Source organism: Leuconostoc sp. UCMA20149 (assembly GCF_030400235.1).
Taxonomy (GTDB): Bacteria; Bacillota; Bacilli; order Lactobacillales; family Lactobacillaceae; genus Leuconostoc; species Leuconostoc pseudomesenteroides.
Genome location: NZ_VJYC01000007.1, coordinates 57,672 through 110,754, shown reverse-complemented (window position 1 = coordinate 110,754; position 53,083 = coordinate 57,672). Strand labels below are relative to the sequence as shown.

The following is a 53,083-nucleotide window of genomic DNA, read 5'->3' as shown; positions in this document are numbered from 1 at the left end:
TATAAGCCTAACATTTTGCAAAACCAATGTGAAGACATCGGCTTATTTCAGTAGTACTTTATTATCAATTGCATCATAAGAAAAAGAAGCTAAATGCATTGAAACACTTGACTTCTGGTAGAAAAAAACCTAAATCATTTAATGCCTCCTCTTTAATTCCCTCACGATAATCTTCCAATTCATAGGCTTCAATAAAGTTGACGCTCTCAGCCTCTAACAAATTGTTATTAACATAATCTTCGATTTTATCTGATAAAAACCGATAGAAAATTAAACTCAAAATATAGTTACGAAATTCATTGGCGTCCATATTGCCACGTAAGTCATTGGCAATTTTCCAAAGGCGCTTTTGCAATTCAGCTTGTTGCGATTGCTGCGTTTGATTAGTATTTGACATGTCTGTTCTCTCTAATTCATCACAAACTTTTTAGCAGTTTCAATGATGAAGTTTTTAATGGTTTGTTTGGCAGAAATTTTTTCTTTAAATGGCATACCCGCTGTCAGTTCGCCAAGGGCTTTGGAATTTTCATGTTGGCTTACTTCGTATTCAGCCACTTGCTCTGCTAACTGGGACGGCTCTAACCGATGTTCTTCTGCAAAATGATAAATTTCAGCTTGACGCTTATCCGCCAAGAAATGATTGAGTGCTCCTGTAATATCCGCACCGTTGTTCAGTTCTGGAATGACCGAATCCAAGAACTGCTCCAACAACTCACGTTTGGAAAACAGTGTTGGCTCTGAGTTATTTTTTAGCGCTTTTTTGACTTTTTCTATACCCTCAGTCCGTGCATCGGGCGACGATAAGTCGATTTGTGAAATAAGGCGATTGATATAATCAACATCAATTGCATCAACCATCAAGAGCTCGGGGTAAAAATCAATATCATCAATGACAGATGCTTTTTCTTTTTGCCGTGCTTTGTGCCGTTCATAGAATGTTGCGTACTTGCCTTTGAAATCATCAAATAGCTGTTGTGTCCAGTCAAGCTCTGTTTCAATTTGCGCCCAATCAAATTCTTCATAAACGCTGATACAACTTTGCAGTGACATGACATCTCTAAATAGTTTGATAAATTCAAGTTCAGCTGTTTCACCCTCATCTAATAACCGATTGGTGTCTTCGGGCGTCGCTACCTTGTCCCTCAAAGCGCGTATTGCTTTTTGAAAGTCTAATTTTAAATCGTCATAATTCGGTGCGAAAAACGCTGCTTTGTCCCCTTGCGAGAAAAGCTGGACCGCTTCATCAGTTTTACTTTTGATGTTACGGTATGCCACAATATTTCCGTAATCTTTTGGCGCTTTTTGAACACGATTGGTTCGGGAAAAAGCTTGAATGAGTCCGTGATATTGCAAGTTTTTATCAACATATAAAGTATTTAGTGTCGGCGCATCAAAACCCGTCAAGAACATATTGACAACTATCAAAACATCAATATTATTCTCAGGTGATTTGGCGTCATGATTCTTCATACGCTTAGACACGTCGTTGAAGAAATCGGAAAATGTATCTGTACTGAAGTTTTGGTGATATTTGTCGTTATAATCATCAATGACGTTTTCTAAGCCATGACGAGAAGTTAATGTGTCGTCCTTTTGATGCTCATCATTATCGTCTTCATTAGCAGCCCAAGTGAATATTGTTGTCACATTGAGATCACTATTTATTTTCTTAAAAATATCATAATATTTTAAAGCCGTTCGTGTATCTGAAACAGCAAAAATAGCGTTATACTGGCGATTGTACGTTTTGCTACTATGGTTCAAGATAATATGTTGTACAATTTGCTCTAAGCGTTTTTCATTCTCATACACTTCTTGAACATTGAGCGCTTCAACTTCTCCGTTTAAGTTTTCAATATTTTCTTTGCTATGAATTATATTGATGTATGTGACATTAAACGGTAATACATTATGGTCACGTACAGCGTCTCTGATCAAATAAGTATGCAAACGGGTATCATAAATATCGTCAGTTGTGCGTTCATCTGCCCCTATGTTTTCTTTAAATATAGGCGTTCCAGTGAAACCAAAATGTTGCGCATTCTTAAACCAGCTGTTGACCTGTTTACGCATTTCACCGAATTGTGTGCGATGTGCCTCATCTTCAATAAAAATCACGCGTTGTTGTTTGTAAGGTTCTAACACTGACCGATAACGCGAATTTTTCACAGCATTAGCAAGTTTTTGAATCGTTGTCACGATTAACGTGTCTGTCGAATTTTTAAGTTGTTCAACTAACACAGATGTGTTGTCTGTACGGTCAATTGATGATTGTCCGTCCGCACGTTTTGGTAGATAGGCATTAAAATTGTTAATTGTCTGCGAATCCAAATCACGTCTGTCCACAAGAAAAATAATTTTTTTGGCGTCTGTATGAAGCGCCAATTGAGACGCTGATTTAAAAGCCGTGATTGTCTTCCCAGATCCGGTTGTATGCCAAACATACCCATTCGTATCAGGATGTGTTTGAGCCTGATTCATAATGGCTTTTTGGGCATACACTTGATAAGGCCGCATGATTTTCATTACCTTTTGGTCGGCATCAAAAATCGTATATTTGGAAATCATTTCATGAATGTTTAGCGGTGATAGAAAACTTGCTGTGAAAGGTTCGATTTCATCAATCCACCTGTTATTGTCATCAGACCAATTGAAGATAAAATTTTTATTCAACTCGCCATCATTATTAGAAAAATAGCGTGTCGACATGCCATTGCTAATCACAAATATCTGTAAATAACGAAATAAACTACCACCAACATTAAATGACTCACGACGATACCGTAATATTTGTTGAAACGCTTGCGACATTTCAACGCTGTGACGCTTCAACTCAATTTGGACAAGTGGTAAGCCATTAATTAACAACGTAACATCATATCGGTTTTCATATTTGTCATTCACAACAATTTGATGAGCAACTTCATAAACATTATTTTCCGCATCACGAGGATCAAAAAACGTCAACGTTATATCCGACCCATCATCGCGCTGTATTTGTGCTCTACCGCCTTGAAATTGATCGTCACCACGTAGGTAACGTCCCAACTGATAAATTGATTTAGAACCCACAATTTCATTTAGAAAACGTTGAAATTCTTGATCGGTCAATGGTGTGCCATCTAGTTTATCAGCATTCCGTTGATTTAAAAGCATACGAAAATGATTAACAATCAAACTATAACGATTTAATTCTGGTCGAAACGCCCAACCAGATTTACCGAGTTGAGTAATCAACTGATTCTCAAGATTTGCTTCTGTCTGTACCATTACTTTCTCCACACTGTTATGAATGACACTACCCTTTCATTATACCTTACGCTCAGGTTAAGCGTAAGGTATAATATTCACCATTTTGATATTATCAGAACTATCATATTCCTTTTATTCATTATTAATGAGAGCACAAAAAAAGCACCTCAACCTGAAGTGCTCTGAAAATCAAACTTATTTATACTGCTTTAGCAGAGTCAGTCACTTTCTTAATGACTTCGCGCATAGCAATGTCATGCTTCAACAATGAATCTGACAAAGTTGTACGTACTTGCGCAGCGTCCATGTTGTATTGTGAAGCCAAGTTGTTGATTTCTTCAGTAACTTGTTCTTCTGATGGTTCAATACCTTCTGCTTTAACAATTGCTTCAAGTACAAGGTTAGTTTTAACGCGAGTTGCTGCGCCGTCTTCGAATTGCTTGTGCAAATCATCTTCAGTTTGACCTGAAATTTGGAAGAACATTTCACGAGAAATGCCTTGTTGTTGCAATTGTCCCAAATATTGATCGATTTGACGATGAACATCTTCATCAATCATAGCGTCTGGAATCTTATCACCGTCGATTGAAGCATTGTCAACTGCCTTAGTGATGACTGCGTCTTCAAATGCTTCTTTAGCACTTTCAGCTTTCGTTTCAGCTAACTTCTTAGCAGTCTTTTCTTTCAATTCTGCCAATGTTTCAACTTCTTCATCGACATCCTTGGCAAATTCATCGTCCAATTCAGGCAATTCCTTGCGCTTCAATTCATGAATCTTAACTTCAAACAAGGCTTCTTTGCCAGCCAAGTCAGCAGCTTGATAGTCTTCAGGGAACGTAACATTAACGTTCACATCTTCACCAGCTGTGTGACCTACCAATTGTTCTTCAAAGCCAGGAATGAATTGACCTGAGCCCAATGCCAATGAAAAGTCGTTGGCTTGACCGCCATCAAAATGTTCACCATCAACAGAACCGTCAAAGTCAATAACAACAGTATCGCCGTTTTCTGCCTTAACTGATTCTTCTTGCAAAACAAGTTCTGCTTGTCCTTCTTGCAAACGCTTGATTTCGGCATCAACGTCAGCGTCAGTCACTTCTTCATCTTGAGCAGCAACTTCAAGGTTCAAGTAGTCACCCAACTTCACTTCAGGTGCAGTTGTAATTTCAGCTTTCAAAGTCCAAGCTTCACCCTTGTTCATTGAGACTGGTTCGATATTTGGACGACCAACTGGTGTCACACCAGCTTCGTCAACAGCTGCTTCATAAGCGGCTGGTAAAACAATATCCATTGCTTCTTGATACAAAGCTTCTTCACCAAACTTTTGGAAAAAGAGTTGCTTTGTCACTTTTCCTTTACGGAATCCAGGGATTGAAACCTGATTTTTATTACGTTGGAAAGCTTTATCCAAACCTTCTTCAACTGTTGCGCGTGAGATTTCAAATTCTAATGTGCCTTGGTTTTTTTCATCCGCGGCTGGTGTCCACTTAGACATGTTATTTCCTCCGAGTTTTCAATACTATCTAATTTTAGACTAAATTTACGAATATCACAACTATTTTGTCGTGAATAAGCATCTAAATTTTACCATTTAAGGTTACATTGCTTTTTTTAACGATAATACAGCATACAATCCAGCGGCAAATAGCATGGTTAGCCAAGTTGAACCAACTGTATCCGTGACCAGTGTTACTTGTTGCAAACCAAAATATACCGCAATACTAATCGCCCAAGTGATATAAGCTCTCACATTGAAACCAGCTTGATACCAGTATTTCCCATCTATTTTACTAAATTGATCGGTGTCATAATTTTTACCACGGACAAAAAAGAAATCAACCAGTAGAATAGCAATTTCAGGTCCTAAAATCATCCCCACCATATCCAAAAACCAAATAAACGTGTTGATAAACCCTCCAAAAATGAATGGAATAAAGCTCATCAACGTGGCAATGATAGTAACAATCCAGAGCGATGGTGTTAGCTTAATTTTTGGCAAAATATTATTAAACGCTGAACCCGCTGCCATTAAATTAACCGCATTTGCTGTGGTTGACGTCAGCATAATCACAATCAATGCTAAGACACCCAGTCCCAACTTTGACGCAACAGTTGAGGGATCGGAACTATCTGGATTAAAAGCATTTGTACTGACAGCAGCGGCAATCGTAGTTAGTGAGCCGACAATAGCAAACCAATACAGACCTAACGTTGCACCAATAAATGGCGCCTTGGTTGCAGATGATTTATTTTTTGAAAAACGCGTAAAGTCAGCTGCCGCCGTCACCCATGCCAAATTAAAAGCCGCAAAAACGTCAATAGCAGTTCCAAATGATAGATGTGCTGCAGTTGGTGCATGCCAAGCTAAAATTTGTTGTAATGATACTTCTCGCAAGACCACGATAGTCTCCCAGATGACCAAGGCAATCACCAAAATGATACCAATTCGTTCAATTAACCGAATGGATTTTTGACCGAGAGAAATTGAAATCAAATGTAAAATGCCCATAATCGCAACACCAACGACCATACCTTTGATCCCACCGGGATTAAAATTGGTCGAACCAAAAATATCAGCCAATAAGTAACTAACAGATATTGCCGCAATATAGGTATTAACCGCTGCCCAACCCATAAATTGCACCACATTAATCAACGATGGTCCGATTGAACCGCGAACCCCAAATGCTGGTCGCATCAAGTTCATTGTTGAGGCACGCATCTTGTAGCCCATGTAGCCAACTAGCGCCAGAAATACATAAGCGAGTGGCCCACTAATTAAAATGACACCCAAAGCACCACTCAAACCAAGCGCTGCAATGACACCGCCAATATACCACGTACCATTGTTTGCATTCGCACCAATCCATGTTGCCAATTGGTCCCAGAAACCCATCTGCGCGATATGCCGGTCATTATCGACTTTTATCCCCTGACTCTCCATATTTGCCTCCGTTTTAATGATAATACAATTAGAGTTATCATAACAAAAAACGCCCGCCAAGGCAAACGTTCGTTCGGGTATTTTAGTCTAATATTTGTAACATAATCCATTCAATTATTGCGTTAACTGTACTTGCTCTACGCTCTACGGTTGAAATGCTTAATCCTAGATCTTCGATCAACATTTCGTGAATAATATCCTTCTTATTCAAACGGCCATGGATAATTCTTCTTTGAATCAGATGATTGAACAGCGAATATGAAATAATCTCACGCGCAAGCAAAATATTTCGCTGCCCAACTGCTTGTTGCGCAATATGTTTACCGCGTACGGTTAACTTAAATCGAGAATCAATTTGTTCTGCCAATCCAAAATACATTAAAATATTTTTAACATAATAATCAGATTGACGTGGATCGAAATTGAAATTTTCAGCAATCTCTGTTTTAGTCAGCGGTCGCCTTTTTAATATCATCATCAACTCCAAAACTTTTGACATGTCATTAGCTTGTGGAAATAATTTTCCTACCGTGTCATGAGTTATGACACTTTGTGCGTATTGTAATAAAGAGGCTGCTGTTTCAGTTTCATTGCGGTCAATCAATTGGAATTCGAACCGTCTAATTTCTCGAATACTATTGTAATGTGTATCATCATCAAATGAAAAAACTCTTACTCTGGCATACTGACTTGCTGCATTAATTTCAAAGAAAACTGGAATAATTGGTTTGTTATCAATTTTTAGATCTGACAAAAGCTTACGATAGGGAAAATATAGTTGTCGTATCAAAAAATTGTCTTCTTTTACCTGCTTTGCTTCGATAATATAAACTGCTTTAGGCGATTCTAAAACTGTATCGATTTCAATTTGTGGGTTTTCTAACTGTAATGTAAAATGATGATTGTCTTGAAAATCAGAAATATTAAATTGCCAATTGCCACCACCCATTCTTCCATTGATTGTACGAATAAAATCAGAATCTTCAAATGCTTGGTCAAAAACATTTGCCGCTAATCCCGCACTTATCCAGCTATTTTCATTCCACGTCGCTGAGTTTCCTAGTAAGGAAGCTAAGTTAGGCACTTGATATTTTTCTACACTGGTCGCCTCAGCACTAGAAAGGTTAGCATACTCATCGAAATGTCCCACAAGGTATTTTTTACGTGAGATTGGCAGTATATTCAGCTCATTTTCCACAAATACATCTGGTAAGTCTTCACGTTTATCAAATTTTGACAAATTTCGAAAATCTGGTCCAGATTTTTTTTTTGAAATACGGTTCACTTCTTGCGAAGTAATTTCAAAAAATCCCTGATGGTTAAGTGATTGTATAGCATCGCTACGATTTGACAAGACTTCTTCCCAGACTCTATTTTTGGCACCGTTAACCATGAACAATTACCTCACCAACAGTTGTCCTAGAAGTAGCCCTTGCCCCAACTGAACGTTTAACACTAACGTGTTCAATTTGGACACCTTTAATATCACCATATAATTCCTCAATAAGGGGAACATCTGAGTTTGATAGCATCACATGAACACCATTTTCATGCAAACGCTTAAATACATCTCGCAATCTAACCTGCTGTTCGTATCCAAATTCAGCACTATATCCGGTAAAATTACTAGTCGCAGATAATGGTATATATGGCGGATCAAAGTATACAAAATCACCTGTTTTAGCTTTGCTAACTGCTTTTTCAAAATCGCCGTTCATAAATGTGACTTGCGCGGAATTTAAGTAATTCGCAACAGCAAAAATCGTATTAGCGTCAGAAATTTTTGGGTTTTTGTAGCTACCAAAAGGGACATTGTTTTGACCTTTACGGTTCACGCGCCATAACCCGTTATACCCAGTTTTGTTCATATAAATAAAGCGCGCTGAGCGTTCAATTGAGGACATATTTTCAAGCCTACCATCACGATCAGCAGCACGTAAATCTAAATAAAATTCTTTACTGTGGTTTCTTTGATATTCTTGTAGCAATTGTGTTAATTGTTCAGGATTATCACAAACAGTTTGCCATGTCACCACTAATTCAGGATTGAAATCATTCAAAATTGCTTTTTCTGGTTGCAGCATTAATAAAAAGGCACCACCACCTAAAAAAGGCTCAAAATATGTTCCAAATTTCTTTGGAACATACCTCGCCAATTCTGGTAGTAACTGCCTTTTTCCACCAACCCATTTAATAAATGGTTTTAAATTTGCTAATTGTTGCTTGTTGCTTGTTGCTTGTTGCTTGTTGCTTGTTGCTTGTTGCTTGTTGCTTGTTGCTTGTTGCTTGTTGCTTGTTGCTTGTTGCTTGTTGCTTGTTGCTTGTTGCTTGTTGCTTGTTGCTAAGCATGGGCGTGATCCTCTACTTTGTCAAGAGTTAGGATCTTAATTGTTGATCAAAATTGAAAAAAAAGCAATCACCTTCATCTAATGGACAAATCATTTGCCATCGAATCAAATACATCTTTTTCACGTTTCAAAATCAGGTCACGAATAGTACCGAATTTTTTATTTTTTATAGCTTGTTTAACTTTTTCAAAGTCTTCTTGGGGAGGATATACCATATTTTTCAATACTTCTGGGTCGGGCGTTCCTGAAACATCATACAAATTTTTTCCATGTTTTGAACGATTCATGTCAGTTTTTAATATCATTACATTACCCACGGACGCTCCCGGAATATTATTTTCAGAATAATATTCAGATAACGACTTTTTTGAATAAATGTGTTCAAAATCTGTAGATGTAACATTATTATTTGCGTAATAATGACTGTACTTTAAATTAGCATGCATTGTAACTATGGTCTTTACTACACTTTTAATTTGTATGCTAGCATTGTCTTTATCAGATTCTATCCAACTTTCCACAGCCGACTTATATCTTGACTGACTGACTGGTAAAGAATAACTTTTCATTGGAGTTCCATCACTAGGAGTCACATAATAAGACGACAGTCGCTTATCCCCCGTACTTTTCCACAAGTTTTGTAAATCATCAACCAAATAATATGAGGGAAGAAATGTGAGGATTTTTTGTTGTTCAACCTTATTGTCTCTTTTAACCCATAGGGCTGCAATGTACGACAATATTTTAAAATTTTTTGATAACCCGTTTTCATATTCTTTTTGTTTGTTGGAGATCATACCAGGTTTTTCTAGTAGTCTTTCAAAAGTTTTATTTAGACTTTGTAAAATATTATCAAGAATCTGCAACTCATCCGACAAATTGCTTTCAATTTCTCTTTCTTTAAATTTTTTTGCAATTCCACTCAATTTTGTATTTGGTATACCAACAATAATTCCGAGAGTAGCAAAACCATATTCATCACGTAGATCATCATCGTCAAATTTAGCTGTAATTAAGGATTTCAATCTGTTTATCACTAAATCCCCGATACCAAAGGCAAGTTCAGAAAGATTTAGTTCCCTACCCTTTCTAATATCTTGCTCGTTATAGTCTGAAATTTCAATATTATCACGTGCTTTTGTCATTCTATCGTAACGATTTATAACAGATTCAATAAGGCCCTTCTCAATTTGTGTGTCATTGAGTGTAATCAAATGATTAGCCCAAGAAGCAGCAAAAACTTGGTATTTAGATAATTTTTTGCCGGTCCTGTTTAGATTTTCAAAAACACTAGGTAAATTTTCTTCTGGTCCTGTAAACTCAATAATAGGAATAACAATATTGTCAACGTCAACATACTTTTCTAGATCTTGTCGCGCTTTTTTTATATATTCCGAAATTCGAGATAGATTATCTAACAGATCATTAGTACTTTTTCCAAAAATATCGCTAAAACCTTTTACTCCCTTTGCCAATTTATTGACGTCAAATTCGTTACTATTTTTAATAATTGCCTGACTAAAAAAATCTTTTAAAATTGGTTGCTCTTTATCAGTTATTGAAACTAATGTATTACTCAAGCTTTGAAATTCTTTATACTTCTCAATTTCATCTAAGTGAGACCAATATTTTTCAGGATTTTTTTTAAAATCATTAATGGTAGTTAACCGTTGTTGTCCATCAATAACAGTATACATGCCTTTATCCCCTTTACGGATCAATATTGATCCAAATGGAAAACCATTTGCTAGCGTATCCACGAACTCTTGTTTATCTTTATCAGACCAAACTAAGCCTCTTTGATACTTTGGCACAGTCAACTTATCCGCTAATTCAGAATAATTTTTGGCGGTGGCTTCATACTGCTTCTTTACCATTAAATTTTTCTCCAATCAAGTATTTACCTAATTAGATCATTTTTTTGACATAAATGCTATTACAAACTGATCACAAAAAAAACAGCTCATCGGCTGTTTTTTTGTTTCACCGGTTGCGTCACACGCAACACCTTAGTGAACGAGAATCCAATAATTACAATACCAGCTACAATTACTAATGCCATAATGTTTCTCCTTTGATTTGTTTGATTATTGCTATCATACAGACCAAAGATTAAACCAATATTTAATCCAAATTAGTAATTTCAGCGATTGCTTGTGCATAGATTGAGATTGATCGATACAAGTCATCTAACAAAGCAAATTCATTAACTTGGTGCATAGTGTCTGGTGAATCTGGGAATAGCGCCCCAAAGGCGACACCACGCTTCATCAAACGACCATAAGTGCCACCACCAATAACTTGATCATGTGCTGGCAAACCAGTTTGTTCGTGATAAACACGCAACAATGTCTCCACAATAGGATCGCTTGGTGCAACGTAATGTGGCACTTGCGCGTGTCCGCCAATGGTTGGCTTGACATCCCAACCATTCAATTGTGAGGCTAAACCAGCTTCAATTTCTTCCGGTGTAATACCTTTTGGATAACGGAAGTTGAAGTTAATAAAGGCTTTGCCGCCGTCAACAAACTTTTGAATACCAACGTTCATTGACAAAGGCCCCATGACTTGGTCAGTATAATTAACACCAAACTTCTTACCAATAGTATCATCATGTGCTGGTGTGCCAAGATAAGTCAAGAATGACTTAGCAGTACCACCAAAATCAAAGTCTTGCAAGAAGTTAGCTAGGTACGTACCAGCGTTCTCGCCAGTTTCAGGCATTGCGCCGTGAACCTGTTTACCATTCAAAACAAAGTTGACAACTTCACCATCTGTTTCTGTTGAACCAGAAATCTGCGGATTATCCACCAAATATTCTTGGAATTCAGTGACAATTTTTTCTGCTTGTGCTGACTTCACAGTAGCACGGGCAATTCCAGGCACCATATTAGTCCGTAATCCAGATTCAAACGATACCAACTTAGCAGACCCACCGTTAGTAGCTTCGCCGTCAATCAAAATTTGGACATTACCCTTTTCACCATTGATAATTGGATATTCAGCATCAGGTGAGAAACCAAATGCTGGTTCAGGTTCCACTTCAAAATAACGTGTCATGCCTGTCCAGTCGTTTTCTTCATCGGTACCAAAAATCAATCGTACACGACGCTTCAAAGGTACTTTCAAATCAGACAAAATTTTGAAGGCGTAATAAGCAGCCATCCCCGGTCCCTTATCATCAGACGCCCCGCGGGCAATGATTTTGTCTTCAGTCACAACAGGTTCAAATGGTGCTGTTTCCCAACCTTCGCCTGCTGGCATGACATCAACGTGGGCCAAGATAGCGACGTATTCCTCAGCGTCCTTTGGACCAATTTCAATATAACCAGCCAAGTTATCAAGATTTTTAGTGGTAAAACCGTCTCGTTCTGCAATCGACAGTACTTTAACTAATGCATCTTTGGGCCCAGGACCAAGTGGTGCATCTGCTGTGGCTTTTGAGTCATCACGTACAGATTCAACTGCTAGCATTGACTTCAAATCCTCAATAAACGCCTCTTTGCGCGTTTCTGTTTCTTGTTTCCAATCAATTGTCATGTTTTTTAACCTTTCTTGTATCTAATACTTTGATTATACGCTTTTGCTGATTTTTTTCCTAATGACTTATCTTGCTCAATATCGTGATTGCTTTGGTACACTAGCTAACAATTTTTGACGCAAAACTGGATCAGCCACTGCGATAAACAAACCATGACGTCCCCTTTTTAGTAGGATGTTCAAAGCATTTAGCATGATTGATTGCTTATCTTCTAATGATAAATTTTTGCCACCCACGCTTCTAAATGCTGCCTTATCCTCATAATGACTTGGATCGATGATTAACTGATCTTTTTGATTATCATAACGAATACCAGGCCCAATAATCACGCCTGCATAATTCAAGTCAAAGCCCTGAATCGTATAAACAGACCCCACTTCATCGATCGTTTCAGGGCGCAGAGCCCAAGGTGTGACACCTGTATCAAGCTGATCCCAGGGTAATTTGAAATCGTCCAATGTGACATACCATTTGCCACGATTCACCGTGTAGGGGTAATCGGTAGTTGCCAAGATTCTCGACATGCCGACACGCTGATTTTCTTGACAAATCGCCGTATATAACCGGTTAGCATCATTATAAATACGCAAATCAAATGATGGCGTTGTTGCCACATCAATTATTTTTTTGTGCTGGGTTAGCTGATCAATCCACTCAACGACTGACTGGCTTTGACCAACCATTCGATATTGCTCGCTTAATTGAACTGTCTCGGGTCTAAACGGTGCTAAAATCGTCTGCAACTGATCGCCATGCCACATACTTTTTAATTTCAAAACCTGATGAGCATCAAAGACTAGAATAACCACACGCGCATGTTTCAGTATCTCAACCAGTTGATTTTCTTGCTGAAATTTATTGTACCGGTCTGGTGCTGTTAGTAAAAGATGGGCTTCATCAATTAAAACAACATCAGCAGTTTGATTGTGACGAGTCATTTGATTAATGAATGTCGTTGGTTTAAGAAATTGATTCTTTTTGAGGCCAGGCTGATAACTGGCTAATTCACGGTAACTTTTCCACATCTCAGCGTGATTAACAAGTAAAAAATTACGCCATTGTGACTTCGCGGCTTGTAGTTGTTTGAAAATTTCAAATAGCACAACGCTCTTACCAGCACCAGCGCCACCTTCTATCACAAAAGCACGCGTTTGCGACTGGGTTAAATTGTGATTGGCGAACGCTACTGATTGATGAATCACATCGTTTTGTTCCTCTGAAAATTGTTCACCGTCAGCCAATACGAAACTATTTTTAATCATAGCCATATTGTAACATTATGCCTCCTCAAAAAAGATAAAAATATAAATGACATAATATAAATACACCGTCATAAACGCCGATAACACAAGGATTTGGCGTGCAATATTTGTCCTTATCAGTTAGAATAAGTGTGAGGAAGTAAACATGAAAAAGTTGACAGAAGATATCCTTTACCAAGTCATTAAAAAAAGACCCGAACAATCTCATAAAGCCAGTTATGGTCGCGTTTTAATTATTGGTGGTACACAGCAATTTGGTGGTGCTGTAATCATGAACGCACTAGCTGCTGTCAATGCTGGGGCCGGTTTAGTCTCTGTTGCAACAGACCCTAGTAACTTCACTGCATTGCACGCCCACCTACCCGAAGCAATGGTGATTGATTTTAATGACGATTTAACTGATGATATTCAACATGCTGATGTCGTGTTAATTGGTTCTGGACTGGGAAATCGTCTTGATATCGTTGAAGCCACTTTTGACGCCATCATGGCACGTCAAATTTTGATTGTCGATGGTTCAGCGCTAACTTTAGTTGCGGAAAATAAACTTTCTTGGCCACAATCGCAACTTATTATTACACCACATCAAATGGAATGGCAACGATTAAGCGGTGTCACAATCAATGAACAGGCATTTGAGGCTTTCAATATGTTAGCCCAGCAACGTATGAATGTTCAGCCAATCCTTGTTTTGAAACAACACCATACTCAAATTTATACGCTTAACCAAGTTTTTGAAATACCAAATGGTGGTCCTTATCAAGCGACAGGTGGTATGGGTGACACGCTGGCTGGTATGATAGCTGGTTTCACGGCACAATTCATGCTAAGCTTTCCCGAGTCTATTATGGCGGCAGTTTATGCCCACTCTGCCATTGCCGATGAACTATCAAAAAATCATTACGTCACACTACCAACTAAAATCAGCGCGGCATTACCAGAATTTATGTCGCGTTACGCCAAATGACAAAAGCCTGATATATTAATTAGGTAGACCCCAAAAATTTGAATGCCATAGCATAAATCAATTTTAGCACTCTGCAAAATGGTCATTTAAAATTCATTTAAATACTGTGACCCTATAAAACCCAATAACTTGCCGGACATTTGATTTTGTCCAAGTTATCAACACCTCAATCTGTTATTGTTTTCTTCTCTCCCTCACGTCTTTGGATATGGGGGCTATTTTTTGAATAATGGTCTCTTATATTTTTAATACATTTTAGTTGTTACTATCGACGTAATTAAAACAATCAACGATTGACATATTAGTCAGTTGACCAAATGTTGAACGAAAAATAATTGGATCTTCCGGAAAAGGTTGTGTTAGCCAAGTTTCAAAAATAGCTAATAAAAATTTAGTTGATAATTCAACAGTAACTGATTGACTAGGGTTCAAAATATTAAATTGGCAGTTGGTCAGGTTATCACTAATCCATTTGATATAAGTTTTTTGTAATGAGTGTAGCCAGTGACCACTAATAACGTCACTTGAATACAATACTTTTAGCGCGGAATGATGATCATAAAGTACAGGCAATAGGTCGTCAGAGATTTTTTCAAGCAGTTTATTAGCTTTACTCTCTGTTAAAGTTGATAATATTGCCATATTAATCGTTTGTTCAATATCCTGTAGAATTTCAGCTGATGAGCGGAAAAATGTTAGCGCCAAGTCATGAGAAACCCCAGATTCGGCTATGACATTGTTAATGTCATAACAATTAATATTGTTCTGTGACGCCAGCAGTAAAAAAGCGTTAATTAATTTTTTTCTTTCTGCATCATGAACAGTGAAATTTTTTTGATCTATTTGCTCAAAAAGCCTAGCCAACGGCACTTGAAACGTTTTGGATATATTAATTAACACATCCAAAGGTGGCAAATTAATACCACGTTCCCAGTTAGATATCGTTTTGGGTGAAATAAACAATCGATCAGCAAATTCTGCTTGCGTTAAACCTTGGTCTACTCGGATGTTCAATAAAAATTTTGGAATGTATTTGCATGTCATATATACTCCTCAAAAAGTGACTAGTTAAGATTGTAACATAGAATGACAAACGTTTATCAATTAACAAGTGTTAATCAACTTGATTCCATATCTGTAGGAGTTTTAGTATCATTTTCTTAAAATAAAAGACAATTGGCATAAGATACTTTGTTATATTATTAACAAACAGAAAGGAAAAGTAAGTATGAAACAATTATTAATAACTTACGAAAAAATTAGGAGAGCATGTGGGGTAATCATTGTAGTGATATCCTTGAATTTATTTAGATCATTGTGGGTTGGAGACCTAGTTGCTAAATTTAATTTGGATAGATCCACAGCGGCCTGGGGAGTGCAATTGGTTACTGCTGGTGCAGGTTGGATTTTCGTTGCAGCTTTCCCATACTTTTCACCTTTCCTACTCACTTTAGAGGGCCTGATAGCTACAGTAGGAACGGGTGCAGCTATCGGCTGGTAATGTAAAAGAAAAGTACAGAAAGGAAATATTTTTATGTTAATTGTTATGATTAAAAGTATAGGTTTGTTAGTGCAACGGTTTGGATTAACTGCACCAGTGGCTTTTGCCATTATTAATCTCTTAAGTACAGGGGGAGCATATGCAGTTGCAGTTGCCTATCCATTTTTTGCACCATTTATAGCCACTGCTAAGGCTTATCTTGCCGTTTTCGGAATGACAGCAGGAGTTGCGTTTTAATTATGTTTGCAACAAAAAGAGACTTTCTTCTACTGCTAGTGACATTGGGCGTTGGCACTATTGTTGGATATATATTTTCACCAAAAGAAATTGGCACAAATGTATCAGAGCGCGGTAAATTGAGTGTCGCAGAAATATGTAATCATAATGTGGGTGTTGTCTTGCTCATATTAATAGTCGGTATGCTCACGTATGGAATAGTCGCTTACCTGCTGCTCTTTATAAATGGCTTATCCTTGGGTATAGTAATGGCAAACATTACACTAGGAAATATTATTTTTACTTTAATACCATATAGTATATTTGAGTTAGCAGCATTTATAATTGCTGCATTTGCTAGTATAAATTTATCACGTCAGTTGCGACAAACAATCAAACAGAAAAACACATCCATTATGTGGCAATATGTGGGCTACGACAAATTATTTTTAGCCATCGTGTTTGTATTTTTGGGGAGCGCAGCAATTTTAGAGGTGCATATATGAAAAACCAAAGAAAATTTAAAATTTTTAGTTTACTTTTATTATTATTTGTAGCAATCACTGGATTGATATTTGGATTTATAGGATCCACCGAGTTATTGAGAAATGCTGATCAAATTAGAACGTCAGTGCAACTACCCGTAGCGTCTCAAATTGCAAGTAAAACCATGTGGGTGGCGATGTCTATGTGTGTTTTATATATTTTTATATTCAAAGAACGCAAACGCAATTTATTTTGGCTCCTACTTTCTTTTTTTGGCATAATCATTTTTTCGATTAAAAAATTAGTAGGTGAATGGCTATATGCAAAAGAAAATTAACATCACTATTCGACCGTTAAACAAATACAATTTGATTTTATCAATTATGATAATTGGCATTTCATATCACGAAAAAATTTATAATTTTATATTTCTATATTTTTTGTTTATGCTACCAGAAATCATAAAATCAATGGAAAAAACAATAAATTATTTTAAAAAATAGTGACAAGTGATACCCAATTATTTTATGCCGCACGTGCCGCGATATATTTATATTATGATTTTAAAGTGCCGTAAAATGCCATGTTACTACGCCTCCACATTTACTTACTCTTTGTAATTACATTAGGAATTGATATCATTTTCAAGTAAAAGTTTTATTATGTTAGAATTAAGTTAACTATTACTGGAGGAATTCATTTTGAAACTAATTTCATGGAACATTGACTCAATTAACGCTGCTGTTGAACATAAAAGTGCGCGTGGTGAAATGACTTGGTCGGTGCTTAATAATATTGCTGAAGCGACACCTGATGTTTTTGCTATTCAGGAAACCAAATTAAAAGCAACTGGATTAACCAAAAAGCAAGCCAATGCCATTGCTGAACTATTTCCTGACTATCACGTTTTTGTCAACCCGAGTTTAGCACGTTCGGGCTATTCTGGTACCATGGTATTGTCCCGTCAAGAACCTTTATCAGTTGATTTTCCAAAAATAGATGCGCCCGGCGATATGGACATGGAGGGGCGTGTGATCACACTCGAATTCGCCAATTTTTATGTTTCAACTGTTTATACCCCCAATTCCGGCAGCGAACTAGCGCGCTTAGATGATCGTGGTTTATGGGATGATCAATACCGACGCTATATCAGTTCATTAGACCAAAAGAAGCCAGTGATTTTCAGTGGTGACATGAACGTTGCCCATGAAGAAATTGACCTGAAAAATCCTAAAACTAATCACCATTCAGCCGGATTTACCGATCAGGAACGGGAAAAGTTTACAACATTATTGGGTGCTGGTTTCACAGATACGCTGAGAACGCTCAACCCTGATGTTCCAAGTATATACACTTGGTGGGCACAGATTAGCAAGACCAGCAAAATTAACAACTCTGGTTGGCGCATTGACTATTATCTCGTCAGCAACAGAATTGCTGATAAAGTCACCCAGTCAACTGTACTAGACACTGGTAAAAGACAAGATCACGCACCAATTCAATTGGAAATTGATTTACTTTAAAAACAACATGGTTTCTTCATGATTTAGTGCCAATATCGCCACATTATTGACGTATGATTAAGTTATTGGTGGAGGTGATTCTATGGATAAGAGACCAAATGTGAGTCGTATTGACGATATCTACATTCATGCTTACTATAACCATCACGATGCCGTAATCACAAAAAAAAGCAGCAAAGCCGCTTCTGTTTCTAGATTTAGTCTCGCTGTTATTCTGGGATTATCGTTGGCAATCGGGTGTCATACACTCATCACAATTTTTTTCTAAGCTATCCAATCTGGGATAGCTTATTTATTTTTCACAAATGATTTTAGTGCTGAATCACCAAATTGCTGGGATTCATATATTAAAATATTTGCCGCAGCCACTGCATCATCTAATGCATTATGGTGATGTTCAAGCGCAATACCCAAGTTTTCCGCCACTGTATTCAACTTATGGTTTTGAAAATTTGGAAATAGTTTGCGACTTGTTTGAACGGTGTCAAGTAACATATAATGTGGTTCAGGCAATCCGTAATAGTCTAACGTTCCTTTCAATACACCATTATCAAATGGTGCATTGTGCGCAACCACTAATTTATCTGCCGTAAAAAGTGGTGCAATTGTTGGCCAAATATCAGGAAATTGTGGTGCTTGTGCCACATCAACCTGATGAATACCGTGAATTTTCGTATTATAATGACTAAATGACGTTTCTGGTTTTATTAATGAATAGAATTGATCCACTATTTGATTATCTCTCACAACTGCTAAGGCAATCGATACTGCTGAGTGCTTTTCATGATTGGCTGTTTCAAAATCCATTGCAACAAAATTCATATTTCTAACTCCAAAACCATTTTTTGCAGCTGCGTCTGACGCCCATTTGGCAATGTCAAATTCACTTGCTTTCCTACTATTATAAAACCAAACTTCTCGTAAATATGTCTAGCTGGCAAATTGTCTACTTGCACGTCTAACCAGACCTGTTGCAAACCATTTGTTTGTGCCCAATAAAGTAATGCTGTCATCAATGATTGTCCTAAACCAGCGCCTTGAAATTGAGATAAAATAGCCATACCCACTTCACCATTTTCAATCGAGCCAATACCTACTGGGAAACGTAACGTCCCTTGTTCAGCAATCAGTAGCAAAGTGATAGCTGGCCCAACGTTTTCCTCGGGCACTACTTCTCCGTCTCGCATACTAGCTATCAAAAACGTATCCGTTTCCGTCATCAATTGTTGAATGAGTGCCTGCCATTGTGCCGCGTTTTCTAACCCAGCCACTTCCAAACTAAATGCAATCGGTTGGCTCATATCAAAGTTCATAACGCGTCCTCAAAATTAGCCAGTTGCCCAATACCATGGATGGTAATTTGACGTTGATCATCTTCATTAGTTCGCTGAAAGTTAAAATCAATACGATCATTGGGTAAAATATCAACCATATATTGCGGCCATTCAATCAAAGTAATACCGTCTGTCCCGATAAAATCTTCAAACCCTTGATTTTCAGCGCCCATTGTTTCTAAAGTATAGGCATCAAAATGATAAATCGGTGTTTCACCGGCCATATACGTATTCATGATGTTAAATGTTGGGCTCTTAACACGACCAGTGACACCTAAAGCACGAGCGAATCCTTGCGTGAAAGTTGTTTTGCCAGCACCAAGATCACCAGTCAAAGTTAATACCATACCGCGACGCACCAATTGGGCTACTTTTTGAGCCAATTCTTGTGTTTGCTGTGAATTGTTTGTGAGAAATTCTTTCATTCTTTCATTATAGCACGAGATAATTGGTATAATGATACTTAACAACTAAAAGGACCACTATCATGTATCGAGATGATTCATTAACATTACACACAGACGCCTATCAAATTAATATGATTTATACCTATTGGCAGCAAGGTATTGATCAAACACCTGTTGTCTTTGAAGCGTACTTTAGAAAAATGCCGTTTGACAATGGTTACGTTATTTTTGCCGGTTTAGAGCGAATTGTGACTATTCTAAAGCAACTCACTTTCAGTCAGAGTGACATTAACTATCTTCGTAGCTTAGATTTATATGATGATGCTTTCCTAGATTATTTGCAGAATTGGCATTTCACAGCAACTTTGCGTTCAGCCTACGAAGGTGAAGTGATGTTTAATCACGAACCCCTTTTCCAAGTTGAAGGGCCGCTGGTCGACGCGCAATTATTAGAGACACTTTTGCTCAATGTGGTCAATTTTCAAACACTGATTGCAACCAAAGCCGCTCGTATTGCTACTGTCACTGATGGTCAACCCTTGCTGGAATTTGGCACACGTCGCGCCCAAGAAATTGATGCAGCACTTTGGGGAACGCGTGCTGCCTTTATCGGTGGCTTTGATGCCACATCTAATGTTCGCGCCGGCAAATTATTCAATATTCCAATTTCTGGCACACATGCACACGCTTTAGTGCAAGCCTATCAAAATGATTACGACGCGTTTAAAGCTTACGCATCAACGCATAAAGACGTCGTTTTCTTAGTAGACACTTTTGACACACTCAAGTCCGGTGTCCCTAGTGCCATCAAAGTAGCGCAAGAATTTGGCAACCAAATCAATTTTCAAGGTGTCAGAATTGATTCAGGTGACATGGCTTATTTGTCTAAAATCATTCGGAAAATGCTGGATGAAGCTGGTTTTACATCAGCTAAAATATACGCGTCCAACGACTTGGACGAAAATACAATCTTAAACTTAAAAATGCAAGGTGCCAAAATAGATGTTTGGGGTGTCGGCACCAAACTGATCACTGCTTTTGATCAACCAGCTTTAGGTGCTGTTTACAAAATGGTTAGCTTCAACGGCAAAAATACGATCAAAATTTCCAACAATGTTGAAAAAGTATCGACCCCTGGCAAAAAACAAGTGTGGCGCATCACAGATCGACAAGACGGTAAATCCGAAGGCGATTATCTCACTTTTTCAAATGAAGATCCGCGTCAGCAAACGGATTTACATATGTTTGATCCTAATCACCCTGTTATTTCAAAAGACGTCCATGATTTCAACGCTGAACCTATGCTTCATGATATTTTTGTTAATGGCCAATTAATTTATGATTTGCCAGATATTAAGGCCGTTAAAACCTATGCGAAGCAATCGCTGGATAATTTGTGGGATGAGTATAAACGTGTGCTCAATCCTGAAACTTATCCAGTTGATTTATCACAAAGCTTATATGACGCCAAAATTGACTTAATCAACGAAACACGACAACACATTAAGGAGATGTCAAAATGAGACCCTTGCAAGCAAAAATGATTGCTGAATTGCACGTACAACCTATGATTGACGCCGACGCTGAGATTCGTCGATCAGTTGATTTTTTGAAACAGTATTTAACCCACTCAATATACACAAGCCTTGTTTTGGCAATTAGCGGTGGTCAAGATTCAACCCTTGCTGGCAAATTAGCCCAAATAGCGGTACAAGAGCTGCGTGATACAACTGGTGATGATTATAAATTTGTCGCCATTCGCCAGCCTTATGGCAAGCAACGTGATGAAGATGATGCTCAAGCTGCCCTAACATTTATCCAACCTGATGCCATCGTCACCACTGACATTCAACCCGCCACAGACGCCATGACTACCGCTTTACGTGCTGGTGGGCTAACCATTGATGATATGAGTCGGGGGTCAATTAAGCCAAAAATGCGCATGATTGCACAGTATGCTGTTGCTCGTGAGCACAACGGTATTGTTGTGGGAACTGATCACGCCGCTGAAGCCTTTGCAGGCTTTTTCACCAAATATGGTGATGGCGGCACAGATATCAACCCGCTCTGGCGCCTCAACAAACGACAAGGTCGCCAATTATTAGTGGCCCTCGACGCGCCAGCGCATCTATATGATAAAGTGCCAACTGCAGATTTGGAGGATGATCGACCACAGTTACCAGATGAAGTTGCACTCGGCGTCAGCTATCAGGCTATCGATAATTATTTGGAGGGTCGAGACGTCTCAGAACAAGACGCCACTCAAATTGAGTCACTTTACTTGGCGAGTCAACAAAAACGCCATGAGCCAATCACAATTTACGACACATGGTTTTATTAATCAACTAATAGATCACCGTAACGCAATTGCCCAACGTAATTGAGTTGCGGTGTTTTTGATAGATCATGTGGATTAGTGCCAGGTTGATTAAGGGGCACTGCAACACCTAATTTTTGGTAATAGTTTAGCCAATAATTTGAGATTGGCTGCTGGTCATCACCAAATTGCATCGGTTGTTGCGGTATCGTCAACACATTTGCAAATGCTAACTGCACCAATTGTGAACAATATAAGCCATCATCATTAGGATAAAACGAAAAATTATAGGGTCGATTCTGATAGGACATTGCCTGTGAAATCACTTGTGACTGTTGCGTTTCCGTCAAGCTAGCTCGATAAATATCTGCAACGTTAACTTCTTCGAAGAAATCACGTATTCGTTGAATTGCTACACCATGTTTTGGTGAGGCATCAATTATTTGGTGCGCATTAATCACAATTGCAACATGAACATAATTGCCCGTTGAGGTCGCTATTGCCTCATCAAGTGCTTCATGATTGTTTGGAATGAATAGTAGATCAGCTGTCTGTAATGTCATAAAGATAGTTTACCATGTACGACCAACAAAAAATACCAAGCATATAGCTTGGTATTTTCACTTTTTTTAATTTGTAGCAGCTTCTTCAGCAGCGGCAGCATTTTCAGCTTCTTGCTTCTGTAGCATCTTGTCATACTTCAAAGCAAATGGGAAGTACATTGCTGTTGACATTGCAATTAAGATTGCTTGCCAGATAGCAAATTGCCAACCACCAGCCAAAAGTCCAGAAATAATTGGTGGTGTTGTCCAAGGTACACCGACACCATTTAGTGGTGGCACAATACCAAAGTAGATAATTGCGTAAGTTCCAACGGCAGCAATAACTGGCGTGAGGAAGAATGGAATAGCCAAGAATGGATTCAAGACCATTGGAATACCAAACAAGAATGGTTCGTTAATATTGAACAAGCCAGGAATAAATTCAATTTTTCCAAGTGTCTTCAATTGAACTGAACGAGCACGTACCAGTGTGAAGACCACCAAACCAATCGTCATACCTGATCCAGTCATGTTAATGAAATTATTCAAGAATTCGTTTGTAACAATATGAACTGATGGGTTTGACAATGTCAATTCACCAGCCTTACGTGCTACCATGTTGTCAAATGAGTTAGGAATTAAGAAAGCACCTGAGATAGCACCAACGATAATACCGCCATGGACACCAAAGAACCAGAAGAATGTGACCAAGAATGCCAGCAAAAGAACTGCCGGGAATGAATCTGACATCCCCTGAAGTGGTGTTTGAATAACTTGATAAATCCAATCTAGTGCATCTGTATGGAATACATACTTGAAGATGGCAAAGATTGCAGTAGATACTGTCACGACTACAAAAGCTGGAATCATGGCTGTGAACTGTCCCGCAACGTTTGCAGGTACTTGTTCAGGCAAAGTTACCTTCCAACCTGCCTTAATCATTGCTGAGTAAGACCAACCAACTAGCAAACCAACAATAATAGCAGCAATCATACCTTGCCCGCCCATGTTGGCTGTATTCAAAACGCCGGCCACTGGACTGCTCAACAATTCTTGTACAGCATGTGGCAACTTATCAATATTCTTGTAGGCTGCTTCATTGACAGGGTTCGGCACCGACATGGTTTGTAGCAATAGAAATGCTACTAATGCGGTGAACCCAGCAGGCAAGGCCTCTTGCCCTTCATCACGTACATAAACATACGCAATACCAACGACTGTGAAAATTGAAATCATACCAAAGCTAGCATTGTTAGCCTGAGCAAACACCGCCGACCAACCATGATCCGCCAGCCATGTGGCAACTGGTACATACGGTACGTTAGCCAAAATCAGAAAGACAGATCCAATAATAATAAATGGCAAACTATACACCATACCATTTTTCAACGCTGTAACTGCTTTAGTGTTGATAAACTTCATGATAGGTGGCATTAATTTGTCAGTTACCCAACTACTCTTTGCACTATTCTGCATAAGTATTTCTCCTTTTGTAAACTCCCTGTTTACGTAATTCCGCTTTTTGTAAGCGGTTACACTAATATCATAACCCATTATTTGAAAATGTCAACACTTTTTTGTAAACGGTTACAACTTATGAAAGAAATGACTTAATGTACTTTTTTAGTATGCAGGATAAATGTTGCAAAACAGTGAATTAACAAGGATTTAATTGTGAATTTTTCGGGGTAATTGTGTTTGTTGTTTGAATATTCCAACTTAATATTATTATCATAATTAAAAAATTATACTTGCTTCGTTTTCATTTCATTTACATTGGGATAATAAGATTTGAAAACTTCATAAGCGCCAATTAAATTTGCCGAATTACCAAATTGAGCAGCTTTAATGTTGACAGGCATATCAGTAATATGTCCTTTGACGTCAGCAATTAAAATTGACACGCGTTGATTTAATTCGTTTAAAATATCGGCATTTTGTGAAAGTCCCCCACCAATCACAATGATGTCTGGATCAACAATGAACATCAGATTAAAAATACCACGAGCCAGACTGTCTAATTGGCGGGACACATTTATTTTTGCCACGCCATCACCCTTTTCTGCCAAGTCATACAACTCTTTCCCAGACAGCGAAGTATCGTGTCTCACGTTGTAACGTCTAGCCATTTCAACCGCCGAAGCTTTGACACTCCACTGGGAGTTAACGCCATCAAAAAAGCTATAGCCAAACTCGCCACCATAACCATGTGCGCCACGCACGAGTTGCCCATTCAGATAAACAGCGCCACCCACACCTGTGCCAACGACCACAAATATTGCTGAATTTGCCCCAGCAGCAACACCTTGTTTGACTTCTGCTAAACCCGCGGCGTTAGCATCATTTTCAATTGTGACAGGCGCCTTGAATAGCTTTTCCAAAGTATCGACAATGGGAAAATGATGAATGTAAGGTACTGCTGAGTTGCCACTAATGAACCCATCTTTAAATTTCACAACCCCCGGAGCACTGATTGCCACGCCCTCAATATTAGTGAAATTTTGCGCGACATCACGCAATTGATTCACCATTTCATCCCAAGTTTTAGGCGTCTCAAAGGATGAAATTTTACCCAAATTGCCATCTGTAACGGCGGCATATTTCACACTAGTCCCACCAATATCTATTGTTAAAATCATGTTGTCTTCCTCCGAATGAAAAAGCAGCCGAAGCTGCCGATTATAAATAAACGTTATTGCAAAACTTTTGTAGTGCTGTCACCAAATAAAATTGTTCATTGATATAAAACAAAACATATACAAAATCTAATTTACCATGATCCTCATTTGACAATGAAAGTGACTGATCATGGTGCCCTATGCTTTAACTGTTAAAACCATTAGACTTAAATACGTCACGCAAGTAATCAAACGACGCTTTCTTTGAACGGCTCATGTCACGTTCCTCTTCATTAGTCCGATTAACGTAAACAGCACCATAACGTTTGTTCATATCACCACTCGAGCTAGGAATATCAATCAATCCCCAGCCAAGATAGCCGATAACGTTGGTTCCATCTTCAATCATAGCTTGCTTCATCGCGTCAATGTGATCACGGTGATATTGAATACGATAATCATCTTGAATCATCTGATCATCAGTCATTTCTTCACGCCAACCCAAACCGTTTTCAACAGGAAAGACCGGTAACTGATAGCGAGAATAAATTGATGTTAAGGCGTTTCTAAAACCCAAAGGATCAATCGTCCATGACCATTCATTTGCTGTTAAATAAGGGTTTGTTTCATTGGCAATATCTAAATAGCGATTTGGTGCTGTGCCATCTGGAATTTTATCCGCATTCAACATGTCTGTCCGATAATAACTAAACGCTATAAAATCACTGGTTTGCTTTGATAATACTGCGTCATCCTTAGGTTGATAGTCCATATCAATATTGTGCGTTGCCACAAAGGCTAACACTTCCGGCAAATAGTGGCCAGCCGTAAACATCGTTAGCAAGTTATCATTCAAAAATGTGTCAACGCGACGAGCTGCAAAAACGTCAGTTGGTTTAGATGTGGCTGGATACGTCACTTGATACGCCAACATACCACCAATTTTTAACTGATTAAACTGTTCATGCACAAAATTTGCGACATGCGCATGCGCCAACATTGTATGATGAAAAATTTGATAGAGATTGTCTAACGACTGTTCTGCATTGATGGCACCACCAATATCATAAGCCATATTTGTAAAATATAGATTGTGCTCATTAAATGTCAGCCAATACGTCACCCGATCAGCAAAACGGCTAATGATTTCCTTGGCATAACGCACATAAGCGTCGACAACGTGGCGACTCAAAAAACCATTATATTTCTCTGCGAGCGCCAGTGGCATATCAAAATGGTACAGCGCTATCATTGGCTGAATCCCACGTGCCTGCAAGGCGTCAATCATATCTGAATAAAACTGAATGCCCGCCTCGTTGAACTCACCATCACCATCTGGGACGACGCGTGCCCAAGAAATTTCAAAGCGATACATATTGACGCCCATTTCAGCCATCAGATCAAAGTCTTCAGGATAACGGTGGTACTCGTCAATCGTTTTTTCCCAAGTTGTCTCTTTCTTCAAATCGTACGTGGATTTGCCACGTACGCCTTGAAATCCCTCAGTTTGCATACTTGATGTCGAGTTTCCCCAGAAAAAGCCGGTCGGCATTGTTGTCATAAATTTTCCCCTTGTGTTTTAATTACATTTTGATACCAATTGAAACTATCTTTCTTTAAGCGCTTACCACTGCCATGCCCCTCATCATCTAGATCGACGTAAATGTAGCCATAGCGCTTACTCATCTCACCCGTACCAGCTGAGACAATATCAATTGGTCCCCATGACAAGTAGCCAATCAAGTTCACACCATCAATAATGGTAGCCTTTTCCGCTTCAGCGATATGTGCACTCAGATAAGCAATACGATAATCATCATGAATACTGCCGTCTGCTGTCACGGTATCATAGGCACCAAAACCATTTTCCACGATCATAATAGGCAAATTTGGATACAAATTATTCAGTTGATTTAATGTGTAGCGCAATCCCTCAGGATCAATTGTCCATCCCCAATCAGACGCGGGAATCAGTGTGTTTTTAACACTTTCAATACTACTTGGATCATCTAATGCTGGTGTTTTACCATCAGCTGCTTTAACCGCAAAGGTCGCATAATAGGAAATACTCAAATAATCAACAGTACCCTCTTTTAAAATTTGTCGATCCTCATCTGTAATATCTGAACGATAACCAGTTCGCTCAAATAAAGCTTCCAACTCTGATGGATATGCCCCACGAATATGCACATCACTAAACCACTTGCGCAATTGTTCAGCTTTCTGAGCTGCTAACATATCTGTTGGTAATGGCGTAGCTGGATAAATTGGTGACACATTTAGCATCGCACCAATTTGGAAGTCCGGATTAATTTGGTGCGCAAGTTGTACCACTTTGGCACTAGCTACTAATTCATAATGGCCAGCTTGGTACATATCTGCCATACGTTCTGCGATTGTGGCCGTTTCGTCATACCGCAAACCAGAATTTGTCCAAACAAGAAAATCTTGTACCGTTGATGCTTCACTAATATTAGCTTGGTTAGATATTTCATTATGCGTAATCCAATATTTAACTTTATTGCGATAACGCTTAAGAACCGTCTCTGAGTATTTTACGAAAAAGTCAATCAACCGACGATTGCGCCAACCGCCATATTCCGTTACCAAATGGTAAGGCATTTCAAAGTGGTTGAGTGTGATGACGGGTTCAATACCAAGACGATTCATCTCATCGAACATGTCATCGTAAAACTGAAGCCCAGCTTCATTGGGTTCTACATCATCACCATTTGGAAAGATTCTTGTCCAGGCAATAGATGTTCGGAAAGCTTTGAACCCCATTTCTGCCATCAATGCCAAATCTTCTTTGTAAGTGTCATGAAAATAAATGCCGTGATGATTGGGGTAATTTTCCCCTGCAATCACGCCATCAGTTATGGTTCGGGGTGTCGTGGCATTGCCGGCAGTCAATACATCGGCAATCGAAACGCCTTTACCATCAACGTCCCAAGCACCCTCAGCTTGGTGAGCAGCAATCGCACCGCCCCAGAGAAAATCTTTTGGCATTTTTAATCCTGTCATGTTTAATTCTCCTATGTTTAGTCACTATTTAACTATAATTGTAAGCGTTTACATTACAAAACACAAGAATGTCCTAAAAGTCGTTACTTTTTGAACTAAAAAAGAACTAACCTGTGTTAGTTCTTTAATGCTGCTAGAAATGCTTCTTTTAACCCTTCATTATCATCCGGTGTCCCTAAGGCAATACGAATCCACTCGGAATTTAAGCGATCGTTGACTTGATAGCCCAATTGCAACAACGCTTGACCGACTTTCTTAGTTTCACCCACTTTAATCCAAATGAAATTGGCCTGTGACTCATAAAATGTGAGCCCCTCATCACGTAAAAAATTTTGGAATTTGGTTCGTTCGGATTGAAACGCTGCCACGTTTTTTGCCAAATAATCTTGATCCAAAATGGCAGCCGTACCACCAACAATTTGGTAAGTTGACAAATTATATGGTAAGCGCACGGCTTGCATCGCTGTATATAGCGGATCCTGCATGATACCATAGCCAATGCGCAAATTAGCTAATCCATAGGCTTTAGACAACGTGCGTAGTACAACCAAATTTTTATATTGTGAGACAAGTGGTGCCACTGTAGCATCTGGTTCATCCACAAAATCATAATAAGCTTCATCAACAACTAGTGTCACCGTGCTTGGTAATTTTGTCAAAAATGCTTCAATATCGACGGCTTTTTCAAAAACACCTGTTGGATTATTGGGATTGGCCAACCAAATCATCGTTGTTTGATCAGTGATAGCAGCTAACATGGCCTCAAAATCAACATGCCCATCGTCTGGTTTAACTGGAACTTTCACTGTTGTCGCTTGTTCAATTTCGGCGTGGAGTGCATACTCACCAAATGTTGGGTCTGGCACAATCATTTCAGATTCTGGTGTCAAAATGGTACGTGTCAACAGCTGAATGAGTTCGTCAGCACCTACCCCAAATACTAAGTTTTCAGGATTAACTTGTGTTAAGTCTGCTACTGCTTCACGCAAAGGCGTTGCTTGACCATCAGGGTAATAGCCTAACACATCATCAGACACCGCGCGCACAGCCTCTCCGACTTTTGGTGATGGTCCATAAACTGATTCATTAGCCGACAGACGTGCTAGATGTTGTAACCCATACTTGGCTTTAACCACTTCTTCTGGTAGTTCCGCTTGATAAGCCGCTAGCTTTTTAACTGTTTCCTTCATTTTTGCTCATCTCCTCGCCAATCTTGGCGTTCATGCAACTGAGATTGTTGGCCAATGCGCGACCCCAGTTCGTCCTTAATATCATCAAGTGTAACATTTTTTTCAACTAAGAGAACAATTAGATGAAAAAATAAATCCGCCGTTTCATAAATTAGTTCATCGTTATTATTTTTAGCGCCTAGAATGACCTCTGTTGATTCTTCACCAACTTTTTTTAAAATTTTATCGAGTCCTTTTTGGTATAAATAATCTGTATAAGAACCTTCTTGTGGGTTATTTTTACGCGCCAAGGCTGCTGCGTAGAGCGCTTCAATTGATTGTTGTGCCATATTCCATTCCTTCCCAACTATACGCTAACATCTGCAACCGGATTGAAAAAACATGAATACGCGCCAGTATGACAGGCTGGGCCGTTCGGTTCAACCTCGACTAATAGTGTATCTCTGTCGCAATCCAATGACATACTGATAACGCGCTGTGTATTGCCACTAGTCGCACCTTTGTGCCACAGGGTTTGGCGCTCACGCGACCAAAACCATGTTTCCATTGTTGTTTTAGTTAATTGGTAACTCGTTTCGTTCATGTAAGCCAACATTAATACAGCCTTGGTTTTGATGTCAACCACCACTGCCGGAATGAGACCGTCTTGCCCTTGTTTTTTAAAATCTGGTGCAATTATTGTCATATACGTATTGCCACTCCTTCTTGTTTTAATGTTTGCTTGAGTTGCGGTAACGCAATTTCACCGAGATGAAAAACCGAAGCCGCTAAGGCTGCATCAACCGTGGTTTGTGTTAAAAGTGCCGTAAAATATTCAATTTTTCCAGCACCACCTGAAGCAATAATTGGCACTGACACAACCTCAGTTAATTGTTGATACAAATCAATGTCATAACCATTTTTTGTACCATCAGCATCCATGCTAGTGACTAATAGTTCACCTGCACCAAGTGCGACCATCTCTTTGGCCCATGAAATGGCATTTAACCCAGTAGGTTGTGTCCCACCCGCAACATAAACTTGATAAAATTTTGATTTGGGCTCCCATTTCACGTCAATGGCACCGACAATCGCTTGTGACCCAAAAATGGCTGCTCCTTTCGTAATGAGTTCAGGTTGCTTAACCGCTGCTGAATTGACAAATATTTTATCAGCGCCTGCTTTGATGAGACGCGTCATATCTTGCGTGGAACGAATACCGCCACCCACTGTCAGTGGAATAAATACTACTGATGAAATCGCATTGACAATGGTCATCATCGTATCGCGTTCTTCCAAAGTAGCCGTGATATCTAGCAAAACCAGTTCATCAGCACCCGCTTGTTCATAAGCTTTAGCAACTGTCACTGGATCACCAACACTGCGTAGATTTTCAAATTGAACGCCCTTAACAACTTGTCCATTTTTAATGTCTAAAGCTGGGACAATTCGTTTGGCTAAAGTCATTTCATCACCTCCTTGAGTGCTGGGAGTGTCACGTCGCCGTCATATAGCGCACGACCAACAATAATATCTTTGATACCAGCTGTTTGCAAATCCTCTATGTCCTTTATCGTACTAATGCCGCCACTAGCAATGATATTTGTTTCAGGAAATTTTTGTTGTAATCGTGACAATAATGCAATGTTTGGACCACTAAGCGTGCCATCACGTTCAATGTCGGTCACGATAAAATTAATCACACCAACTGTTTGCATTGCCTGAATGATTTCAGAAAATGTCGTGCTTGATGCGGTCAACCAGCCGTCTGTTGCTACTTGTTCCTGACGACCATCAACACCAACGACAATGCTTTCCGCTCCAAATCGCGCCACTGCTTCTGTCACTAATTCAGGATGAGTCAAAGCTGCTGAACCAATAATCACGCGATTAATGCCTAATGATAAGTATTGTTGAATTTGCGCCAAACTTCGAATACCACCACCGAGTTCAATAAATAGTGTCGTATTTTGTCGCAGAGCTGTAATGATATCAAGATTAATTGGTCTGCCTGACTTAGCACCATCCAAATCTACCAAATGTAAATGCGTTAAACCGGCTGCTTGAATTTGTTGCGCTTGTGTAATCGGATTTGAATTAATTACAGTCTCCTGATTGTAATTTCCTTGATAAAGCCGCACTGATTGTCCGTTTCTGAGATCAATTGCTGGAAAAATCATTTATCGTCCACCATTTCTTTAAAACTCTGCCACACTAGCAGGCCGTCTTTACCCGATTTTTCTGGATGAAATTGCGCGCCAATAACATTACCCGAATCATTAACCACGACACTTGGAATTTCAATCTGACCGTAATCAACCGTTGCCGCAATATATTTTGGTGCGGTTTGGACATAGAAGCTATGAACAAAGTAAGTGTAGGTATCGTTTAAAGTTGACGTGATGGGATTTAACTGACGAACTTGGTTTTGATTCCAACCCATTTGTGGGACTTTATAGCCTTGTTGTTGGGGTAAAGTGACGACATCTCCCGGAATAATGCCAAGTCCTGCTGTTTCACCAAATTCAGTTGATCGTTCAAATAATAACTGCATCCCCAGACAAACACCTAATAACGGCTTGCCAGATTTTGCGTATGCTTGCAGTGGTCCAATTAGGTGTCGTTCTTTTAAAGCCGACATAGCAGCACCATACGCACCAACACCCGGCAAGACTACCCCATCTGCAGCCAAAATTTCAGATGAATCATGTGATAATTTAGCAGATAGTCCTGTGCTAGCAATGGCTTTCATCACATTGGCAATGTTGCCCGCACCATAATCAATAATAATAATTGTCATTTGTCATCTCCTAACGACGTTATTTGTTGGCTTAATTTTCAGATACGACCTTTAGTCGAATTAACGCCCTGAATGTCAGGATTAACTGTCACTGCCTGTCGCATTGCTCGACCAGCCGCTTTAAAAATACTTTCGATTTTATGATGGGTATTACGACCATACAAAACTGAAATATGCACATTTGCTTGCGCCGCATTGGCAAAACCCTGCCAGAAGTCCTCAACGACTTCCGTTTCAAAGTCGCCTAGATGTGGCGCTGTTAACTCTGCTTGAAAAACAAGATAAGCACGACCGGACAAATCAATCACAACCCGAGATAAGGTTTCATCCATCGGCACAAACTGCGCGCCATAACGTTCAATGCCAATTTTGTCGCCAAGTGCCTTGACAAAAGCCTCGCCTAATACAATACCGATATCTTCGGTTGTATGGTGACTGTCAACATTTAAATCACCTTTAGCATCAACAGACAACCCGAAGCGACCATGTTTAGCAAATAAGGTCAGCATGTGATCAAGATAGCCAATGCCTGTGTCAATATTGATGATTGATTGATCATCTAAATTAAGATTAACAGCAATTTGTGTTTCAAATGTTTCGCGTTTTATCATAGCCTGTCTTGTCATGTTATTTTCCTCGACTTTCAATCGCTCTAGCGTGACCTTCCAGTCCCTCGATTCGTGCTAAAGCAGTCACATCATTGGCGTCCTCTGCCAATGCAGCAGCATTATATTGTAGATACTGAATTCGCTTTTGAAAATCCCAAACACCTAGTGCAGAACTGAAGCGAGCTGTACCGCCAGTTGGTAAAATATGATTTGGCCCCGCAAGGTAATCACCGAGCGGTTCTGATGCGTATTTGCCCAAAAAGACAGAACCAGCGTTTTGTATTTTGGCCATATAATCATAAGCATTCGCCAACTGGATTTCCAAATGTTCTGGTGCGACTGCATTCATCAATTCAATCATGTCATCAATCGTGTCAACAAGGTAAATGTATCCGTTTTTATCAATAGCACTTCTAGCAATCGCTTCACGTGGCAGAGTTTCAAGTTGTTGTTCAACAGCCGTCGACACTGCCGTCGCCAAATTGGATGAGTCTGTAATCAAAATTGCTCTCGCATTCACATCGTGTTCCGCTTGGGACAACAAGTCAGCAGCCACGTCTTCTGCTCTTGCCGTATCATCAGCCAAAATACCAATTTCTGATGGACCAGCAATCATATCTATGTCTACTTGTCCATATACTGCTCGCTTAGCTGCAGCAACATAAGCATTGCCGGGTCCGGTAATTTTATCCACTTGTGGTACTGTTTCAGTACCATAAGCTAAAGCAGCAATTGCTTGTGCACCACCAATTTGATAAATATTATCAACACCAGCAATTTTTGCTGCCGCCAAAACAGCAGGATTTAAGCCTTCAGGTTGTGGTGGCGTAACCATGACGATATTGTCAACTCCGGCAATTTTAGCAGGAATAGCATTCATTAAAACTGAAGATGGGTAAGCAGCTGTGCCACCCGGTACATAAATCCCCACAGCTGAGAGCGGCGTCACCTTAGTACCACGAATCACACCAGAACGTGCCGTGTCTTCAAAAGACTGTGCTACTTCTAACTGGTGAAATGATGTAATATTAGCGGCTGCTTTTTTAAGCGCTGCGATAACTCTATCTGGGACTTGGGCAATTGCAGAATCAATATCTGATTCAGAGACTTTAAAGTTATTCAATGCCACCCCATCAAAACGGACACTATAATCTCTTAAAGCCTCATCCCCCCTTTGACGAACGTCAGATATAATGTTTGCCACACTAATTGCCACTTGCGGGTTAGTGGTTTGTGCCGTTTGTTGACGAATTTGTGTTTTGATTGCTGACAAAGATTCATTTTTGATAATTTTCATTTGTTAGTCGCTTCTTTCAATAGTTTGGTCAAATTTTGAATGACTTGTGTGAGTTCTGTTTGATAACGTAACAAGGCGCCGGCTCGGACTAGCATGTGCGTTGAGACTTCACCAACAATATCATGAACTTGCAAATGGTTTTCTCGCAACGTATTACCTGTTTGTGTAATATCAATAATGGCATCAGCTAATCCTGTTAATGGTCCCAGTTCGACTGAGCCTTCTAGTTTAATCAAGGCAACGTCTTCGCCACGATCGGTAAAATATTTAGTGGCAACTTTTGGATACTTCGTCGCGATGCGTTGTCGCCGTTGCAAATTAAGTTGAAAATCCGCTGGGGCTGCCACGACGAATTGTGCGCGTCCTGTCTTCAAATCTAATACATCATAATGACTTTGTCGTTGTTCAGCAATGGTGTCTGAACCAACAATGCCAACGTCGCCAATGCCTCGGTCCAAATATTTAACGACATCATTGGGTTTAACTAAAATAAAACGGTAACGACCATCAGCGGTGTCAAAGATGAGTTTTCGTTCAGGGTTATCTAACGGCGTCGTATCAATGCCTGCAGCTTTCAAAAGCGGACGCACATCTTTTTCAACCCGTCCTTTGCCAAGTACCATCACAATTGGTTGGCTAGTGGTTAAATCGTAGGCACTTTGTTCCCAATCAGCTTGAATTGTTTCAATGTTTAGACCAATACCTACTGCCGGTAATAACTTTTTTTGAAAGTTTTCTAGTAAACGATCATAGCGCCCACCGCTAAACAGATAACGACCCAATGTTGGGATAAATCCTCGGATTATTGTCCCCGTATAGTAGGGTTGTGGTGATGCCGCTGCTAAATCAACAGTGACTTTGACATTGGGATAGTATTGATGTGCATGGTTAGCTAGGCGTAACCAGCCTTGCGTAATCGTTGCCACAGCGGTCATGTGCTGTAATTGCCACATCACATTTTCACCGTCTTCGCCATAAGATAACGGCCACTCATTGAGAAATTCTGGAAAATCAACAATCTCAGCCCTTAATTTTTCAAATTCGGAGACATTTTTTTGTTCGATGGCCCGTTTCAATGCTCGATGTAATTCACCGTCTAGTTGTAACGTGTCCAAAATAATATCAATTAAGCGTGCATCACTTAACACCACTTGAACATCAGTGATATTGAACTTTTTTGCAAAATTCAACATAATATCTAGCGCTTGAATTTCTGCTTCAAAGCTATCATCACCAATTAATTCAATTCCTGCCTGCGTTTCTTGATTGTACTCACCCGATAAGTAATCGGTACGTCGAAACACGTCACCAATATAATATAATTGCGACATATCATTTTCTTGCTGGTGAGAAGACAAAAATCGTGCGACCGGCAAGGTCAAATCTGGTCTTAGGATTAAATTATCGCCGGCTTGATCGTACAAATGAAAAATGTTTTGATCACGATATTGTTCAAAAGTGCTTTCTTTTTCAATGAACGGCGTATTAATTGGCATAAAGCCTTTCTCATTTAGCACATTACTGATCAATGATGTAATTTTCTGTTTTTGCTTAAGTCGTTCACCAAATTCATCACGTGAACCGCCAGCTAATACTTTATTCATGTCTTACTCCTACCACTTCGCTAAAAAAACGCCCTTACAAACTAAAAGTTTTTAGTTTGCAAGGACGCTTTCACGTGTTCCCACCTTGATTCTCCTTTTGTTTGCACAAAAGAACTCATTCACCTGCAATCACAGGCGTACTTGGTATCGGAAATATCCGGAACAATTTTTGATTGTTCAGCTCGTTGGTGTGTTTTCATTAAGGTCACAGGCGCTCATCTCAATGCGTTAGCTTAAGCGCTTCCTGTACTGCGAAAATTTAATTACTTTTCCAACTTCAGCGAATTATTTATTAGATTAGTTTAATTATAGCGTCATTTTTTTATTTGTCAACACTTATATTTTCTAAAAATTCTGCCATTTCGGAAAAATGTAAACCCAAAGCATCAACACTGTGTGCATCAGAACCATAAACCAAGGGCAATCCAAGTTGATGTGCTTCCGCTACAATATCAAATGTAGGATAACTTTCGCCATTAAAAGGTTTACTAAAACCAGCGGCATTAAAATCTAATTCATAGCCTTTTTCTAAAATCAATGTCAACAGCTCAGTAATTTGACGGTGAACACTATCATCAAATGGTGGCAAATCAAAATATTTTTGATACTTGCGAATCAATGTGATATGTCCGATTCGCACCGGAACATCTAATCCCGTCTCAAAATTAACACTCTGTTTAACCGCGTCAAAATATTTTGCAAACAATACTTGCGGCATCAGTAATTCAGTTGCAAAATATTGCGACAGAGTCTCTGGCTCGTAGTCAATTGGTATAAGATTGCCATGGCGATCTGGTAAAAAATGAACCGACAGTACAATTTCATCAATCCAATCATTATGTTGTTGCAAAAATTGTTTTGTTTCCGGTTCATATCCGAGCAAATAATCTACTTCAAAACCACGTTTAATGTTTATTTGGTTGCCATATTTTTCTTGTACATGTGCCACCTGATTTTGATAATCCTCAAGTTCAGATAATGCCATAGCTGAACTATCGCGCGATTCTTTGGGCCCCACAAAATTAGCTAAAAACTTCTCAGGTAAAGGCGCATGTTCTGTGACAACATAAGTGTCAAAACCTAAAACAATTGCGCGTTCAATATACGCGTCGAGTACCTCTTGGCTACCATGATGTGAATACATCGTGTGCGTGTGACCATCTTTTTTCTGCATTATCAGGACTCCTTTTTGCCATTCATCTTAACATAAACGACAATAAAAAAACACGCTAAAGCGTGCCTTAAGCAATGACAGATAATATTTTTTTCAACACGCCATCATGATCATTGTCGTCTTCTGTGACATCAAAATCATGTTTGAACAATTCTGTGTCACTATTCTTCATTGCCACTGGATGACCAACGTACTCTAACATTTCTAAGTCGTTTAAGCCATCACCAAAGGCCATGATTTCTTCAGGCAACACATCCAAACTGTCCGCTATAAATGTGAGTGAGTTTGCTTTGTTAACCTCAGGATTAACAATATCAACAGCACCATAGCCCGATGTTGTCACATGCACTTGGTTACCCAAAACCTGTTTGACCTCACGCATGAATTGATCTTCCACATCAGAAATGACTGTTGACACTTTTAAAATTGGCGCATCAATTTCCGCTAGCGTGTCAATCAGATGGATATCTTGAAAATACGCTGATGCTAATTTAAACGTATCAGCGATCGCTGCTTGAGATTTTAACATAAAAGTTTGAGATTGACCGGTGAAAGCCAAACCAACAAAGATATGATCATGATATCCCTCAGCAATTCTCACGATAGTTTCTAAAGCTGACGGTGACACAGATTTTTCATTTTGAACACGACCATTCAGCATAACTTCGGCGCCATTGTTAGCAATGGTTTGATATTGACCAGCAAAGTTTTTGAAATAAGTCATCACTTTTTGCATATGATTCCCTGTTGCCACAACGAATTGCATGTCTTTTTCAGCCATAATATCTAGCACTTGCTGAAAAAGTGGCTCATTGAAGGTTTTATCGGCACGCAAGAATGTTGCGTCAAGGTCGGATGCAATTAATTTCAATGTCATGTTCACTTTTCTCCTTAAAATGTCGACTATCGCTTTAACTTCGAATTTATCGTTGTACCCACCACCACAAAAATCTGATGAGCCCAAACACAATCAAACCAGCAAACGCTGCCAAAATGACAGCCATGATGATTGACTGCCAGTGGTTGTCTGGCATATTAAGCAAGTTAGCGCTTAACATGACTACAAACACAAAAATTGGTAAAATACGCTCTAAACTTTTCATTACTTACGACCGCGCTTCTTCTTAGCTTTTTGTAATCGGCGCGCCGCTTGCTTAATTGCAAAATTTTGAACTTTCTGACCAAAGTTACCTTTTGGCATGCCACCGCCCATGCCACCCATCATAGATGACATGTCCATACCAGAACCACCCATCATTTTATCAATACCACCAAAATTACCATTTGTGGCTTGATTCATCATTTTACGCATTTGATCAAATTGCTTAATCATGCGGTTGACTTCCACAATTGGTCGTCCTGCACCAGCAGCCAAACGACGACGGCGCGAAGGATTGATTAAATCAGGATTTTCACGTTCTTGAGGTGTCATTGAACCAACAATAGCCTCTAAATGGGCAAATTGTTTGGCATCAATGTTAACATTCGCCAATGCTGGATTGTTCGCCATTCCCGGAATCATTTTTAACAAATCTTCCATTGGTCCCATACTTTGAACTTGCTTGAGTTGCGCCACAAAATCGTTGAAATCAAACGTATTTTGTCGCATTTTTTCAAGTTGCTTTTCTTGGGCTTCAGCATCAAAGTCACGTTGTGCTTTTTCAATCAGCGTCAGCACATCACCCATGCCCAAAATACGAGATGCCATACGATCGGGATAGAAAACATCCAAATCAGTTGGCTTTTCACCTTGACCAACAAACTTAATTGGTTTACCGGTTACGTCACGAATTGACAAGGCAGCACCACCACGTGTGTCACCATCAAGTTTAGTCAGGACAACACCAGTTAAGTCAAGTGACGCTGAAAATCCCTTAGCTGTTTCAGCAGCATTTTGTCCAGTCATTGCATCAACTGTCAACAAAATCTCATCTGGCTTAGCAATCTCTGCAATATCTTTCAACTCTTGCATCAATTCTTCATCAATTTGTAAACGACCAGCTGTATCAATAAAGACATAGTCATTTTTATTCTCAGCCGCCTTAGCCAAACCAGCGCGGACAATATCGCGAGGATTAACATCCGTCCCCATTGAAAATACGGGAATTTCAAGATCGCGCCCCAAAATTTCCAATTGATCAATGGCAGCTGGTCGATAAATGTCGGCTGCAATCAAAAGTGGACGGGCTTTTTCTTCATTCTTTAATTTATAAGCTAACTTAGCAACTGTGGTTGTTTTACCAGCACCTTGCAGGCCAGCCATCATAATAATTGTTGGAATTTTAGGCGACTTATTAAGTGGTACAGCCTCATCACCCATCGTTGCGGTCAACTCATCATTAACAATTTTAACAACTTGTTGTGCAGAGTCCAACCCAGACATAATATCAGCACCGCTGGCTTTTTCACGTACATTAGCGACAAACTTTTTCACTGTGTCGTAGTTGACATCGGCTTCCAGTAATGCCAAACGAATTTCGCGCATCGTCGCACGAAGATCTTCTTCGCTAACTCGGCCGCGACCGGTTAGATTTTTCATCGCCTTTGAGAGGCGTTCAGTTAGATTTTCAAATGCCATAATTTTAGAGTATGTCCTTTCTGCGATATATTCACAGGTGACACGTTTCCCTTCTAGTTATCCATTTCTGTATTTAAAAGCTTCTGCACCAATAATTTTAACACATCATCACTTTTATAATGAGTATTAATGTATTCTTCCACTTCATTTTCAATCACTTGTCGTGATTCAAAATTAGCTTGTAGGTGCAAAAGACTTTCATATTTTTCTAGTAATTCGATTGCCCGATTGATGTTGTCGGAAACCGCTTGTCGACTAACACTTTCTGCATTTGCAATTTCCACAATTGAAAAATCATCTTCAAAATAATATTGTAAATATTGTTGTTGCTTTTCGGTCAACAATTGATCATAAAAACCAAATAGCGCATTGATATGATTTTTTTTGGTTAAATCCATCACGATACCAACTCTTTAAACAATCCGTAGACAAACTCTTCTGGCTTAAATTCGCGCAAATCGCTCGCTTTTTCACCAAATCCAATCCATTTGACTGGCAAATGCATTTCATTTCGAATGGCAAAGACGATGCCACCTTTTGCTGTGCCATCCATTTTAGTCAAAACGATGCCAGTTACGTCCGAAGAATCTTTGAATAGTTTAGCTTGCTGTAATGCGTTTTGGCCAGTTGTCGCGTCAAGCACTAACAAAACTTCATGTGGTGCATCAGGAATTTCGCGTTGAATAATGCGCTTCATTTTTTCTAGTTCTTGCATTAAATTGACATTATTTTGCAAACGGCCAGCCGTGTCGACAAATAAAATGTCATAATGTTCATCGCGTGCTTTAGCAACCGCCTCAAAGACAACAGAAGCCGGATCAGCTTTTTCTTTACCAGCAACCACAGGCACATTTGCTCGCTCGCCCCACTCTTGTAATTGCTTGGTAGCGCCAGCTCGGAATGTATCCGCAGCCGCCAGCAAAACAGATTTTCCTGCTTGTTGGTACTTGCTGGCAAGCTTACCAATTGTTGTTGTTTTACCAACACCATTAACACCGACAAACAAAATCACGGTAGTACTGCCATTTGGTGCAAAATGCATTTGTGTATCTTCATTTACACCATCTGCTTCGTATAAATCAACCATTTTTTTGATAATCACATCACGCACATCTTCTTTGCGTTTGGCATTGGCTAATTTAACTTCTTCTCGCAATTCGTCACTGATTTTAATCGCCATATCAAAACCAACATCAGCACCGACTAAAGTTTCTTCCAGATCTTCGAAAAAATCTTCATCTACGGTACGAAAATTAGCTAAAAAGCGATTAAATCTTTCAGCAAATCCTGTCCGTGATTTTTTCAAGCCTTCGTCATAAACCTGCTGCTCATTTCGTTCAATTTCATCCTCTGATTCTGATTCTGATTCTGATTCTGATTCTGATTCTGATTCTGATTCTGATTCTGATTCTGATTCTGATTCTGATTCTGATTCTGATTCTGATTCTGATTCTGATTCTGATTCTGATTCTGATTCTGGCAGATCATGAATCGCTTCACTCTTTTTGTCAAGCGCTTTTGACCATTCATCAGCTTCGCGTTCATCAACTAAACCAACTTGTTCCATAACCGGTTGTGTTAAAGCACTACTCGTCGTTGTTTCGCTGTTTGATTGTGATAAAGTTTCAAATTGCGATTCTGACAAACTTTCTGAATTAGTCGTTGATTCGGGCTCAACGTTATTCTTCTTTTTACGGAAAATATCAAATAATCCCATTTGTTTCTCCTTTATTCATTATTGGTAATCATCTTATCACGCCATATTTAGGAAGCCGTTTCAGCCATATTATCCAAATCAACAGCCACCATTTTCGATACACCAGCTTCTTGCATTGTCACACCATATAATAAGTTGGCATTCATCATTGTACCTTTTCGATGTGTAATGACAATAAATTGTGTTTCACCAGAAAATTCGTGTAAATAACGCGCAAACCTCGCCACGTTTGCTTCATCTAACGCTGCTTCGGCCTCATCAAGTACTACAAACGGCACTGGACGGACTTGTAAAATGGCAAATAATAACGTAATAGCTGTCAACGCCTTTTCACCACCAGACAACAAACTCATTTGTTGGAACTTTTTGCCAGGTGGTTGTGCCGTAATATCAATGCCCGTCGTTAAGAGATGCTCTGGATCTGTCAACTTAATTTCTGCACGACCACCGCCAAACATTTGGGTGAAAATGCGACCAAAATGTTGTGCAACAGCGTCAAATGTGTGTTTAAAGCGAATTTGAACTTCTTCATCCATCTCATCAATTGTTTGTAGCAGATTATCTTTTGCAGATAACAAATCATCACGCTGCTGTGTTAAAAAATCAAAACGTTGCTTAACCGCTTCATATTCTTCAATGGCACCAATATTAACATTACCAATTTCATCCAAGCTACGCTTGATAAGTTTCAGTTGATCCGTGACTGTTTCTAGATTCAAATCAGCTAATTGCTGATAAAGGCCTTGACTATCACTAATATCATACTGTGATTCTAGTTGTGCCAATAAATTCTCATTTTGTGTCGTGAGCCTAGCTTGTTGTGCCGCAAGATCACTTTCTAATGCCATCACCGATCGTAGCGTTTCTTGTTGTTTGGCAAACTGTGTTTCCAAAACAGATAAATTATCAGTGATAATTGTTAGCTGTTGGCTAGTATCATCATGTTCTTTTTGGACTTTTGCAAGTTTTTCAACCGTTTCTGAAACTTGTTGTTCTGTCGCGATGTCATTTTGTGTTGCCGTTAATTTTTCTTGTAAATCATTGCGTTTAACTGTAAGACCTGCAGCTTGAGATTCTAACTCCTGTTGTTGGTTTCTCAGAATAGCGAGTTGACTTGTCACTGTTTCTAACTTACCGGTTAAAGTGACATATTCTGTCTGGATAGCAACTTTATCTTCATTATGGCTTTGCGCCTTGTTAGAAGCCGATTCCAAAGCTCGAGATAATTCTTGAGATTCAAGTTCTTGTGCCCGTTTTTGTGCTTGCTTTTCATCTAATTCTAACTCACAACGCTGTAGTTGTGTCGCTAACTCCTCTTGCTGCGACTCAATGTCCTTTAGCTCAAATTCAAGCGCCTGAACAACGCGTTTTTGCTGTTGCAATGTGTCTTGCTTGCGTTGCAATTCATAGTCAACTTTTTGGACATCATCATTGGCAGATTTTAGCTTTGTTTGCGCTTCAACCAGAGACTCTCTAATGTTTTCGCCATCGCGTCGTTGCGCCTGCAATTCAAGCTCTTGTGATTTTGATTGTTCTGCTAAATCAGTTATTTTCTGAGTAAGCGTTGCAATTTCAGTTTGGCGACTCAAAATCGTTGCGCCTCTCTTTTGTGTTGCGCCACCTGTCATTGAACCGCCGGCATTGATTAGTTGTCCATCAAGAGTCACAATACGAAAGCGATATTGATTAGCTTTTGCAATTTCAGTGGCGCTGTTCAAGTCTTTAGCAACCACAATATGTCCCAAAATATTTGTCTTAATGGCCGTCATTTCTTCAGGCATAGTCACTAAATCGGCAGCGATTCCAATAAAACCAGCCATCCTGCGCGCCTGTTCTAAACCATTTAAATGACGTGGCTTTATTGTATCAATTGGCAAAATTGTCACACGACCAGCTCGATTTTTTGTCAAGTAAGCAATAACTGACTTGGCTGTACTGGTTTGATCTACAATAATTTGCTGTAAGATTCCTCCCAATACCGTTTCGATAGCTAATGTATAAGCTGCAGGTACCGTCAATAATTCTGCTACGACACCTTTGATACCCACAAATTGATTTCTTACTTGGGGTTTCATTAAGGCCCGAACACCCTGGTAAAATCCTGCATAATCATCCATCGCTGTTAAAGCATCATGTTGACTACGAACTTTATTAAGATCATTTAATGTATTGTACCAATTTGTTTCAGCTTGTTTATACGCCTTTGCAGCATGATCAAACTGTTCTTGCCTTTTTGCAACATCTTGTTTTAGTGCCAAGACATCCTGTTGTGCCGCATCATTTGGCTGGTAATTAGCCACTTCTTGCTGTGCTTGTGACATGATGCCCGTCTCGTTTTTTAATCGCTCAGATAGAGTCTGATAACGACTTATTATTTGAGCCAATTGCTTATCGTCATTCACTTTAGCATTGTGCAACGCTGCAATATCTTGCATTATTTGAATATAAGCATGACGATTTTTCTCGATGTCGGCTTGCAGTTGAGACTTGAGTTCTGATTGTGTCATATCATCAAACTGTGTCAGCTTTTGTTTTAGTATTGATTTTTGTTGTTTTAGTTCTGATTCTTGCTGTTGTAGTGGCGCAATTTGCGACGATAACGCTAATATTTTCTCATTTACCGCAGCAGTTGACCGTGTCACCTCGTCAATATCACGCTCCAAAGTAGTCGTTTGTTGTTGACTCAAGTTTTGTGCACCAACCATGCGCTCATGAATTTGCGTCAATTTTAAAATATCATTTTGAAGTTGATCGCGTTTCAACTGCTGACTGACACGTTCCTGCCTTTTTTGCGATAACATGTCGTTAATTTGTGACAAGGTGGCTTTGGCAGTTGCAACTTGTTTCTGTTGATCTGTATATTTTTCCTTGACTTGCTCAGCTTGTACATCAACAGCATGTATTGTTAAAGCTAAACGCGCCTTATCTAAAGTGTCAAACCGCTCTTTTTGAGATAAATAATCAGTAGCTTGGGCGGATTGTTCAGACAAAGGTTCAATTCTATCTTCAATTTCGTGAATAATATCAGCAACACGGGACAAATTATCGCTCGTTTGTGATAACTCTTTCTGTGCTTTTTCTTTATTTTGTTTATATTTATATACACCAGCTACTTCTTCAATAATGCCACGGCGGTCTTCTGGTTTAGCATTAAAAATACTTTCCACGCGACCTTGAGAAATAATTGAAAAGCTTTCTCGTCCTAGTCCGGTATCCATAAATAAATCGTGAATATCTCGCAAGCGGCTTTCAACACCATTAATTTGATAAACACTTTCGCCACTTCTGTACAATTTACGTGTCACACGAATTTCACTAAAATCCGAATTAACATAATGATCACTGTTATCAAATGTAATGGCTACTTCTGCACGGTTGAGTGCGCCACGTTTATTGGTGCCACCAAAAATAACGTCGGACATTTTTGTCCCACGCAAATCTTTAGCACTTTGTTCTCCCATTACCCAGCGAATTGCTTCAATAATGTTTGATTTTCCTGATCCATTTGGACCAACAATACCAGTCATCCCTGGCATAAATTCAATCATTGTTTTGTCGGCGAATGACTTAAATCCGCTAATCTCAAGTGATTTCAATTTCATAGGCTGACATTATCTTCCAATAATTTTAAGGCAGTTCGCGCCGCTGCTTTTTCAGCATCTTTAATTGACTTCCCAGTCCCGCGCGCTAATTCTTTATCATCAACAGATACACTTGCCTCAAATAATTGTGTATTATCTGCTAACTGTTCTTCCTTTTCTGTGCGATAAGCAATATCAACTGTTCCCTTTACTTGCAAACGTTCTTGCAATCGACTTTTAAAGTCAATGAATCTGTCAAAAAAATCAGTATCAATCGCTGCGAACAATGTTTTATCAAGAAATTGGTTCACTTCTTTTGGCCCTTGATCTAAGTATAAGGCCCCAATAAAGGCTTCCCAGATGTCTTCTAGTAATGAATCGCGATCGCGCGCGCCGCTCATTTCTTCACCTTTGCCCAACCGAATACCTTCATTTAAATGAACTAAACGGGCAAAATGCGCAAAAGATCGTGTTTGCACCATTGCAATCCGCATCTCGGTTAATTGACCTTCATGCCAATTTGGATAGCGTTTGAATAGATATTCTGCAACAGTCACTTGCATGACAGAATCACCTAAAAATTCCAATCTTTGGTAGTCATGTCCTTTGTCATCAGGGTGTTCATTAAGATAATTGCGCTGAGTCAGCGCTTCAGTTAATAGTGTTTCGTCATTAAAACGAATACCATATTGCGTTAATATATGTTTTTTAAAACTGTCTTGTGACACGTTCTCGTCCTTTTAAAGCATAGTATACAGTCTATTATATCAAAAAACGACTGTATATTTTGATAAATTACAGTCGTCAAAAAATATCATGTGATAAAAACTTTATCTACCTTAAATTTCAGCTTTTTCACGTACAACGTCAACAATTTCTGATGTATATTGCTCGACCAATTCTGGTGTCGCCGCTTCGACCATCACACGCAGTAGTGGTTCAGTTCCTGAAGGCCTCACTAAGACACGACCATCACCAGACATCTTTGTTTCTACTTCAGCAATTTTTGCAACAACATCAGCATCATGTTGCAAAGCAAATTTATCAGCAACTTTGACATTCACTAATTTCTGCGGATAAATTGAAACTTCAGCAGCTAGTTCAGAAAGCTTTTTACCGGTTTCGTGCATCACGTAAAGCAGCTGCAAGGCTGTCAGCAAACCGTCACCAGTCGTAGCCCAATCTCTGAAAATAATATGACCGGATTGTTCTCCGCCAAGGTTATAATCATTAGCCATCATTTCAGCCATAACATAACGATCACCAACAGCTGTTTTGATGCTTTGCATATCATTTTCGGCTAAGGCTTTATAAAAGCCAATATTGCTCATTACAGTTGACACAACTGTGTTATGCTTAAGCCGGCCTTGTTCATTTAAAAACTTTCCTGTGATAAACATGATTTTATCACCATCAACAATTTCGCCATCTTCTGTTACGGCAATCAAGCGATCACCATCACCATCAAAAGCTAATCCTGCATCAACTTCACTACCTTTGACCAATTCAGATAATGCTTCTGGATGAGTTGAGCCAACGCCATCATTAATATTAATACCATTTGGTTCGGTACCCAGTGTAATGAAATCAGTTCCCAAGTCAGCAAATAATCTCGCCAATAAGCCACTAGTTGCGCCATTAGCGCCATCCAAAGCAACACGCATACCTTCTAGGTTGGTTGGAATTGTCTTTTGCAAGAACTCCAAATACTTTTGTACGCCCTCAGGATAATTGTTAGCAATTCCAATACCATCAGCACTTGGACGTGGTAAGTTGTCTTCAGGGGCATCAAGTAACTGTTCAATTTCATATTCAAGTTCATCAGACAATTTAAAACCGTCATTACCAAAAAACTTAATCCCATTATCAGCAGCGGGATTATGAGAAGCGGTAATTTGAACCCCAGCATCCGCTTCCAAATTTTCAACTAAAAAGGCAACAGCCGGTGTTGTAATAACACCTAAACGCAACACATCAATACCTACTGATAAAAATCCTGCCACAATCGCTTGTTGTAACATTTCACCTGAAATGCGTGTGTCACGACCAACAATAACCACTGGTCGCTTATCGGAGTTTTGTGCATGTTTTGTCAAAATTGCACCGCCGGTTCGGCCCAATCGAAAAGCTAATTCTGGTGTCAAGCTTTGATTAGCAACGCCACGAACACCGTCTGTTCCAAAATATTTTAATTTAATATCTGACATAATTATCGTCCTTTACTTTTATGATGATGAGCTACTTTGACTGCTACTGGCACTAGAACTACTGCTTGATGAGGAAGTGCTGGCGGAATCGGAAGAAGAGCTTGAACTACTACTTGATGATGTACTGCTATCAGTTGCAGGTGTCACCGTCGCCTGTACTTTCGTCACGCTATAATGATCAATTCCTGTTTGATCAGGTAAGTCAACCGAAACAGTTGTTTTGCTCGTAATATTAGTCACATCAACCGGAACAGATAACGTGCTAATCGAATTCAGTATATCAGATGCCCCATACGCTGTCACAGTTTTTGGATCAAAAGTGACTGTATAGTTAGCCCCATTGGCATTTTTAAGAGTGGCTGAAAGAGACAATTTTTTACTGTCTTCAGGTCCAACATTTAAAGTAACACTGGCAGAACTAGCATCAATGTTAACTTCAACTACTACACCGTTTTTATCACGTGCAACGAGTTTGGCAGACTTAGTAATCGTACTTTTAGTATTATTATCTAACGAGACAGCAGCTTCAACCGATGTCACTGCCTCAACATTAGCTTTAGGCCCTGAAATTTTGACCGATTTGGGATCTACTGATGTCCCACTAACAGCATAGCCCGTAGCAATTTTAGTATGATCATAAGTTACTTTGACTGGCACGGTGGCGGTTTTTCGTCGCGCAATTGTGACAGTAATTGTTTGGGGTGTCACAGTTGATGTTAGAGAAGCGTTAACACCGCGAAGTGCTAATTTAACAGTATGTTTACCAACACCTAGCCCTCTTAAATCAGCGCTAGCTTGGATATCGTTACGATTTTGGGCAGCTGCCACCAACGCTATGGAACCTTCAATACCAACCTTCACTGTTGATGGCGCGCCGACCACAACATATTTGTCGGAATTAAATTGTAAATTAAGGGGAACACTCAAGGTTGCTCTTTTTTCAGGGACTAGCGTTGAAAAATTACCTGAGCCACTACCATTTGTTGTTGCGGAACGAGTGCTTAAGACGTAGGCTGACAAAAGAATTGCCATGACCAAAGAGACCACTAAGTTAACAGTTTTTGAATGACCAATCATTTTCATTTTGCTAACCCCCCGCCACTCCTTTGCCACCAATGTTTTGCAGCAGCCTCATTAACTGGTGCAATGAACTGGCGCTCAAAGAAATTCATGTAGGCATCACGTGCCATGTGTCGCAATAAATCACCATCTTGTGTAATGGAAATTTCACCAGTCTCTTCAGAAACAACTACCGTAATCGCATCACTTGCCTCACTAATGCCGACGGCAGCACGGTGACGCGTTCCCAATTCTTTTGGAATACGCGTGCTTTCTGAAAGTGGCAGATAGGCCGCTGCTACGGCAACACGATCATCATCAATGATCACCGCCCCATCATGCAACGGAGTGTTAGGAATAAATGTATTAATCAAGAGTTGGCTGGTAATATAAGCATCTAACTTAATACCAGTTTTAATATATTCATCTAAACTCGTGTCGCGTTTAATCGTGATTAGTGCACCAATTCGACGCTTTGACATATACTGTAAGGCTTCGTCAAGGCTCTTGATAAGTTGCTGTTCCTTAGCATTATCAATATGCTGACGACGCCATGTTAAACGTCGTCCCAAAGTCTCAAGCCCTCGTCGAATTTCTTGCTGGAAAATAACGACCAACGCAATTGGTGCCCACGTAATGAGTTGATCCATCAACCAAGACAAAGTCGTCAAGCCAATATACCAACTCACAACTTTAATTAAAATAACGACACCGACACCAAATAAAATTTGTAGCGCACGCGTGCCTTCAACAAATTGAATTACTTTATAGAGCAGAAACCAAATGATGGCAATATCCACAAGATGCATCAGATTATTCAAAGTAAAATAAGATAAAATATCCATGGTTGTTACTCTTCATCCCTTCCTGCTAAAGCTGCTGTTTCAGCATAGTTAATAAATTGACGAATGTTAATGCCCGCCTGACGCGTAATTCTACCTTGTTCATAAAGTTGCTGGATTGTTTCACGCTGAACATTCAACGCTTTAACTTCAAGTTCCATACGATTTTTATCGTCCAAATCGCGCTGCTCAGGGGTATCATCATGCTTTTCATTTTCAATACGATTGCGATAACCAACAATTAAATTATAAGCAGCTTGCCGTTCCATTCGATGTGAAACAGTATCACCGTTATACTTTTCCATGTATTCAGATAACGCCTTAATTGCTGCTTTAGAAGTTTCTGTGATGGCTAGCGATGTTTCTTGTCTAAATTTGTCAGTTGACTCATCTGAAAGCCAAATTCTAATGCTTCGTAGTCCACGTCTAATCAGAATCAATAACCATTGCGTTGAAATATGATAATGTTGGTCAGAATTAATTAAATTTTCCAGACGATCTAATCGCCTCGTCTGTGCAGAATAAGTAAGCACGGAAATCATTTCATCTGCCAATAACTGCCGCAAACGGTCACGCTGTGCCTCTAAAGCCACAAAACGTAGTTCTCGGTCATTTTCAACATTGTGGGATGGATTTTTCTTATCAAGTTGCCGTCTGATTTGTGCCATAGTTTGTTGTTTGCGACTAATCAGCTCGTAAACGATAGTACGATTATCATCATTTTGTTGTTCGCGTAACACTTGTATCCCAATTTGAATCGCAAAAATACGAGCCTGTGCTTCTGTTAAATCAACTTTACTCTTTTTTGGTGCAGTTGGCTCAACTTCAGCAATTTCAGGTTGCGTAAAATCATGAGTTGCCCGCTCTTTAGTCACAATCGGAAGCATCACAGTGGCGACTAACAAACTCATAATCACAACAACTGCTGCCACAAAAATGAGCAAATTACGCTGTGGAAATGCACTACCGTCATCAATAACGGACGGCACTGTCAACACCGCTGCCATCGTAACGGCGCCACGCACGCCCGTCAAACCAGACGTGACAGCTGTTCGAAATGAAACACGTCGTTCTCTATGTTGTAAATGGTAAGTAATTTGCGTCCCGTACGCCCAAACCGTCCTGATAGCAAATACAATGAACCAGACAGTAACACCGTAGAAAATTGCCATACCGGTATGTATTTGGGTACTACGAAAAATACTAGTCATAGCAGCTGGTAACTCAATTCCTAGTAACACAAAGATTGTGCCATTAAGTAAATAAACAAAAATTTCCCATGTTCGAACGGCTACCACGCTAATTTCTGGGGACCGCGCATTAATATGCTGGTCGCTTAAAATTTTGGACAAGACACCACCAGCTACAACAGCAATAACCCCAGATGAATGAAATACACCTTCTGCAATCCAATAAATAATAAAAGGCATTACTAATGTCACAACAGTGTGAAAAACCACATCATTTAAACCAGCACGATCAAATGAATCTCGTAACCAACTTACAAAACTACCAATCACCAAACCAACAATCAAACCAACGATGGTCATCCAGAAAAAGTTACCAATCGCACTACCAATCAAAAAAGTACCTGCAACAGTGGCTTTAATGGCGGTGTTGAAGCTCACCAAACCGCTGGCATCGTTGATTAGACTTTCCCCAGAAACAACATGCATCACGTTGGCCGGTAATTTGACACGTCTAGCAATAGCTTGCACAGCAACTGGATCAGTTGGTGATACAACTGCAGCTAATGCCAAGGCAACCGATCTAGGAAACTGTGGAATTAATAAATGAATGAAGAAACCACCTACTAGCGTAGTCAATAGAACTAATATGATGGCATTACCTAAAATTGGACCACGTAATTCCCATAATTCCCGTTTTGGGAAGCGCCAAGCATCATTAAATAGCAATGGCGCAATAAATAACAACATAAACCAATGCGAATCAACATCAACATAAATACCAAATGCAAAGGCCAAAAATAACCCAATCACAATTTGGAACAAACTAACTGGAATTTCGGGAATGAAATGAGAGATAACATTTGAAACCGTAACAGCAATAATTAATATAACGATTAATTCTAATATTGCCATGTGTTATCTTTCTCCCATAATTCTAACTTCTGCTTCCAATGTCACACCATATTTATCTTGAACTGTTTGCTGAACAAATTTGATCAAATCCTCGTAGTCGTTTCCTGTACCATGCGCCACATTAACCATAAATCCAGCATGTTTCTGTGACACTTCAACCCCACCAACTCTGACACCTTGCAAACCGGAATCCATGATGAGCTTCCCAGCAAAATAACCAGTTGGTCGTTTGAACACCGAACCATTGGATGGATAATTTAGGGGTTGCTTATTCGCACGCTTAAAGTTATTCTCATCCATACGAGCTTTAATCATTTCAGGTTCCCCTGATTGCAGGGTAAATGTTGCTCGCAAGATAATGCCATGATTATCTTGAAAAATTGAGTGGCGGTAATCAAAGTCAATCGCTTCATTACTAAATGTCTTTATCTCACCACTAGGTAACAAGGCATCTACTGAACTTACGACCATATCAGTTTGCCCACCATACGCGCCAGCGTTCATAAATACTGCACCACCAACAGTGCCCGGTATTCCTGCGCCCCATTCGAGACCAGTCAAACCATGTTCGAGCGCTTGCTCAGCAACCCAGATGAGATCCGCACCAGCATCTGCAATAAGCATATGATCACTAACTTGCACATCATGCAGATCGTGCAATAGAATAGTTAATCCACGTAGGCCACCATCTCGAACCACTAAATTTGATAGTCGTCCAAACACTTGCACAGGCATTGCTTTATTTTTTGCCCAAATGAGTAACTTTTTTAAATCATTTTGTGATTTTGGAATTGCGAGGTAATCAACAACGCCTCCGGCTTGCGTATACGCGTAGGGTGCCAAAGATTGTTGTTCTAATATTTCTATTTGCTCAAAATGCATGTTTTTTCGTCTCCAAAGGCCATATATACCATTTTACCAAACTTTAAGGCATTCTACGATGGTAGGCGGCATTTGTTTAGCATATTTTTCAATCATTTTTACGAAATTGATAACTTTAATTAGTTGATGCATAAAAAAAATCACTTGTTAGAAGTGATTTTCTCTTAATTACTGGGCGTCTTTGTCGTCACTGTCACCCTTGAGGCCTTTAACAAAACCTTTGGCAGCATCAACAGCGTCATGTGCCGTATCGCGTACTTTTTGCACATCATCTTTTGCTTGACCCTTTAGTGATTGTGTCTTTCCTTCAACTTCACGCTCTTTATCACCGGTCAACCGACCTTCAAGTTCTTTTGCTTTACCAATCAATTTATCAGTAGCGTTTTGAAATTTGTTGTCTTCTGCCATGCTTTTTCTCCTTTATTGACAATACTTTAGCTAATCTTCATCAAACCATAGCGCAATTTCACGCTCGGCAGCTTCAACTGAGTCAGAACCATGGACAATGTTCATCATCGCTTCAACATCCCATTCACGACCCAAATCACCACGAATCGTTCCCGGTGCGGCCTTTGTTGGGTTAGTCGTGCCCATAAGTGTACGCCAACCAGCAACTATGTTCGTGCCTTCACCCACCATTGCAATAACCGGTCCAGAGGTCATGTAACGCAATAAAGATGGATAAAATGATTTGCCAACATGTTCAGCATAGTGTTGTGCTAACAAAGTTTCATCCGGCAATACCATTTTCATTTTGGTAATATGGTAACCTTTATTCTCAATTCGCTTAATAATTTCACCAATTTTAGCACGTTTCACACCATCTGGTTTAATCATCATAAATGTTCGTTCAGTCATCGCGAGCTCCTTTGATTAGCTTGTACTTCTATTTTACCTAATAAAGAAAGCGGTTACAAGTCAATGTTTTCGTGCAGTACGTTTAACATCCTCAGGGCGATAGGTCATTGCCATGCCTTTCAACAAATTACGCAAATAGCGATCACCAGCCGGCTTGTAATTACGATGATCTGGTCGTCGCAATATGGCACTTAATTCACTTTTAGAAATAGTAATGCCCGCCGTCTTCATAAAGCTCATTAAATCATCGCTAGTGTAACCCATTGCAATTTTCAGTTTTTTAATGACCACATTATTAATACGCTCATCATTGGTCATATCAA

Annotated in this window: 53 protein-coding genes (1 of these 53 running past the window's edge); 9 read left to right on the top strand and 44 right to left on the bottom strand. The window is 39.4% G+C overall.

What is annotated here, in order from left to right; all coding sequences use genetic code 11:
• Positions 1-73 precede the first annotated feature (73 nt).
• From FF105_RS07295 to FF105_RS07250, 10 genes are all read right to left on the bottom strand, one after another.
• Positions 74-397, bottom strand: coding sequence for a type I restriction-modification system subunit M N-terminal domain-containing protein (locus tag FF105_RS07295; RefSeq protein ID WP_290046540.1), 324 nt, complete (start codon positions 395-397; stop codon positions 74-76).
• An 11-nt stretch (positions 398-408) separates the two neighbouring features.
• Positions 409-3,270 (bottom strand): type I restriction endonuclease subunit R, encoded by a 2,862-nt coding sequence (locus tag FF105_RS07290; RefSeq protein WP_290046538.1) that lies wholly within the window; start codon positions 3,268-3,270, stop codon positions 409-411.
• Positions 3,271-3,451: 181 nt separating this feature from the next.
• Complete coding sequence (tig, locus tag FF105_RS07285; protein WP_010293073.1) at positions 3,452-4,747, bottom strand: trigger factor; 1,296 nt, start codon at positions 4,745-4,747, stop codon at positions 3,452-3,454.
• A 102-nt stretch (positions 4,748-4,849) separates the two neighbouring features.
• Positions 4,850-6,196, bottom strand: a complete 1,347-nt coding sequence (locus FF105_RS07280; protein WP_010293071.1) for a cytosine permease — start codon at positions 6,194-6,196, stop codon at positions 4,850-4,852.
• An 82-nt stretch (positions 6,197-6,278) separates the two neighbouring features.
• Complete coding sequence (locus FF105_RS07275) at positions 6,279-7,589, bottom strand: type II restriction enzyme (protein WP_147651909.1); 1,311 nt, start codon at positions 7,587-7,589, stop codon at positions 6,279-6,281.
• Positions 7,582-8,391, bottom strand: a complete 810-nt coding sequence (locus FF105_RS07270; RefSeq protein WP_147651911.1) for a DNA adenine methylase — start codon at positions 8,389-8,391, stop codon at positions 7,582-7,584. Before FF105_RS07270 ends, FF105_RS07275 begins: the two co-directional genes overlap by 8 nt.
• Entirely contained in the window at positions 8,387-8,545 is a 159-nt protein-coding gene (locus FF105_RS07265; RefSeq protein WP_228928785.1) for a hypothetical protein, read from the bottom strand. Before FF105_RS07265 ends, FF105_RS07270 begins: the two co-directional genes overlap by 5 nt.
• A gap of 73 nt (positions 8,546-8,618) precedes the next feature.
• A complete protein-coding gene (locus FF105_RS07260) occupies positions 8,619-10,421 on the bottom strand; it encodes a DUF262 domain-containing protein (protein ID WP_010292349.1) in 1,803 nt (600 codons plus the stop codon).
• A 247-nt stretch (positions 10,422-10,668) separates the two neighbouring features.
• Positions 10,669-12,084: a dipeptidase PepV gene (gene pepV / locus FF105_RS07255; protein WP_010292353.1), complete on the bottom strand. Its 1,416-nt coding sequence runs from the start codon at positions 12,082-12,084 to the stop codon at positions 10,669-10,671.
• Between the two features lie 75 nt (positions 12,085-12,159).
• Positions 12,160-13,353 (bottom strand): DUF2075 domain-containing protein, encoded by a 1,194-nt coding sequence (locus FF105_RS07250; RefSeq protein WP_290046531.1) that lies wholly within the window; start codon positions 13,351-13,353, stop codon positions 12,160-12,162.
• Between the two features lie 139 nt (positions 13,354-13,492).
• Between FF105_RS07250 and FF105_RS07245 the strand changes: the two genes are divergently transcribed.
• A complete protein-coding gene (locus tag FF105_RS07245) occupies positions 13,493-14,314 on the top strand; it encodes an NAD(P)H-hydrate dehydratase (RefSeq protein ID WP_010292357.1) in 822 nt (273 codons plus the stop codon).
• 255 nt (positions 14,315-14,569) lie between these two features.
• On the opposite strand, the gene FF105_RS07240 is transcribed toward FF105_RS07245, so the two are convergent.
• Positions 14,570-15,358, bottom strand: coding sequence for a helix-turn-helix domain-containing protein (locus FF105_RS07240; protein ID WP_010292359.1), 789 nt, complete (start codon positions 15,356-15,358; stop codon positions 14,570-14,572).
• Between the two features lie 184 nt (positions 15,359-15,542).
• Between FF105_RS07240 and FF105_RS07235 the strand changes: the two genes are divergently transcribed.
• The 6 genes from FF105_RS07235 (at position 15,543) to FF105_RS07210 (ending at position 18,308) form a co-directional block, all read left to right on the top strand.
• Positions 15,543-15,815, top strand: a complete 273-nt coding sequence (locus tag FF105_RS07235; protein ID WP_010292360.1) for a hypothetical protein — start codon at positions 15,543-15,545, stop codon at positions 15,813-15,815.
• 45 nt (positions 15,816-15,860) lie between these two features.
• On the top strand, positions 15,861-16,052 hold the full coding sequence (locus tag FF105_RS07230) for a hypothetical protein (RefSeq protein ID WP_147651915.1): 192 nt from the start codon (positions 15,861-15,863) through the stop codon (positions 16,050-16,052).
• Positions 16,053-16,054: 2 nt separating this feature from the next.
• Entirely contained in the window at positions 16,055-16,537 is a 483-nt protein-coding gene (locus FF105_RS07225; RefSeq protein ID WP_010292364.1) for a stage II sporulation protein M, read from the top strand.
• Entirely contained in the window at positions 16,534-16,854 is a 321-nt protein-coding gene (locus FF105_RS07220) for a hypothetical protein (protein ID WP_010292366.1), read from the top strand. The genes FF105_RS07225 and FF105_RS07220 overlap by 4 nt, the downstream gene beginning before the upstream one ends.
• A gap of 364 nt (positions 16,855-17,218) precedes the next feature.
• Positions 17,219-18,040, top strand: coding sequence for an exodeoxyribonuclease III (locus FF105_RS07215; protein WP_010292371.1), 822 nt, complete (start codon positions 17,219-17,221; stop codon positions 18,038-18,040).
• An 82-nt stretch (positions 18,041-18,122) separates the two neighbouring features.
• Complete coding sequence (locus FF105_RS07210; protein ID WP_010292374.1) at positions 18,123-18,308, top strand: hypothetical protein; 186 nt, start codon at positions 18,123-18,125, stop codon at positions 18,306-18,308.
• Positions 18,309-18,328: 20 nt separating this feature from the next.
• Here FF105_RS07210 and FF105_RS07205 read toward each other — a convergent pair whose 3' ends face one another.
• From FF105_RS07205 to tsaE, 3 genes are read right to left on the bottom strand one after another with little or no spacing between them, the layout of a single operon-like run.
• Positions 18,329-18,862 (bottom strand): 3'-5' exonuclease, encoded by a 534-nt coding sequence (locus FF105_RS07205; RefSeq protein WP_010292379.1) that lies wholly within the window; start codon positions 18,860-18,862, stop codon positions 18,329-18,331.
• A complete protein-coding gene (locus FF105_RS07200; protein ID WP_010292383.1) occupies positions 18,859-19,353 on the bottom strand; it encodes a GNAT family N-acetyltransferase in 495 nt (164 codons plus the stop codon). The genes FF105_RS07205 and FF105_RS07200 overlap by 4 nt, the downstream gene beginning before the upstream one ends.
• Positions 19,350-19,799 (bottom strand): tRNA (adenosine(37)-N6)-threonylcarbamoyltransferase complex ATPase subunit type 1 TsaE, encoded by a 450-nt coding sequence (gene tsaE / locus FF105_RS07195; RefSeq protein WP_010292385.1) that lies wholly within the window; start codon positions 19,797-19,799, stop codon positions 19,350-19,352. Before tsaE ends, FF105_RS07200 begins: the two co-directional genes overlap by 4 nt.
• Before the next feature lie 62 nt (positions 19,800-19,861).
• On the opposite strand from tsaE, the gene FF105_RS07190 reads away from it, so the two are divergent.
• Entirely contained in the window at positions 19,862-21,304 is a 1,443-nt protein-coding gene (locus tag FF105_RS07190; RefSeq protein WP_010292388.1) for a nicotinate phosphoribosyltransferase, read from the top strand.
• Entirely contained in the window at positions 21,301-22,122 is an 822-nt protein-coding gene (gene nadE / locus FF105_RS07185) for an ammonia-dependent NAD(+) synthetase (RefSeq protein ID WP_010292392.1), read from the top strand. The genes FF105_RS07190 and nadE overlap by 4 nt, the downstream gene beginning before the upstream one ends.
• On the opposite strand, the gene FF105_RS07180 is transcribed toward nadE, so the two are convergent.
• From FF105_RS07180 to FF105_RS07035, 30 genes are all read right to left on the bottom strand, one after another.
• Positions 22,119-22,661: a YiiX/YebB-like N1pC/P60 family cysteine hydrolase gene (locus FF105_RS07180; protein ID WP_010292395.1), complete on the bottom strand. Its 543-nt coding sequence runs from the start codon at positions 22,659-22,661 to the stop codon at positions 22,119-22,121. The genes nadE and FF105_RS07180 overlap by 4 nt on opposite strands.
• Positions 22,662-22,727: 66 nt before the next feature.
• Positions 22,728-24,116 (bottom strand): PTS sugar transporter subunit IIC, encoded by a 1,389-nt coding sequence (locus tag FF105_RS07175; RefSeq protein WP_010292398.1) that lies wholly within the window; start codon positions 24,114-24,116, stop codon positions 22,728-22,730.
• Positions 24,117-24,385: 269 nt separating this feature from the next.
• Positions 24,386-25,279, bottom strand: coding sequence for an ROK family protein (locus FF105_RS07170; RefSeq protein ID WP_010292400.1), 894 nt, complete (start codon positions 25,277-25,279; stop codon positions 24,386-24,388).
• Between the two features lie 184 nt (positions 25,280-25,463).
• A complete protein-coding gene (locus FF105_RS07165; protein ID WP_147651923.1) occupies positions 25,464-26,819 on the bottom strand; it encodes a glycoside hydrolase family 1 protein in 1,356 nt (451 codons plus the stop codon).
• Positions 26,816-28,282 carry a 6-phospho-beta-glucosidase gene (locus FF105_RS07160; protein ID WP_010292403.1) on the bottom strand — a complete coding sequence of 489 codons (1,467 nt, stop codon included), beginning with the start codon at positions 28,280-28,282 and terminating at the stop codon, positions 26,816-26,818. The genes FF105_RS07165 and FF105_RS07160 overlap by 4 nt, the downstream gene beginning before the upstream one ends.
• Positions 28,283-28,398: 116 nt before the next feature.
• Complete coding sequence (gene hisC / locus FF105_RS07155; protein ID WP_010292405.1) at positions 28,399-29,472, bottom strand: histidinol-phosphate transaminase; 1,074 nt, start codon at positions 29,470-29,472, stop codon at positions 28,399-28,401.
• The gene (gene hisE / locus FF105_RS07150) at positions 29,469-29,801 is read right to left on the bottom strand and encodes a phosphoribosyl-ATP diphosphatase (RefSeq protein WP_010292407.1); all 333 of its coding nucleotides are present in this window, start codon (positions 29,799-29,801) and stop codon (positions 29,469-29,471) included. Before hisE ends, hisC begins: the two co-directional genes overlap by 4 nt.
• A gap of 17 nt (positions 29,802-29,818) precedes the next feature.
• Positions 29,819-30,157, bottom strand: a complete 339-nt coding sequence (hisI, locus tag FF105_RS07145) for a phosphoribosyl-AMP cyclohydrolase (RefSeq protein ID WP_010292409.1) — start codon at positions 30,155-30,157, stop codon at positions 29,819-29,821.
• Positions 30,154-30,918 (bottom strand): imidazole glycerol phosphate synthase subunit HisF, encoded by a 765-nt coding sequence (gene hisF / locus FF105_RS07140; protein WP_290046528.1) that lies wholly within the window; start codon positions 30,916-30,918, stop codon positions 30,154-30,156. The genes hisI and hisF overlap by 4 nt, the downstream gene beginning before the upstream one ends.
• Positions 30,915-31,631: a 1-(5-phosphoribosyl)-5-[(5-phosphoribosylamino)methylideneamino]imidazole-4-carboxamide isomerase gene (gene hisA, locus FF105_RS07135; RefSeq protein ID WP_010292414.1), complete on the bottom strand. Its 717-nt coding sequence runs from the start codon at positions 31,629-31,631 to the stop codon at positions 30,915-30,917. The genes hisF and hisA overlap by 4 nt, the downstream gene beginning before the upstream one ends.
• Positions 31,628-32,251, bottom strand: a complete 624-nt coding sequence (gene hisH, locus FF105_RS07130; protein ID WP_010292418.1) for an imidazole glycerol phosphate synthase subunit HisH — start codon at positions 32,249-32,251, stop codon at positions 31,628-31,630. Before hisH ends, hisA begins: the two co-directional genes overlap by 4 nt.
• Positions 32,252-32,289: 38 nt before the next feature.
• Positions 32,290-32,877 carry an imidazoleglycerol-phosphate dehydratase HisB gene (gene hisB / locus FF105_RS07125; protein ID WP_010292420.1) on the bottom strand — a complete coding sequence of 196 codons (588 nt, stop codon included), beginning with the start codon at positions 32,875-32,877 and terminating at the stop codon, positions 32,290-32,292.
• A gap of 1 nt (position 32,878) precedes the next feature.
• Positions 32,879-34,156, bottom strand: a complete 1,278-nt coding sequence (hisD, locus tag FF105_RS07120) for a histidinol dehydrogenase (protein WP_010292423.1) — start codon at positions 34,154-34,156, stop codon at positions 32,879-32,881.
• The gene (gene hisG / locus FF105_RS07115) at positions 34,153-35,760 is read right to left on the bottom strand and encodes an ATP phosphoribosyltransferase (RefSeq protein WP_010292425.1); all 1,608 of its coding nucleotides are present in this window, start codon (positions 35,758-35,760) and stop codon (positions 34,153-34,155) included. The genes hisD and hisG overlap by 4 nt, the downstream gene beginning before the upstream one ends.
• A 322-nt stretch (positions 35,761-36,082) precedes the next feature.
• Entirely contained in the window at positions 36,083-36,934 is an 852-nt protein-coding gene (gene hisJ, locus FF105_RS07110) for a histidinol-phosphatase HisJ (RefSeq protein WP_010292427.1), read from the bottom strand.
• Positions 36,935-37,001: 67 nt separating this feature from the next.
• Positions 37,002-37,811, bottom strand: coding sequence for a Cof-type HAD-IIB family hydrolase (locus FF105_RS07105; RefSeq protein WP_290046524.1), 810 nt, complete (start codon positions 37,809-37,811; stop codon positions 37,002-37,004).
• Positions 37,812-37,857: 46 nt separating this feature from the next.
• A complete protein-coding gene (locus tag FF105_RS07100) occupies positions 37,858-38,037 on the bottom strand; it encodes a hypothetical protein (protein WP_010292433.1) in 180 nt (59 codons plus the stop codon).
• Positions 38,037-39,512, bottom strand: coding sequence for a signal recognition particle protein (gene ffh, locus FF105_RS07095; RefSeq protein WP_010292436.1), 1,476 nt, complete (start codon positions 39,510-39,512; stop codon positions 38,037-38,039). The genes FF105_RS07100 and ffh overlap by 1 nt, the downstream gene beginning before the upstream one ends.
• A gap of 53 nt (positions 39,513-39,565) precedes the next feature.
• Positions 39,566-39,910 carry a YlxM family DNA-binding protein gene (gene ylxM, locus FF105_RS07090; RefSeq protein ID WP_139967374.1) on the bottom strand — a complete coding sequence of 115 codons (345 nt, stop codon included), beginning with the start codon at positions 39,908-39,910 and terminating at the stop codon, positions 39,566-39,568.
• Positions 39,910-41,229, bottom strand: coding sequence for a signal recognition particle-docking protein FtsY (ftsY, locus tag FF105_RS07085; protein WP_290046522.1), 1,320 nt, complete (start codon positions 41,227-41,229; stop codon positions 39,910-39,912). The genes ylxM and ftsY overlap by 1 nt, the downstream gene beginning before the upstream one ends.
• Before the next feature lie 47 nt (positions 41,230-41,276).
• Positions 41,277-44,831, bottom strand: coding sequence for a chromosome segregation protein SMC (smc, locus tag FF105_RS07080; RefSeq protein WP_290046521.1), 3,555 nt, complete (start codon positions 44,829-44,831; stop codon positions 41,277-41,279).
• Entirely contained in the window at positions 44,828-45,538 is a 711-nt protein-coding gene (gene rnc / locus FF105_RS07075; protein WP_010275813.1) for a ribonuclease III, read from the bottom strand. Before rnc ends, smc begins: the two co-directional genes overlap by 4 nt.
• A 111-nt stretch (positions 45,539-45,649) precedes the next feature.
• Entirely contained in the window at positions 45,650-47,017 is a 1,368-nt protein-coding gene (gene glmM / locus FF105_RS07070; RefSeq protein ID WP_010275809.1) for a phosphoglucosamine mutase, read from the bottom strand.
• Positions 47,018-47,035: 18 nt separating this feature from the next.
• The gene (locus FF105_RS07065) at positions 47,036-48,100 is read right to left on the bottom strand and encodes a CdaR family protein (RefSeq protein ID WP_010275805.1); all 1,065 of its coding nucleotides are present in this window, start codon (positions 48,098-48,100) and stop codon (positions 47,036-47,038) included.
• Positions 48,097-48,921 carry a diadenylate cyclase CdaA gene (gene cdaA, locus FF105_RS07060; RefSeq protein ID WP_010275802.1) on the bottom strand — a complete coding sequence of 275 codons (825 nt, stop codon included), beginning with the start codon at positions 48,919-48,921 and terminating at the stop codon, positions 48,097-48,099. Before cdaA ends, FF105_RS07065 begins: the two co-directional genes overlap by 4 nt.
• Before the next feature lie 5 nt (positions 48,922-48,926).
• A complete protein-coding gene (locus tag FF105_RS07055; protein WP_010275799.1) occupies positions 48,927-51,020 on the bottom strand; it encodes a Na+/H+ antiporter in 2,094 nt (697 codons plus the stop codon).
• 3 nt (positions 51,021-51,023) lie between these two features.
• Complete coding sequence (murB, locus tag FF105_RS07050; protein WP_010275796.1) at positions 51,024-51,902, bottom strand: UDP-N-acetylmuramate dehydrogenase; 879 nt, start codon at positions 51,900-51,902, stop codon at positions 51,024-51,026.
• 168 nt (positions 51,903-52,070) lie between these two features.
• Positions 52,071-52,310, bottom strand: a complete 240-nt coding sequence (locus tag FF105_RS07045) for a CsbD family protein (RefSeq protein ID WP_010275792.1) — start codon at positions 52,308-52,310, stop codon at positions 52,071-52,073.
• A 30-nt stretch (positions 52,311-52,340) separates the two neighbouring features.
• A complete protein-coding gene (gene ndk / locus FF105_RS07040) occupies positions 52,341-52,760 on the bottom strand; it encodes a nucleoside-diphosphate kinase (protein WP_010275790.1) in 420 nt (139 codons plus the stop codon).
• Positions 52,761-52,820: 60 nt separating this feature from the next.
• Positions 52,821-53,083, bottom strand: the 3' portion of a protein-coding gene (locus FF105_RS07035) for a DUF1456 family protein (protein WP_010275787.1). The gene runs 256 nt beyond the window's last position; the window shows 263 of its 519 coding nt (coding positions 257-519); the start codon falls outside the window, past its right edge; it ends in the stop codon at positions 52,821-52,823.

Excerpts from the sequence above, each read along its gene's own strand:
- FF105_RS07295 (WP_290046540.1), bottom strand. The coding sequence starts at position 397 with ATGTCAAATACTAATCAAACGCAGCAATCGCAACAAGCTGAATTGCAA.
- FF105_RS07290 (WP_290046538.1), bottom strand. The coding sequence starts at position 3,270 with ATGGTACAGACAGAAGCAAATCTTGAGAATCAGTTGATTACTCAACTC.
- tig (WP_010293073.1), bottom strand. The coding sequence starts at position 4,747 with ATGTCTAAGTGGACACCAGCCGCGGATGAAAAAAACCAAGGCACATTA.
- FF105_RS07280 (WP_010293071.1), bottom strand. The coding sequence starts at position 6,196 with ATGGAGAGTCAGGGGATAAAAGTCGATAATGACCGGCATATCGCGCAG.
- FF105_RS07275 (WP_147651909.1), bottom strand. The coding sequence starts at position 7,589 with ATGGTTAACGGTGCCAAAAATAGAGTCTGGGAAGAAGTCTTGTCAAAT.
- FF105_RS07265 (WP_228928785.1), bottom strand. The coding sequence starts at position 8,545 with ATGCTTAGCAACAAGCAACAAGCAACAAGCAACAAGCAACAAGCAACA.
- FF105_RS07260 (WP_010292349.1), bottom strand. The coding sequence starts at position 10,421 with ATGGTAAAGAAGCAGTATGAAGCCACCGCCAAAAATTATTCTGAATTA.
- pepV (WP_010292353.1), bottom strand. The coding sequence starts at position 12,084 with ATGACAATTGATTGGAAACAAGAAACAGAAACGCGCAAAGAGGCGTTT.
- FF105_RS07250 (WP_290046531.1), bottom strand. The coding sequence starts at position 13,353 with ATGGCTATGATTAAAAATAGTTTCGTATTGGCTGACGGTGAACAATTT.
- FF105_RS07245 (WP_010292357.1), top strand. The coding sequence starts at position 13,493 with ATGAAAAAGTTGACAGAAGATATCCTTTACCAAGTCATTAAAAAAAGA.
- FF105_RS07240 (WP_010292359.1), bottom strand. The coding sequence starts at position 15,358 with ATGACATGCAAATACATTCCAAAATTTTTATTGAACATCCGAGTAGAC.
- FF105_RS07235 (WP_010292360.1), top strand. The coding sequence starts at position 15,543 with ATGAAACAATTATTAATAACTTACGAAAAAATTAGGAGAGCATGTGGG.
- FF105_RS07230 (WP_147651915.1), top strand. The coding sequence starts at position 15,861 with ATGATTAAAAGTATAGGTTTGTTAGTGCAACGGTTTGGATTAACTGCA.
- FF105_RS07225 (WP_010292364.1), top strand. The coding sequence starts at position 16,055 with ATGTTTGCAACAAAAAGAGACTTTCTTCTACTGCTAGTGACATTGGGC.
- FF105_RS07220 (WP_010292366.1), top strand. The coding sequence starts at position 16,534 with ATGAAAAACCAAAGAAAATTTAAAATTTTTAGTTTACTTTTATTATTA.
- FF105_RS07210 (WP_010292374.1), top strand. The coding sequence starts at position 18,123 with ATGGATAAGAGACCAAATGTGAGTCGTATTGACGATATCTACATTCAT.
- FF105_RS07205 (WP_010292379.1), bottom strand. The coding sequence starts at position 18,862 with ATGAATTTTGTTGCAATGGATTTTGAAACAGCCAATCATGAAAAGCAC.
- FF105_RS07200 (WP_010292383.1), bottom strand. The coding sequence starts at position 19,353 with ATGAACTTTGATATGAGCCAACCGATTGCATTTAGTTTGGAAGTGGCT.
- tsaE (WP_010292385.1), bottom strand. The coding sequence starts at position 19,799 with ATGAAAGAATTTCTCACAAACAATTCACAGCAAACACAAGAATTGGCT.
- FF105_RS07190 (WP_010292388.1), top strand. The coding sequence starts at position 19,862 with ATGTATCGAGATGATTCATTAACATTACACACAGACGCCTATCAAATT.
- nadE (WP_010292392.1), top strand. The coding sequence starts at position 21,301 with ATGAGACCCTTGCAAGCAAAAATGATTGCTGAATTGCACGTACAACCT.
- FF105_RS07180 (WP_010292395.1), bottom strand. The coding sequence starts at position 22,661 with ATGACATTACAGACAGCTGATCTACTATTCATTCCAAACAATCATGAA.
- FF105_RS07175 (WP_010292398.1), bottom strand. The coding sequence starts at position 24,116 with ATGCAGAATAGTGCAAAGAGTAGTTGGGTAACTGACAAATTAATGCCA.
- FF105_RS07170 (WP_010292400.1), bottom strand. The coding sequence starts at position 25,279 with ATGATTTTAACAATAGATATTGGTGGGACTAGTGTGAAATATGCCGCC.
- FF105_RS07165 (WP_147651923.1), bottom strand. The coding sequence starts at position 26,819 with ATGACAACAATGCCGACCGGCTTTTTCTGGGGAAACTCGACATCAAGT.
- FF105_RS07160 (WP_010292403.1), bottom strand. The coding sequence starts at position 28,282 with ATGACAGGATTAAAAATGCCAAAAGATTTTCTCTGGGGCGGTGCGATT.
- hisC (WP_010292405.1), bottom strand. The coding sequence starts at position 29,472 with ATGAAGGAAACAGTTAAAAAGCTAGCGGCTTATCAAGCGGAACTACCA.
- hisE (WP_010292407.1), bottom strand. The coding sequence starts at position 29,801 with ATGGCACAACAATCAATTGAAGCGCTCTACGCAGCAGCCTTGGCGCGT.
- hisI (WP_010292409.1), bottom strand. The coding sequence starts at position 30,157 with ATGACAATAATTGCACCAGATTTTAAAAAACAAGGGCAAGACGGTCTC.
- hisF (WP_290046528.1), bottom strand. The coding sequence starts at position 30,918 with ATGACTTTAGCCAAACGAATTGTCCCAGCTTTAGACATTAAAAATGGA.
- hisA (WP_010292414.1), bottom strand. The coding sequence starts at position 31,631 with ATGATTTTTCCAGCAATTGATCTCAGAAACGGACAATCAGTGCGGCTT.
- hisH (WP_010292418.1), bottom strand. The coding sequence starts at position 32,251 with ATGACAATTATTATTATTGATTATGGTGCGGGCAACATTGCCAATGTG.
- hisB (WP_010292420.1), bottom strand. The coding sequence starts at position 32,877 with ATGACAAGACAGGCTATGATAAAACGCGAAACATTTGAAACACAAATT.
- hisD (WP_010292423.1), bottom strand. The coding sequence starts at position 34,156 with ATGAAAATTATCAAAAATGAATCTTTGTCAGCAATCAAAACACAAATT.
- hisG (WP_010292425.1), bottom strand. The coding sequence starts at position 35,760 with ATGAATAAAGTATTAGCTGGCGGTTCACGTGATGAATTTGGTGAACGA.
- hisJ (WP_010292427.1), bottom strand. The coding sequence starts at position 36,934 with ATGCAGAAAAAAGATGGTCACACGCACACGATGTATTCACATCATGGT.
- FF105_RS07105 (WP_290046524.1), bottom strand. The coding sequence starts at position 37,811 with ATGACATTGAAATTAATTGCATCCGACCTTGACGCAACATTCTTGCGT.
- FF105_RS07100 (WP_010292433.1), bottom strand. The coding sequence starts at position 38,037 with ATGAAAAGTTTAGAGCGTATTTTACCAATTTTTGTGTTTGTAGTCATG.
- ffh (WP_010292436.1), bottom strand. The coding sequence starts at position 39,512 with ATGGCATTTGAAAATCTAACTGAACGCCTCTCAAAGGCGATGAAAAAT.
- ylxM (WP_139967374.1), bottom strand. The coding sequence starts at position 39,910 with ATGGATTTAACCAAAAAAAATCATATCAATGCGCTATTTGGTTTTTAT.
- ftsY (WP_290046522.1), bottom strand. The coding sequence starts at position 41,229 with ATGGGATTATTTGATATTTTCCGTAAAAAGAAGAATAACGTTGAGCCC.
- smc (WP_290046521.1), bottom strand. The coding sequence starts at position 44,831 with ATGAAATTGAAATCACTTGAGATTAGCGGATTTAAGTCATTCGCCGAC.
- glmM (WP_010275809.1), bottom strand. The coding sequence starts at position 47,017 with ATGTCAGATATTAAATTAAAATATTTTGGAACAGACGGTGTTCGTGGC.
- FF105_RS07065 (WP_010275805.1), bottom strand. The coding sequence starts at position 48,100 with ATGAAAATGATTGGTCATTCAAAAACTGTTAACTTAGTGGTCTCTTTG.
- cdaA (WP_010275802.1), bottom strand. The coding sequence starts at position 48,921 with ATGGATATTTTATCTTATTTTACTTTGAATAATCTGATGCATCTTGTG.
- FF105_RS07055 (WP_010275799.1), bottom strand. The coding sequence starts at position 51,020 with ATGGCAATATTAGAATTAATCGTTATATTAATTATTGCTGTTACGGTT.
- murB (WP_010275796.1), bottom strand. The coding sequence starts at position 51,902 with ATGCATTTTGAGCAAATAGAAATATTAGAACAACAATCTTTGGCACCC.
- FF105_RS07045 (WP_010275792.1), bottom strand. The coding sequence starts at position 52,310 with ATGGCAGAAGACAACAAATTTCAAAACGCTACTGATAAATTGATTGGT.
- ndk (WP_010275790.1), bottom strand. The coding sequence starts at position 52,760 with ATGACTGAACGAACATTTATGATGATTAAACCAGATGGTGTGAAACGT.